Genomic DNA, 56,899 nt, shown 5'->3' with positions numbered 1-56,899 from the left:
CGACGTAGTTGAGCATGATCGTGAGGATCACCTCGTGCGCGCCGGTTCGCGCCTTGAGCAGGCCGACGAGCCCGCCCCAGAGCGCACCGCCCAGGACGCCCGCGGCGAGCGTGATCACCAGGTGCACGCCGAACGGCAGGTCGAAGGAGAAGCCGACCCAGCCGGCGCAGGCGGCGGCGATCAGCATCTGGCCGCGTCCGCCGATGTTGAAGAGCCCGACGCGGAAGGCGAGGGCGACGCCGAGGCCGCCCGCGATCAGCGGCGTGGCGAAGGCGAGGGTGTCGGTCAGCGGCTTGATGCCGTTCGCGAAGCCCTCGCGGCGGAAGTTGTAGACCGAGCCCTGGAAGAGCGAGGAGTACGCCCCCGCGACCGACTGCCAGATCGCCTGCAGCGTGTCGAGCGGCCGGGCGAAGAAGTAGCCGGCGGCCGACTGGACCTCGGGATCGGTCGCGGCGATCAGCACGCCGCCCGCGATCAGCGAGAGCAGCACGGCGAGCACCGACATCAGCGCGGTGCCGGAGAGGATCTCGCGGAGGACGCGCGAGGCTCCGCTCTCGATCGGACCGGGCCGCGCCTCCTGACCCGGCTTCTGGCCCGGCTCGAGACCGGTCGCCCTCTCGGACTCGGCGTCCGGATCGACGGCGGGCAACTGCGCGTCGCTCATGCGGCCGCACCCTTCTCGGCGGGCGACTGCCCGGCCATCATGAGCCCCAGGGTCTCCCGGGGAGTGTCGGCGGGGACGATCCCGATGATGCCGCCCTTGTACATGACCGCGATGCGGTCGGCGAGAGCCGCGACCTCGTCGAGCTCGGTGGAGACGACGATGACGGGCACGCCGGTGTCGCGGGTCTCGACGATGCGCTTGTGCACGAACTCGATCGAGCCGACGTCGATGCCGCGGGTCGGCTGGGCGGCGATGAACAGCCGCAGCTCACGGCTGAGCTCGCGGGCCAGGACGACCTTCTGCTGGTTGCCGCCGGAGAGCCGGCCGACGTGGGTGGTGATGCCCTGCGCGCGGACGTCGAACTCGCGGACGCGCTCCTCGGCGAACGTCTCCAGCGCCTTCAGCTGCAGGCCGAGGCCCTTGACGAAGGGGCCGCTGTCGCTGCGGTCGAGCATCAGGTTCTCGGCGATGGTGAACTCGGCGACCAGGCCGTCCTCGGTGCGGTCCTCGGGGACGAAGCCGACGCCGGCGTCGAGCACGCGGCGGACGGAGAGGCCGTCGAGCCGGCGGCCGTCGAGGGTCACCGTGCCCTCGACGCGCTCCTGCAGGCCCATGATCGCCTCGGTCAGCTCGGTCTGGCCGTTGCCCTGGACGCCGGCGATCGCGAGGATCTCGCCGCGGCGGACCTCGAACGAGACGTCGTCGACGACGGCCTGCCCGTTCGCGTCGCGGACGGTGAGGTTGCTGACGACGAGGGCCTCGTCGCCCGCCCGGGCCGGCTCCTTCTGCACAGTGAGCTCGACGGCGCGGCCGACCATCAGCGAGGCCAGCTCGGCGTTGCTCGCCGTCGGCGAGGCCTCCCCCACGACCTGGCCGAGGCGGATGACCGTGATGCGGTCGCCGACCTCGCGGACCTCGCGCAGCTTGTGCGTGATGAAGACGATCGCGGTCCCGGAGGCGCGCAGCTGCCGCATGATCGCGATCAGCTCGTCGGTCTCCTGCGGGGTCAGCACGGCGGTCGGCTCGTCGAAGACGAGGACCTTCGCGTCGCGGGAGAGCGCCTTGATGATCTCGACCCGCTGCTGGACGCCGACGGGCAGGTCCTCGACGATCGCGTCGGGGTCGACGTCGAAGCCGAAGCGGTCGGAGATGTCGCGGACGCGGGCGCGCGCGGCGGCCAGATCGAGTCGCCCGCCCGACTTCGTCTCCTCGTGGCCGAGCATGACGTTCTCGGCGACCGAGAAGACCGGGACGAGCATGAAGTGCTGGTGCACCATCCCGATCCCCGCCTTCATGGCGTCGCCCGGGCCGGAGAAGCGCTGGACCACGTCGTCCAGCAGGATGTCGCCCTCCTCCGCCTGGTACAGCCCGTACAGGACGTTCATCAGCGTGGACTTGCCCGCGCCGTTCTCGCCGAGGAGGCAGTGGATCTCACCGGGTTCGACGGTGAGGTCGATGTGATCGTTGGCCACGAGAGCGCCGAAGCGCTTCGTGATGCCCCGCAGTTCGAGCTTCATGGGTCCAATCTAACTTTCGGTGCGGGCTGCCAGCGCGCGGGAGCCGGCGGGACAGCCGACGAGAGGCCGGTGGGCCCGAGCAGAACTCGGGCCCACCGGCCTCTTCGTCAGTGCGCTGCGATCGATCCGGGGATCAGGACGCGGCGGGAGCGGACGGCGACTCGACGGTGATCGAGCCGTCGATGATGCCCTCCTTGATGGTGTCCAGCTCGCCCTGCAGGTCCGCCGAGACCTTCGACTCGAAGTCGTGGAACGGCGCGATGCCGACACCGTCGTTCTCGAGCGTGCCCACGTACGGGGTCGCGTCGAAGGCGTCGGCGCCCGCGGTGGAGGTGACGTCGGTCGTGCCGGCCTCGATGCCCTTGAGGATCGAGGTCAGGTACAGGTCGCCGCCGTCGGGGTAGGTCTCGTACAGGTCGGCGTCGACACCCACCATGGCGATCTCCTTGCCGGAGTCGCGGATGGCCTCGATGGCCGACTGGAAGATCGGGCCGCCGACCGGGAGGATGACGTCGGCGTTCTGGTCGATCAGGGACTGCGCGGCCGACTTGGCCTCGACACCGGCGGCGAAGCCTCCGGTGAACGAGCCGGTCTGCGCGGCGACGTCCCAGCCGACGACCTTGACGTCGGTGCCCTTCTGCTCGTTGTGGTACGCCACACCGTCCGCGAAGCCGTCCATGAAGATCGTGACGGTCGGGAACTGCTGGCCGCCGTAGGTGCCGACGACGCCCGTCTTCGAGTACGACGCCGCCGCGTAGCCGGCGAGGAACGCCGACTGCGAGGTGTCGAAGGTGATCGGCTTGACGTTCGGCAGGTCGATCGACGCGTCGTCGATGATGGCGAAGTCGATGTCGGTGTTCTCCTCCGCCGCGGCCGAGGTGGCCTCGGCGAGGGCGAAGCCGACGGTGATGATCAGGTTGCAGCCCTGGTCGACGAGGCTCGTCAGGTTGGGCGCGTAGTCCGTCTCGGACTCCGAGGTGACGGTCTTCGGGGTGACGCCGAGGTCCTCGGACGCCGCGACCAGGCCGTTGTAGCCCAGCTCGTTGAACGACTTGTCGTCGAACCCGCCCGCGTCGGAGACCATGCAGGGCAGGAAGTCGCCACCGGCGGCGGCGCTCGAGCCGCTCTCCTCGGGGGCGGAGGCGCAACCGGCGAGAAGCGCGGTGACGCCCAGAGCGGCGAGACCGCCGAACGCGGCCTTACGCGTGGTGATAGTCAAGATTCGTCCTCCAAGATTCGGCCCCGCGCGCACGATCGGCACTGCAGGGCATCGATGACCTCACGTTACCCAAGGTGTCGGAACGCTCAGCCGCCGCGGAGGGCCAACTCGGGAAGCGTTACACAGTGTTGATCTTGGGGAGGAGCCGCAGGCGGCTCCTCCCCCGCGGTCGGCCACCAGGAGTGGTGCGTTCCGCAGAGCGGGTCGCGTCGGGCTGGCCGGAATCGCTGGCACGCGATTCCGGCTCGCGGCCCTCGACCCTTCGGGCGAGGGAGTCCGGGAGGCCCGCGCCGCGGAGGGCACATGTCCGGCCAGAGGCACTACCAGCTGCTCACGGCGCGCGCCCTCAGGGCGCGCGGTCGCACGGTCGCGCGGGCATGCTGATCGAGTAGCGCGCGGCGCGCGCGTATCGAGATCCACAGACGTCAGAACGTGAGTCTGCAGAACCGCCCTGCTGGGGACGGCGGTCTCGATACGCCGCTGCGCGGCTACTCGACCACAGGGGGTCGAGCGCGGCTGCCTCCAGCCATGCTGATCGAGTAGCCCTCGCGGAGGGCGTATCGAGATCCATCTGTTCCAGGACGACGGATCTCGCGACGATCGGCTACAGGACGTCGGTGCGGCCCGAGAGGCGGAGGGCGTCGACGACGCCCTTCACCTTCTGGGCGTTCTCCGTGGTGGTGACGAGGAGGGCGTCGGGGGTGTCGACGACGACGATGTCCTTCACGCCGATCAGCGCGATGGTGCGATTGCCGCCGCTGACCACGATGCCGGTGGCGGAGTCGGCCAGGACGCGGGCGTCCTCGCCGAGGATCGCCAGGTCGGAGCGCAGGCCGCTCGCGTGCAGCTTCGCGATCGACGCGAAGTCGCCGACGTCGTCCCAGGAGAAGTGGCCGGGGACGACGGCGAGCTTGCCCTCCGCGGCGGCCGGCTCGGCGACCGAGTAGTCGATCGCGATCTTCTCCAGGCCCGGCCAGATGCGGTCGACGACCGCGCCGCGCTCCGGGGTGTCCCACGCCTCCGCGAGCTCGAGCAGGCCGGCGAGCAGCTTCGGCTTCGAGCGACCGAGCTCCTCGAGCAGGCGGTCGGCGCGGGCGATGAACATGCCGGCGTTCCAGAGGTACTGACCGCTCTGCACGTAGGTGCGGGCGGTGTCGGCGTCGGGCTTCTCGACGAAGGAGTCGACGGCGAGCGTGTGCGCGGCGCCCTCGATGCCGAGGTGGTCGCCGGTGCGGATGTAGCCGAAGCCCACCGCCGGCTCGGTCGGCGTGATACCGATCGTCGCGATGAAGCCGGCGTCGGCGGCGACGACCGCCTCGGCCACCGCGTCGTGGAAGAGGTGCTGACCGCTGATCACGTGGTCGGCCGCGAACGAGCCGATGATCACGCCGGGCTCGCGGCGCTCGAGGATCGCGGCGGCGAGGCCGATCGCGGCGGAGGAGTCGCGCGGCTCGCTCTCGAGGACGACGTTGAGGTCCTCGAGGCTCTCGAGCTGCTGCTCCACCGCGGCGCGGTGCGCACGGCCGGTGACGACCATGATCCGGTCGGCACCCGAGATCGGGGCGAGGCGGTCCCAGGTGTCGCGGAGCAGGGTCTGGCCCGAGCCGGTGAGGTCGTGCAGGAACTTCGGGGCGTCGGCCCGGGAGAGCGGCCACAGCCTCGAGCCGATCCCGCCTGCCGGGATCACGCTGTAGAAGCGGTCGAGCGGGGCGCGGCCATCGGTCTCAGGTGATGTCATGTCCGCAGGATACAAGGGCGCCCGGACGTGTCCGTCCGTTCACCCGGGCGCGCTCCCGCGTTCACACGGCGCCCGTAGCGTCCGGAGGGTGAGAGTCGCGGTCGTCACGGAGAGCTTCCTCCCGTCGTTGAACGGTGTCACCACGAGCGTCCTCCGGGTCCTCGACGAGTTCGCGGCGCGCGGGATCGAGGCCCTCGTCGTCTGTCCTGCCGCGGGCGCGCCGGGGCACTACGCCGGCCACCGCGTCGTGGAGCACCCGGCGATCGCCTACCGCGACTTCCCCGTCGGCATCCCGACGCTGGCGCTCACCCGCGAGCTGGCCGCCTTCGAACCCGATGTCGTGCACGTCGCCTCGCCCTTCCTTCTGGGGGCGCGGGCCATCGCCTCGGCGAACCGGCTCGGGGTGCCCAGCGTCGCGATCTACCAGACCGACGTCCCGCGCTTCGCCGCCCGCTACGGGATCCGCGGTGCCCGGGCCCTGGCCTGGCGGGTGATCCGCCAGATCCACGCGGGCGCCGACCTGACGCTCGCCCCCTCGACCAGCGCGCTCGACGACCTCGCCGCGGCCGGCATCGAGCGCACCGCGCTCTGGGGGCGCGGCGTGCAGAGCGACCGCTTCCACCCGCGGATGCGCTCCTCCCCCTACGCCGCCGAGGTGCGGGCGCCGGTCGCCCCCGGCGACGCGCTCGTCGGCTACATCGGCCGCCTCTCCCCCGAGAAGCGCGTCGAGCGCCTGGCCTCCCTCTCCTCTCTTCCGGGCGCGGACCTGGTCGTCGGCGGCTACGGCCCCTCCTCCTCCCGTGTCGCGGCGGCGCTCGGCTCCTCGGCGCGGATGCTCGGACGGCTCGACGGGGAGCGACTGCCCGCGGTCTTCGCGGCCCTGGACGTCTTCGTGCACACCGGCACCGAGGAGACCTTCGGCCAGACCGTGCAGGAGGCGCAGGCCTCGGGCACGGCGGTCGTCGCCCCGCACGCCGGCGGCCCGACCGATCTGATCGAGCACGGCGTGGACGGGCTGCTCTACGCGCCGGAGAGCGACTCCGATCTGCGTCGGCAGGTCGAGCGGCTGCTGGACGATCCGGGGCTCCGCTCGAGGCTCGGCGAGGCGGGCCGGCGCCGCGTGCTGCACCGCACCTGGAGCGCGCTCACGGACGAGCTCCTCGCGCACTACGCGACGGTCGGCGCACCCGTGTCGATGGCCCGCGGCAGCTAAGGCTCGCCTAAGCCGCGGCGACCGGGCCCGGCGCTTAGAATCGTCGAGCGAGTGTTCTCGCCGCTCCTCCGCCCCGCCCGCGTCCTCGAGTCGCGGGTCCGGTCAGGCCGACGGAGCAGTCAACCAGGGAGGGTTGTTCGTGTCAGTTTCAGCTGCTCAAACCCTCGCACCCCGGAAGCAGGGGAAGATCCGCCGTCCGGCCGGAACCCTCTACCGCGGTCGCGAAGGCATGTGGTCGTGGGTGCTGCACCGGATCACCGGTGTCGCCATCTTCTTCTTCCTCCTCGTGCACGTCCTCGACACGGCCCTCATCGTCGTGAGCCCCGAGGCGTACAACGCGGTCATCGCCCAGTACAAGAACCCGATCATGGGCCTCGGCGAGACCGGCCTCGTGGCCGCGATCGCGTTCCACGCCATGAACGGCCTGCGCATCATCCTCGTCGACTTCTGGAGCTGGGCCACCCGGAACCAGCGCCTGCTCTTCTGGGTCGTCATCGGCCTGTGGGTCGTGCTGATGCTCGGCTTCGCGCCCCGCCACCTCATCAACGTCTTCAGCGAGGGAGGTGCCCATTGAGCACCGTCGCCGCACCGCGGACTCCGCACGTCCCGACCCGCTCCTCCGGCACCAACTGGGAGAAGTGGGGCTGGATCTACATGCGCGCCTCCGGCGTCGTGCTGATCGTCCTGATCTTCGGGCACCTGATCTTCAACCTGCTGCTCGGCGACGGCATCAAGGCCATCGACTTCGGCTTCGTCGGCGGCAAGCTCGCCAACCCGTTCTGGCAGTGGTGGGACGTCGCGATGCTCTGGCTCGCGCTCATCCACGGCGGCAACGGCATGCGCACGCTCGTGAACGACTATGCGACCTCGCCGCTGCTGGCCCGCGTCTTCAAGGGCGGCATCGTCGTCTCGGTCGTCGCGCTGATCGCGCTCGGCACCTACGTCGTCTTCGGCTTCAACCCCTGCCCCACCGGCGGGGACCCGAGCCTGCTGCCCTCCTTCTGCGCCGCCTAAGCGCCCGGTGCCGCGCGGTCCGTCCGCGCGGCACCGCCACGCCACCGGGAGCGCCCCTCCCCCACTCCCGCCCTTCCACCCCGTTCAACGGAGCAGTCACCCAGTGAGCACACCAGGCCACGTCCACAGCGGCGGCGCTGATCAGAGCGCCTTCACCCAGACCCTCGGCGCCGACGGCGTCCACTACCACCAGTTCGACGTGGTGATCGTGGGAGCCGGCGGAGCGGGCATGCGCGCCGCGATCGAGGCCGGGCCCAAGGCGAAGACCGCCGTCATCTCCAAGCTCTACCCGACGCGCTCGCACACCGGTGCGGCGCAGGGCGGCATGGCCGCCGCCCTCGCGAACGTCGAGGAGGACAGCTGGGAGTGGCACACATTCGACACCGTCAAGGGCGGCGACTACCTCGTCGACCAGGACGCGGCGGAGATCCTCGCGAAGGAGGCCATCGACGCGGTCATCGACCTCGAGAACATGGGCCTCCCGTTCAACCGCACCGAGGACGGCAAGATCGACCAGCGCCGGTTCGGCGGGCACACCCGAGACCACGGCAAGGCGCCCGTGCGCCGCGCCTGCTACGCGGCGGACCGCACCGGCCACATGATCCTGCAGACGCTGTTCCAGAACTGCGTCCGCCTGGGCATCAACTTCTTCAACGAGTTCTACGTCCTCGACCTCGTGATGACCGAGGTCGACGGCGTGAACAAGCCGTCGGGCGTCGTCGCCTACGAGCTGGCGACCGGCGAGCTGCACGTCTTCCAGGCGAAGGCGATCATCTTCGCCACCGGCGGCTTTGGCAAGATCTACAAGACGACGTCGAACGCGCACACCCTCACGGGCGACGGCGTCGGCATCATCTGGCGCAAGGGCCTCCCCCTCGAGGACATGGAGTTCTTCCAGTTCCACCCGACCGGCCTCGCCGGGCTCGGCATCCTCCTCACCGAGGGAGCGCGAGGAGAGGGTGCGATCCTCCGCAACGCCTCGGGCGAGCGCTTCATGGAGCGCTACGCCCCCACCATCAAGGACCTCGCGCCGCGCGACATCGTCGCCCGCTGCATGGTCCAGGAGGTGGCGGAGGGCCGCGGCGCCGGCCCGCACAAGGACTACGTGCTGCTGGACTGCACCCACCTCGGCGCCGAGGTGCTCGAGACGAAGCTCCCGGACATCACCGAGTTCGCCCGCACCTACCTGGGCGTCGACCCGGTCGTCGAGCCGGTGCCGGTCATGCCGACCGCGCACTACGCGATGGGCGGCATCCCGACGAACGTCAAGGCGGAGGTCCTCTCGGACAACACCACCGTCGTCCCCGGCCTCTACGCCGCCGGCGAGTGCGCCTGCGTCTCCGTGCACGGCTCGAACCGCCTCGGCACCAACTCGCTGCTCGACATCAACGTCTTCGGCAAGCGCAGCGGCAACAACGCCGCCGACTACTCGCAGACCGTCGACTTCACTCCCCTGCCCGAGAACCCCGCCGGCGCGATCCGCGACATGCTCGCCTCGCTCCGCGGCGCCACCGGCACCGAGCGGATCGCCTCGATCCGCAAGGAGCTGCAGGACGAGATGGACAAGAACGCCCAGGTGTTCCGCACCGACGAGTCGCTCGAGCAGGTCACCGGCACCATCCAGCGCCTGCGCGACCGGTTCCGCAACATCTCGGTGCAGGACAAGGGCAAGCGCTTCAACACCGATCTCCTGGAGGCGGTCGAGCTCGGCTTCCTCCTCGACCTCGCCGAGGTCGTCGTCTACTCCGCTCGGAACCGCAAGGAGAGCCGCGGCGGCCACATGCGCGACGACTTCCCCAAGCGCGACGACGAGAACTACATGCAGCACACGATGGCGTACCTCTCCGGTGACGCCCACTCCTCCGACGCGGGCGACCACATCCGCCTCGACTGGAAGCCCGTCGTGATCACCCGGTACCAGCCGATGGAGAGGAAGTACTAGTCGTGTCGTCCGCCACTCTCGAGCAGCCCCCCGCCGCCCCCGCGGCCCCGGAGGCGTTCACCGTCACGTTCATCATCCGCCGCTTCGACCCGGAGCAGGACACCGAGCCGCGCTGGCAGGACTTCGACGTCGAGATGTTCTCGACCGACCGCGTCCTCGACGCGCTGCACCGGATCAAGTGGGACCAGGACGGGTCGCTGACGTTCCGTCGCTCCTGCGCGCACGGCATCTGCGGCTCCGACGCGATGCGGATCAACGGCCGCAACCGCCTGGCCTGCAAGACGCTGATCAAGGACCTCGACATCTCGCAGCCGATCTACATCGAGGCGATCAAGGGCCTGCCCCTCGAGAAGGACCTCGTCGTGGACATGGAGCCGTTCTTCGCCTCCTACCGCGAGGTGCAGCCGTTCCTGATCGCGAACACCCCGCCGACCAAGGGCAAGGAGCGCGTGCAGTCGGTCGCCGACCGCGCCCGCTTCGACGACACCACCAAGTGCATCCTCTGCGCCGCGTGCACGTCGTCCTGCCCCGTGTTCTGGACGGACGGGCAGTACTTCGGCCCCGCCGCGATCGTGAACGCGCACCGCTTCATCTTCGACTCGCGCGACGACGCGGGCGGAGCCCGACTGGACATTCTCAACGACAAGGAGGGCGTCTGGCGCTGCCGCACGACCTTCAACTGCACCGAGGCCTGCCCCCGCGGCATCCAGATCACCCAGGCGATCGCCGAGGTGAAGCAGGCCGTCATCCGCGGCCGCGCCTGACGCTTCCTCCCCAGTTCGGCCCGTCGTGATCCTCGGATCCGGCGGGCCGTTCGTCGTCCCCGGGCCCGGCGAGGCACCTCCGGCATGTGGAAGCAGCTCCGGCACGCCCGAATCCTGCCGATCGACGAGCCCGACTCGGAATCGCGAGCCGAGCATGCCCCGCGCCACCTCCGGCACGCGGAAACAGCTCCGGCACGTTGAAACCCGTCGAATCGACGAGCCCGACCCGGAATCACGAGCCGAACATCGCCCGCGCCACCTCCGGCACGCGGAAACGGCTCCGGCACGCCCGACGACGGCGGATCGACGAGCCGGACCCCGAATCGGGAGCCCGACGCACCCGGCGCCGACCCTCGGTCGTCTCCTCCACAGTCGGCGGTGAGCACGAGCTCTCCACCGAACGGGCGATCAGGTCCGCACGGATCGCCGTCCGACGGCAGAGTCGGCGCATGCAGTACGGAGTGCACCACATCGGCTACCTTCACGCGGTCGGCGTCGACGCCACGGCCGCCGTGCGATCGGGGGCGCTGCGCCGCATCAGACGCGGCTGGTACGCGTCGCCGCACGCGTCGGCGGAGGAGCTGCGCGCGGCGGAGGCCTGCGGGTCGCTGTCCTGCATCTCGCTGCTGGCGGAGGCGGGCGCCTTCCGTCCGCCCGACACCCGACTCCACCTCGCCATCACCTCCAGCTCGCGCCCTCGTCCGCGAGAACTCGGCGACGACGTGGTCACGCACTGGAGTCGCCGTGCACGGCCGGCGGAGTACCGCTCCATCCGGACGACGCGCATCGAGGCGCTGACCCAGGTCTTCCTCTGCCAGCCTCTCGAGCTCGCCGTCGCCGTCGCCGATTCGTGCCTGCGCCTGCGTCTCGTCGGGGCCGATGCTCTCGCCCAAGCGCTGGCGGCGCTGCCCCGTCGCTTCGCCGTCGTCGCGGAGCTGGTCGACGCCCGTTCGGAGTCCGGGACGGAGTCCGTCACTCGGGTCCGCCTGCATCTGCTCGGCATCAGGTCCGACATCCAGGTCGAGATCGACGGCGTCGGCAGGGTCGACCTGGTGATCGACGGGTGGCTGCTCCTCGAGATCGACGGTCGCGCCTGGCACGACGACCCCCACGCCTTCCAGCGAGACCGGGATCGCGACCGCGCGGCAGCCGAGCGCGGGTACACGACGCTCCGCTTCACCTACGCGGACGTGATGCATCACTGGCCGCGCACCCGCGACAGCATCCTCGCGGTCCGCGCGCGCGGCCCGCTCCGCTGAGTCCCGCCCGTCCGACGCGAGGATGCCTCCCTTGACAGCCAGAGGCGCACCGTTCGAGGCAGGCGAGGTCGTCGGGCGACCACCGGACGTCGGTGCCGACGCTCCGGCACGCGGAACAGGTTCCGGCACGCAGGAGGGACGCGATTCCACGAGCCGGAGATGATTCCGCGAGCCGGAGGTTGTGGTGCGTCCGCCTGGCACGCGGAACGCGCTCCGGCACGCCGGAAGCCCGTACACCCGCGAGCCGAAGGTCATTCCGCGAGCCGGAGATTAGGACGGACTCACCCCGGCACACACGGAACAGGCTCCGGCGAGACGAAGGGAGGTGTTTCTGCGAGCCGGAGGTCCCGCGGCTGAGGTCGGGCACGCGGAAACAACTCCGGCACGCCGGAAGTCCGCGAATCCACGAGCCGGAGAGCGTTCCGCGAGCCGAGGGTCGGGGCGGGAGCATTCGAGCGCGCCGAAAGTGCTCGGGCACCTCGGAATCGGCCGGAGCGACGAGCCGGAGGTGATTCTGCGAGCCGGAGGTGATTCTGCAAGCCGGAGGTCCCGCGGCCGAGCTTCGGCACGCGGAAACAGCTCCGGCACGCAGGGAGTCCGCGATTCCACGAGCCGGGGATCGTTCCGCGAGCCGGACGTGACGGCGTCGGCGTCTCGGCACGCGAGACGAGCTTCGGCTCGTCAGAAGCGCGCAGGACGACGAGCCGGAGGCGATTCCGAGAGCCGGAGGTCGGGCCGCCGGGGTCCGGCACGCGGAAACTGCTCCGGCACGTCGGATGCGCGGCATTCCACGAGCCGGAGGCGATTCCGAGAGCCGGAGGTCGGGCCGCCGGGGTCCGGCACGCGGAAACAGCTCCGGCACGTCGGATGTGCGGCAGCCCACGAGCCGGAGGCGATCCCGCGAGCCGGAGGTCGCACCGCCGAGGGCGGCGGAGGCCTGCGTCTCGGAGCCGCGCCCGGCGCCTCTACGCTGGAGGGCATGACGGAGGCGGCGACCGAGGCACCGCGCGGCATCCCGGCGCTGTTCGAGCGGATCATGCGGACGAGGCCGGTGCGGGTGATGCTGCACTACTCCGAGAGCGGCGGGCCGCTGTTCGCGTCGGGGCTCGCCTTCCAGGCGCTGTTCGCGATCTTCGCGGCGCTGTTCGTGTTCTTCGCTGTCTTCGGCTTCGTCCTGCGCGACAACGCGGCGCTGCGCGACTCGCTGCTGCAGCTGCTCACCAGCTCGGTGCCCGGGCTGATCGGCGACAGGAACGCGCTGGTGTCCATCGACACGCTGCTCGACTCCACGATCCTCGGCTGGACCGGAGTGATCGCCGCGGCGGGTCTGCTCTGGACGGCGCTCAACTTCCTCGGCAGCCTCCGGCAGGCGGTGCGGATCCTGTTCTCCCTGCCCGGTCCGACCGTCCTGTTCGTCCTGCTCAAGCTCAAGGACGCGGGGCTCGCGCTCGTCTTCGGCGCCGTGCTGATCGTCTCGGCGGCGCTCTCGGTCTTCTCGACCTCGTTCGTCGACGTCGCGTTCGACGTCCTCGGGATCGGCAGCGACTCGACCCTCGGCCGGGTCACCGGCACCGTCGTCGGCCTGCTGATCATGCTCGCGCTCGACACCGCGACGCTCGCCGGCTCGTTCCGGATCCTCAGCGGCATCCCGATCCCGTGGAAGAACCTCTGGGTCGGCGCGCTGATGGGCGGGATCGCGCTCGGCGCACTCAAGGTCCTCGGAACCCAGCTCCTCGGCGGCGCCTCGCGCAACCCGCTGCTCGCCTCCTTCGCCGTACTGATCGGTCTGCTGATCTGGTTCAACCTGGTCTGCCAGGTGATCCTGATCGTCGCCTCCTGGATCTCGGTGGGCATGAGCGACGCCGGCATCTCGGCGCGCAAGCGCACGCCGGACGAGATCGAGCGCGAGCGCGAGGAGCAGCTGCGCCTCGCCCGCCGCACCCTCGCCGAGGCGGAGCGCGAGCGCCTCCGCGCCGCCCTGCCGGACGCCTCACTGCTCAAGCGCCGGCGCCTGGAGAAGCAGCTCTCGCGCCTCGAGGACGAGCTGGCCGACGCGGCCGCCTGACTCCGCGACAGTCGCTCTTCTCGACAGTCGCTCTCCTCGACAGTCGCTCTCCTCGACAGTCGCTCTCCTCGACACCGATGCGGCCGACGGAGCCCCGGCGCGGGACGACGTCTGTCGAACATGTCCGTTTCTGTTGACATCGGACACGAACGGGTCTAAAAAGATGTAAACGCAGATCCGAGGTCGACACCGACACCGCGGACGAGGCGTAGCATCTCGCGAGACGACGGAGTCCACATGTACGCACCGGAGCGGCACCAGGCGATCCTGGACCGCGCCCGCACCGACGGGCGGGTCGAGGTCCGCGACCTCGCGCAGTCCCTCGCGGTCACGCCCGAGACGATCCGGCGGGACCTCACCAGCTTGGAGAAGCGCGGCCTGCTGCGCCGGGCTCACGGCGGGGCCATCCCCGTCGAGCGCCTGGGCATCGAGCCCGAGGTCGCCGCCCGCGAGGGCCACCTCGCCGCGGAGAAGGACCGCATCGCCACCGCCGCGCTGGCCGAGGTCCCCGACGGCGGCTCGATCGCCATCGACGCCGGGACCACCACGGTCCGCCTCGCGGAGCTGCTCCCCCTGGACCGCCGGCTGACGGTCGTCACCCATTCCCTCCCTGTCGCGGTGGCGCTCGTCGGCCGGCCCAACATCGACCTGCACCTGCTCGGCGGGCACCTGCGCGGCGTCACGCAGGCCGCCGTCGGGCCGTGGGTCGCCCAGGTGATCCCCACCGTCTCGGTGGACGTCGCCTTCATCGGCACGAACGGCATCAGCCGGGAGCGGGGGCTCACCACCCCCGACCTCGACGAGGCCGTCGTCAAGTCCGCGCTCATCGCCGCCGCGCGCCGGGTCGTCGTCCTCGCCGACCACTCCAAGTTCGGCCGCCAGGACTTCGGGCACGTCGCCCCGCTGTCCGCGATCGACACCGTCATCACCGATCGAGGAGTCGACGACGAGCTCGCCGACGACATCGAATCGGCCGGCCCGGAGGTCGTCCGCGCATGATCGTCACCGTCACCGCCAACCCCAGCATCGACGTCACCCTGTCGACGAGCGGCTTCGCCGTCGGCGAGGTCAACCGCGCCCACGGCGTGCGCCGCGACCCGGCCGGCAAGGGCGTCAACGTCGCCAGGGCCCTCGCCCGCAACGGCGTCGAGGCCACGGCGATCTACCCGGCCGACGCCTCCACGGGCCTGGACCTGCGCACCATGCTCGAGGCGGCCGGAGTCGCCTCGGCGAGTGCGCCCATCGCGCAGCCGATCCGCACCAACATCACCGTCGTCGACGACGCGACCGGGCGCACCACCAAGATCAACGAGCCCGGCCCGGCCGTCACGCCCGAGGAGGCGAAGGCGCTCTCGGACCTGATCTGCGACCACGTCGTCTCCGCCCCGCGCTGGCTCGTCGCCTGCGGCAGCGTCCCGCCCGGACTCGGCGACGACTTCTACCCGGCGCTCGGCCGCCTCGCCACCCACTTCGGCGTCCCCCTCGCCGTCGACACCTCCGGAGCACCGCTGACCGCGATCATCGCGGCCGGCACCGCGACGCTGGTGAAGCCCAACCTCGAGGAGCTCGAGGAGCTCCTCGGCCGCTCCCTCGCGACCGTCGGCGACGTCGTCGACGGAGCCCGCACACTCCTCCGCCTCCCGGACGCGCGAGCGCTCGTGAGCCTCGGAGAGCACGGCGCCCTCCTCGTCACGGCGGACTCGTCGTGGTGGGCGGGCGCACCCCCCGTCGTGCCCCTCAGCACCGTCGGCGCCGGCGACAGCACCCTCGCGGGCTACCTGTCGGCGACCGACGCCTCGGAGGCGGACCGTCTGCGGACGGCCGTCGCCTGGGGCACCGCCGCCGTCACCCTCCCGGGCAGTGAAGCCCCGGGTCCCGACTCCCTCCGCCTCGACGACGTCTCCGTCGTCGAGAACCCCGACCCCACCCTCCCGATTGGAGAACTGAGCGCATGACTGCTCTCACCGAGGCGTCGACGGTCATCGTCGACCTCACCGCCGCCACGAAGGACGACGCCACCGCGCAGCTCGCGAAGACGCTCGCCGACGCCGGCCGCGTCACCGACCTCGACGGCTTCCTCGCCGACGTCCGCGACCGCGAGTCGCAGATGGCCACCGGCATGCCCGGCGGCATCGGGATCCCCCACGCCCGCTCCTCGCACGTCGTCTCGCCCAGCGTCGCCGTCGGCATCGCCAAGTCCGGCGTCGACTTCGGCGCCCCGGACGGCCCCGCGGACCTGATCTTCCTCATCGCCGCCCCCGACGGCGCCGACCAGGCCCACCTCAAGATCCTCGCCCAGCTCGCCCGCAAGCTGATCCACGAGTCCTTCACCGGATCCCTCCGCGCCGCGTCCAGCGGCCAGGAAGTCGCGGACATCATCGCCCGAGAGGTCGTCGTCTCGTGAAGATCGTCGCCGTCACCAGCTGCATCGCCGGCATCGCGCACACCTACATGGCGGCCGAGGCCCTCGAGCAGGCCGCCAAGAAGAAGGGCTACCAGATCCAGGTCGAGACCCAGGGCGCGGCCGGCTCCGACCCGATGTCCGACCAGACGATCGCCGACGCCGACGTCGTGATCCTCGCCGCCGACCTCGAGGTGCGCGGCAAGGACCGCTTCGCCGGCAAGCCGACCCTCGAGGTCGGCACCTCGGAGGCGCTCGCCAAGGCCGCGGACGTCATCGACCGCGCCGCCGCGAAGGTCCAGGACGCTCCCGCCGCCGCCTCGACGGGCGCCCCGCGCTTCGTCGCGGTGACGAGCTGCATCGCCGGCATCGCGCACACCTACATGGCCGCCGAGGCGCTCGAGCAGGCCGCGAAGAAGCGCGGCTACCCGATCCACGTCGAGACCCAGGGCGCCGCCGGCTCGGACGAGATGACCGCGGGCGACATCGCCGCCGCGGACGTCGTCATCCTCGCCGCCGACCTCGAGATCCGCGGCAAGGACCGCTTCGCCGGCAAGCCGATCCTCCAGGTCGGCGTCGCCGAGGCGCTGTCGAAGCCGGACGAGGTGCTCGACCGGGCGCTCGCCCTGCGCGGCACTGGCACGGCTCCGTCCGCCGCCCGCTCGACTCCGGCCGCGGCGCCCGCCGCCCCGAAGAAGGTCGGCGTCGGCACGCGCATCCGCCAGAACCTGATGACCGGCGTCTCGTACATGATCCCGTTCGTCGCGGCGGGCGGTCTGCTGATCGCACTGTCGTTCCTCTTCGGCGGCTACCAGATCGTCAGCTACACGCCGCAGCAGATCATCGACAACGGCTTCAACATCGCGAACATCACCGACTGGGCCGGAGTGATGTTCCTGATCGGCGGCGCGACCTTCGCGTTCCTGGTGCCGGTGCTGTCGGGCTTCATCGCCTTCGGCATCGCGGACCGCCCCGGCATCGCGCCCGGCTTCCTCGGCGGCGCCGTGGCGGTCACCGTCGGCGCCGGCTTCCTCGGCGGCCTCGCGTCCGGCTTCATCGCCGGCTACGCGGCGCTCTACATCTCGCGGATCAAGCTGCCGGCGGCCTTCAAGTCGCTGATGCCGGTGGTCATCATCCCGCTGATCGCGACCTTCATCACGGGCTTCCTGATGTTCGTCGTCCTCGGCGCCCCGCTGCGCGCGCTGAGCGAGGGACTGTCGGCCTGGCTCTCGGGCCTCACCGGCGGCAACCTGATCATCCTCGGGATCATCCTGGGCCTGATGATGGCGTTCGACATGGGCGGCCCGGTCAACAAGGTGGCCTACGCCTTCGCGACCACGGGGCTCGCCTCGGTCCCCGCGGACGGCGACCCGAACTCGGTGCAGTTCAAGGTGATGGCGATCGTGATGGCGGCCGGCATGACGCCGCCGCTGGGCCTCGCCCTCGCCACGTCGCTCCGCAAGCGCCTGTTCACCGACGCCGAGCGCCAGAACGGCAAGGCGGCCTACCTGCTGGGCGCCTCGTTCATCTCCGAGGGAGCGATCCCGTTCGCCGCGGTCGACCCGCTGCGCGTGATCCCCTCCGCCATGATCGGCTCGGCCGTCACCGGCGCGCTCGTCGCGCTCTTCGGCTCCACGCTGCGCGCGCCGCACGGCGGCGTCTGGGTGACCGGACTGGTGGGGCAGCCGCTGCTCTACCTGGTCGCGATCCTCGTCGGCATGGTGGTCACGGCGGTCTGCGTGATCATCGCGAAGAGCATCAAGCGGGCTCCGATCGTCGCCGAGGTCCCGGAGCCGGCCACGGCCCGCCCCGTCGCCGTCTGATCCGCACCGACCGACCGTCCTGAGCGGTCCCGCCGGCGGTCCCGACTCCGCGTCGCCCCTCTCCTCCGAGGGGGCGGCGCGGGGCGGGGCCGCCGGCTTCTGCATGCCCCGGGGCGCGCCGGTCCGCCGCGCCGGTCCGCCGCGCCGGTCCGCCGCTCCCCCGTGCGCCGCGCGCTGTCGGCGGTGCTCCGTAGACTGCTCCGGTGACTCGAAAGCCGCTCCGCATCGCCTCCGTCAACGTCAACGGCGTCCGCGCCGCCTTCCGCAAGGGCATGGGCGACTGGCTCGCCGCCCGCGACGTCGACATCCTCGCCCTGCAGGAGGTCCGCGCCTCCACGGACGACCTCACCGGCCTGCTCGGCGACGAGTGGGACGTGCTGCACGACGAGGCGACCGCCAAGGGCCGCGCCGGAGTCGCGCTCGCCTCCCGCAAGCGCGCGACGATCCACCGGGTCGCGCTCGGCGCCGACGACTTCGACTCCGCGGGCCGCTGGCTCGAGGCCGACTACGAGGTCGGCGACCGCACCGTGACCGTCGTCTCCACCTACGTGCACTCGGGCGGCGTCGGCACGCCGAAGCAGGACGAGAAGATGCGCTTCCTCGACGCCATGATCGAGCGCCTCCCCCAGCTGCAGGCCCACAACTCGCTCGCCGTGGTGATGGGCGACCTCAACGTCGGCCACCGCACCCTCGACATCAAGAACTGGAAGGGCAACGTCAAGAAGGCCGGCTTCCTCCCCGAGGAGCGCGCCTACTTCGACCGCTTCGTCGGCGCCGAGGGCGAGGAGGGCTACAACGCCGGAGCGGGGATGGGCTGGGTCGACCTCGGCCGCCGCTTCGCCGGCGAGGTGCCCGGGCCCTACACCTGGTGGTCGCAGCGCGGTCAGGCGTTCGACACCGACACCGGCTGGCGGATCGACTACCAGCTCGCGACGCCGGAGCTCGCCGCCCTGGCCCGCAGCTACGAGATCGACCGCGCCAGCGCGTGGGACACCCGCTGGTCCGACCACGCGCCCGTCGTCGTCGACTACGAGCTCTGACCCCCTTCTCCCCCGGCGCCGACCGCGCCGCCGTCACTCACGAGGCCTCACCATGACCCCCAGCACTCCGGGCGCGAAGCCCGTCATCTTCTCCGGCATGCAGCCCTCCTCCGGCTCGCTGCACCTCGGCAACTACATCGGCGCCCTCACCCAGTGGGTCGCGATGCAGGACGACTTCGACGCCCACTTCTGCGTCGTCGACCTGCACGCGATCACCGTGCCGCAGGAGCCCGCCGAGCTGCGCGCGCGCACCCGCGCCACCGCCGCGCAGTACATCGCGGCCGGCATCGATCCGGAGCGCTCGACGCTGTTCATCCAGTCGCACGTCCCGGCGCACGCCGAGCTGGCCTGGATCCTGAACACGGTGACCGGCTTCGGCGAGGCCAGCCGGATGACGCAGTTCAAGGACAAGTCGGCGAAGCAGGGCACGGAGGCGGCCTCGGTCGGCCTCTTCACCTACCCGATCCTGATGGCCGCCGACATCCTGCTGTACCAGACCGACGCCGTCCCGGTCGGCGAGGACCAGCGCCAGCACCTCGAGCTGACCCGCGACCTCGCGGGCCGCTTCAACACGCGCTTCGGCGAGACCTTCGCGATCCCGGAGCCGTACATCGCCAAGGAGACGGCGAAGATCTACGACCTGCAGAACCCCGGCGCGAAGATGTCGAAGTCCGCGGAGTCGGACGCCGGCCTGCTCAGCGTGCTCGACGAGCCGAAGGTCACCGCGAAGAAGATCATGCGGGCCGTCACCGACACCGAGTCCGAGGTGCGCTTCGACCGCGCGGCCAAGCCGGGCGTCTCGAACCTGCTCACCGTCTACTCCGTCCTCGCCGGCCGCACGATCGAGTCGCTCGAGCAGGAGTACTCCGGCCGCGGCTACGGCGACCTGAAGAAGGGCCTGGTCGAGGTCGTCGCGGCGACCTTCGATCCGATCCGCGCGCGCACCGCGGAGCTGCTCGAGGACCCGGCCGAGCTCGACCGGGTGCTCTCCCGCGCGGCGGACCGCGCCTCGGAGACGGCCGAGCGCACGCTCGCGACCGTGTACGAGCGCGTCGGCTTCCTGCGCCGCAGCCGCTGAGTCCTCGATGATCCGGCTCGCCCTCTTCGACCTCGACGACACGCTCTTCGCGCACGCCCGCGCGGTGCGCGAGGGCATCGTCGCGTACGCGGCCGCGCTCGGCGACGCGTACGCGGGCGAGGCGGGCGCGCTGCAGCGGCGCTGGTACGCCCTGGAGGAGGAGCACTACCACCGGTACCTCGCCGGCGAGCTCGACTACGAGGGGCAGCGCCGTGCCCGCGCCACGGCCTTCGCGGCCGACGCCGGTGTCGCGCTGACGCCCGAGGAGGCGAGCGCGTGGTTCGCCGCCTACCTGGGGCACTACGTCGTGGCGTGGACGCTGCACGACGACGCCCTGCCGGTGCTCGATCGGCTCGACGCGGCGGGCGTCCGGATTGGCCTGATCACCAACGGCGACCTCGAGTTCCAGACGCGCAAGACGGACGCGATCGGTCTGACGGAGCGGGTCGAGCACCTCGTGGCGTCGGGCGAGGTCGGCGTGACGAAGCCGGATGCGCGGATCTTCCACGTCGCCTGCGAGCGCTTCGGCGTCGCTCCGGCCGACGCGCTGTACGTCGGCGACCGGCTGGGCACCGACGCGATCGGCGCGGCACGCGCCGGGTTGCGCGGGGTGTGGCTCGACCGCGTCGGCGGGCCGGAGCACGGGCGCGAGCTGCCCTCCGAGGCCGTCGAGCTCGGGGTGGTGCGGATCGGCTCGCTGGACGAGCTGGACGCGGTCGCGGGGCTGCGCTGACCCTCGGCCGACGGGCTGACCGTTCACTCGTGCTCGGCGGAGCGTCCGGATGCAGCGTCAGCGCGCTACCTCTGTGCACGCCTCCGCCCGAGCGCCAGCGCGAGGTTCATCGTTCGCGGATCAAGGTGACGATCACCAGGGAGGCACAGGAGCCGCACACGACGAGAGTCACAACGTCGTACGGATCGTCGATCCCTCCGACGATCGTCGCCACGACGGCGACTCCCATGCTCACTCCCAGCAGGGCGAGCGCGAAGCGGCGCACGCGGTCTTCCTTCTTCTTCGGCACTGTCATCCCGGGACCTTGCCACAGCGCGCGACGCCCTCTTGTCGCTGGCGCGGATCGCACGACGTGCGTGCCGCTCCCGGCCCGGGTCCCGACGCGCGCTCCGCGCTACTCGACCAGCATGAGTGGACTCGACGCACGGACTTCATGCTGATCGAGTAGCCCGCGAAGCGGGCGTATCGAGATCCACCCGCGCCAGAGGACGAGCCTGCAAACCGGCCTTCTGAGGAGGGTGCGTCTCGATACGCCCCTGCGGGGCTACTCGACCAGCATGACGGGAGGTCGGCGCACGGTGGGCGCTGACGCGGGTCGGCGGGCCGACGCCTCCGGCTCTACCGCTACCAGTCGGCCTCTCGGCCCGTCCGGGCGGCGGCGGTCGAGGCCGCCGCGCGCTTCCTCCGTCTGCGCCGCAGCTCGAGGGCGAGCGCCGCGATCGCCACGACGAGGAGCAAGGCGGAGGCGCACAGCGACGCGATCCCGACGGCGCTCGGTGCCGCGATGACCGCGGGGGCGTCGAGGACGCTTCGGACGAGGCCGTACAGACCGAAGACGACGAGAACGACGAGGTCGAATCGGGATCTCACGACAGCCACCGCCGTGCTGGGAGTCGTCTGCGTGCTGCTGCGTTCGTCATACGCGTATGTCTAGCACCGACGTCGGCGCCCGGTGTCGAAGGCGCGCGCCGAGCTCGCCCGTGGCGCGCATCGGTGATCATCAGCTCGGTCGGCGAGTCGGCCTTGACAGACGTGAGCTTCAGTCGGCTACCATCCACGTATGGCAACCAACCCAGGACCGATCCGCTCCGACGGAGACGCGACGCGCTCCCTCGATCGCGGCGACCGCGGCTCGCGAACGGCGCTCTCGACTCCGACCGGTCTCGCCGACGCCGACACGCGAGCGACCGCGGTGGATCGACGCGGAGTCGCCCGGGCCGTCCTCCAGTGGGTGACGGGTGATCGGGTCGACGCTCGACGGGTCGTGCGCCTCGCCGACCGGCGGTGGCGAGGAGCGGTGGAGCCACTGCTCGGGCCGGAGGACGTCCTGCTCCTCCCAAGCGAGAGCGTGACCGACGACGATGAGACCCGCGAGGCCCCGACCTGCGACTGCGCGGCCGTCCTCGACTACCGCGGTGGACTCGACGAGCCGGGAGACGTCGCCTGGTTCGGCGAGCTGCGGGTCCAGACGGAGGACTACGCCTCGATCGCGTTCCTCCCGGTCACCGGTGCGACGACCGCACGGCTCCGCGATGCGAACGGCTGGCAGGCCTATCTGGAGGACGCCGACGCCGCCCGCGCCTCCGGTCGGCTGGTCCCGCAGCTCCTGGGAGCCGCGGTCGCAGTGAGCGGTCTGCCGCTGACGGACGACCCCGCTGCCGGACCCGTCGCTGCCGTCGATGTCGGCCGGGACGGGGTCGCGACGCTCGGTCCGGACGGGCTGGTCCTCGGCGACGCCCGAGACCCCGACGGTCTCGCGGCCGCCCTCGACAGGTCGTACCGTCCGCTCGACCGGCTCGCCGCGCTGGGCGGCGGTGTCGCCGACGACATCGCGCGCCGCCCCTGGCTGGCGCTGTACCGCGCCGGCCTCGCCTTCGCTGCCGCCGACGACACCGGCCCGGCGTGGTCGGTGGTCGGGCTCGGAACGTCCCTCCGACCGGACGGGGAGGTGACGACGCTCACGCGCTCCGACCTGATCCTCCTGCACCGGGGCGACGAGCGCGTCCTGGTGGAGCCCCGGACCCTGCGGCGGTTCGCCCTCGCACCCGCCACCGCGGTCGTCGTCGAACGGCTGCTGAGCGACGGCCCGGACGACGAGCCGCGCACGCCGGCCGACGAGGCCTTCGTCTCGCGGCTCGTCGAGCGGTTCGAGCACGAGGGCGTCCACCTCCGGAGAGGAGCGTGACGGCCTCGCCGGTCCTCGTGCCCCTGGTCTCGCCGACGGCGGCGGCCAGGACCGTCGCGGCGGTGAGCGCGACGGGGACATGCATCCGCTTCGCCGACGGCGTCGAGGCGATCGACCTCACGAGCGGACTGTGGAACGCGCCGTTCGGCTGCGGCCGCCCGGAGTTCACCGCTGCCATCGCCGCGGCTCTGGCCGAGGCCTCCTACCTGTCCCTCTTCCGGCGGAGTCACCCCTGGGCGGAGCGGGCGGCCGCGGCACTGCTCGCGGTCGTCGGCGACGCGCTCCCGCAGTCCTCCTTCCGGCGCGTCCTCCTCACCACCTCGGGCGGCAGCGCGAACGACGCGGTCATGAAGCTGCTCCGCCAGCGGGCCGCGCTCCTCGGTCGGCCGGAGCGCCGGCTGGTCGTCGGCCTGTCCGGCAGCTACCACGGGCTCACCTACGGCGCCCACGCCCTGAGCGGCGACGAGCTGGGCCAGGACGTCTACGGCGTCGATCGCTCGGGGGTCCGGCACGTGGCGCACGACGATCCGGACGCGCTGGAGTCGCTGCTCCACCGGGAGGGACGGCGCATCTGCGGCATCGTCGTGGAGCCCGTCCTCGGCTCCGGCGCCCTCCCGCTCTCGGACGCACTCCTCGCGGTGCTCGAGCGCGCGTCCCGGGAGGGCGTCCCCGTCGTCGCGGACGAGGTGGCGACGGGCTTCGGCCGCACCGGCCCGTTCCTCGCCTCCTCGCGCTGGCCGTTCGCGCCCGACGCGGTCGTTCTGTCGAAGGCTCTGACGAACGGCACGCTCGCGGCGGCCGCCGTGGTCGTCGGCGAGCGGCTCCTCGCGGAGATCGACGCCGCGGACGCCCCGTTCGTCCATGCGGAGACGCAGGCGGGGACACCCGCGGTCTGCGCCGCCGTCCTGCAGAGCCTCGCGCTGCTTCCCGAACTCCTCGGAGCCGACGGCTTCCCGCGCGTGAGCACCTGCCTCGACCGCGCCGTCACCGCGCTGTCCGCTCATCCTCGGGTGCTCGGATCCTCCGGCGTCGGGTCCTTCCGGGCCCTGCGGATCGCGGGGGTCGCCCACGCCGACGAGGTCCTCGGCCTGGTGGAGGACGTCCGGCGGCGCGGGGCGGTCGTGCATCCCGCGCCGGGCGGGATCCAATTCCTGCCTGCGGCGGTGTCCAGCGACCGCGACCTCGCCGACATCCCGCGCATCATCAGTGCGGCGCTCGACGCATGAGGGTCCGCAGCACCGATCTGCGGTCCGGTCTGGCGTCGGATGCAGCGACCACCGGCTCCCGGCGGACCCTCTTCGTGCTCGACAGCGCGCTCGTCCGGAGCGGAGCCGTCGAGCCCGAGCGACTGCACGGACCGGTGGTCGTCCTCGACGTCGCGATCGAGCAGGGTCTGCTGCTCGACACCGTCGACCGCGCCCTCCGCGCTGTCCGTCCCGACCGCCTCGTCGGCATCGGCGGCGGCAGGCTGCACGACGTGGCGGCGCTGGCGCGCCTGTTCGCCGCCGACCGCGCCCTCCGATCGCGCATCGACGGACTGATGAGCAGGCACGGCGGGCTTCTCGCTCCAGACCTCCCCGCGTCGACGGAGGTCCCTCGTCTCGTCCTGGTACCTACGACGATCGGACCCGGCAGCGAGACGAGCGCCGCGGCCTGCCGCGAGATCGGCGGCCTCCGCTCCGTCGTGGTCGGCGAAGCGCTCCGGGCCGACGCCGCCGTGCTCGACGCCGAGCTCACGGCGACGCTGACCCGCTCCTCCGTGCTCGAGGGAGCGGCGGAGGCGGCCCTGCGGCTGATCGGCTCGCGGTCCGGGTCGCCCGCCGACCGCTCCGCCGACGATCGGTCGAGGCGACTGCTGGAGGCGCTGGCCGAGGCCGGCGGCCGCGTCGCCGGGAGCGCCGGACTCGTTCGCCGCGCCGACCGCGCGACGCTCGCTGCGGCGAGCGCCGACAGTCACGGCGTGCTGCGCTCGGCGACAGCCGATCCCTTCGCGGCGACGCACTGGTACCTCGCCAACGAGGTGAGCAGTCGCGCGGGACTGCGGAAGGTGCCGGCGACGATGCCGCTGCTGCCCGTCCTGTGGAGTCGCGACTCCCCGGAGCGTCGCGCGCGACGACGGGCCGTCTGGCAGTGGTTCGCCGCTCCCCTCGGGCTCGACCCGGACCCCGTCGTCGGCAGCGCCCAGTGGTCCGAGCGGTGGGGGATCACCGCTCCGGCCGTCGCCGACCGCGCCCTCCGCGACGCGGCACTCGCGATCGTCGCCCGCTGGGACAGCTCGGCGCTGCCCGGCCTGGCGGTCGACGACGCCCTTCGACTCCTGCGCGCGGCCTTCCCGCCGGCGCGGGCCCTACGACCGAACGAGGGAGGTGAACACATGAACACCACGAACGAGCTCGAATTCCATGAGCTGGAGCAGGCGGTCGCTCCCGACTGGGAGTCGGCGACCTCCGGCTTCACGACGGGGCTCCTCGTCGCGGGCGTCTTCGTCGGTCTCCTCACCTGACCGGGACCGACCGATGACACCCGGATTCCAGACGACGACACGAGGAGACGACGCATGCAACCACCCACCCCCCTGCGATTCGAGGAGATCGAGTCGATGGCTGCACCCGATTCCGACTGGTACATCGCCACGAAGCTCGGGATCGCTGTCGGCCTCGGGCTCGGCGCGATCGTCCTGACCTAGCTCTCGAGGAGAGCACCTCTTCACCGAGGACCTCATCACCGAGGAGGTGAGAAATGGAGAATCCCGTTCTCTTCCAGGAGATCGAACCCGCGGTCGCTCCGGCCGACGGCTGGCGGACCGCCGACGCCGGTCTGAGGATCGTGATCGCGCTCGGCAGCATCGTGCTGCTCGCGACCTAGCCGACCGTGCACCTCCCGCGGTCCCGGACGCTCGAGCGTCCGGGACCGCTCCCTCTCAGACCTGGAGCGACCATGCAGCACCCCTCGGACCCGCCGCCGCTCACCGCGGCGAGCGCCGCCCTCCTCGGCGCCCTCTCCCCCGCCACCGTGGCGCCGGAGGACCTCTACGGACCCGACGGGTCCGTCGTCTACGAGCACTTCACCGCGGAGGACCGCAGCGAGATCAGCCCCCTGCTGGCAGCGGTCCGCCGGACCGAGGGGCCGATCCTCGAGCTGGCCTGCGGCGGTGGACGCCTCACGGTGCCCCTCCTGGGCCTCGGCCGCCCCGTCGTCGGCCTCGACCTCTCGCCGACGATGGTCGACATCCTCCGGTCGCGGATCGCGGCGCTGCCCGCCGCCAGGATCGCCGACGGCTCCCGGGCGCTGGTCGGCGACATGACCTGCTTCCACCTGCCGGAGCGCTTCGGCGCCGTCGTCCTCGGTGCCACGTCCATCGCGCTCCTGGACCGAGCCGGCCGGCACGCCTTCCTCCGGGCCGCCCGCGAGCACCTCGGAGCGGACGGCGTCCTCCTGATCACCGCGTCGAGCCCCGACCACGCCTACGTCGCCGGAAGCCGCAGCTCGCGCATCCGCGCCGTGCCCGGGCCGTCCGGCGGACCGGGAGCGGCCGTCGTGACGTCCGCCGTCACCCCCGACGGTCTCCACCGGGACGTCGAGGTCGTGCAGCTCGGTCTCGATCCCGAGGGGCGTGCGGCGGCACGCTTCTTCCGCTCGCGGGTGAACGTCGTCGACGCCGACCAGGTCGCGGTGGAGGCCGAGCGCGCGGGACTGTGGCTCGTCGCGCGGACCGCGCTGGTGGAGACCGAGGACTCGACGCTGCTGCAGCTGGTCCGGGCATGAGCGATCCCGCGCCCCGACTGGCGGACACCGTGACGATCGACGAGCCGATCGCGCCCGGCGCTCCGTGGATCCTCTCGGTGCGGGGCGTCCCGCGCGCACGGGTCGGTCCCGCGGTGGCGACCTTCGCGGCCGGGCTGCGCCCGAGCGCGCACGAGACGGACGAGACGGACGGCACCGGGAGCACCTCCCTGACGGACGAGGAGACGGCCGCCCTGCTCCGCGAGTTCGCGACGGCCGGGCTCCTCGCCGGCTCCGAGCGCCGCGAGCCCCGGTCGCATCGCCTGCAGTTCCGGCCGCCGGCGAGTCTCCAGCTGACCCTGCTCGACGCGACGCGGCCGGCGCTCGTGCTCGCGCGGCTCCTGCGCCGACGGCCGATCCGGCTGCTCGCCGTCGCCGCGGTCGTCGCGGTGCTGCTCCTGGGTACCGCGAGCGCGATCGCGCACTCGGCGGAGATCGCCGCCGTCCTCAGCGAGCCACTGCCCCTGCCCTCGCTCCTCGCGGTCTCGGTCGCGTTCCTGCTCGCGGGAGCGGTCCATGAGGCCGGTCACGCGGTCTCCCTCGCGGCCTTCGGTGGACGGCCGCGGCGCGCCGGGGTGATGATTTTCTACCTCGCCCCCGCGTTCTTCTGCGACGTCACCGACGGCTGGCGCCTGGGCGACCGGCGCTCCCGCGCGGCGGTCGCGCTGGCCGGACCGGCGGTGCACCTCGTCCTCGCGGCGAGCGCCGCCACCGCCCTGCTGTGGGCGCCGACGGGGCGGTCCGCCCTCGCGTGCTTCGTCGTCGCGGCCGCACTCAGCGCGGTGACCAATCTCATTCCGCTCGTGCACCTCGACGGCTACCTGGCCCTGGTCGCGGTCCTCGACCGGCCGTTCCTGCGCAGAGCCGCGATCGGAGCCGTCGGCGACGCCGTCCTGCGCCTGCTGGGCGGAACCGCGCCACGCGCCTCCCCCTGGCTCGTCCTGTTCGGGGTCGGCTGCCGCGGCTTCGCCCTGCTCCTGATCGGCTGGGCCTACGTCCGCAGCGTCCCCGTCCTGGTCCTCACCGAGCCAGGCGCGGTCATCGCGCTCGTGTTCGCCGCAGCGCTCCTCGGCGCACTCGTCGTCTCCCTAGTCCGGTTCGCGCGAGCCGCGAGAGAAGCGCGAGTCGGAGCGCTCCGGGTCGCCGTCGCGTCCGCCGTCCTCGCCGCCGCTCTCGCCGGAGTCGGCGCCCTCCCCCTCGAGGAGCGCATCGAGGCCGGCTACGTCGTCCGCAACGACGAGGCCTTCCTCGTGCGGACCTCGGCCGACCCGAGGATCGTGCCGGGCACCCCGGTTCGGCTGACCAGCAACGGGATCGCGGTGCGGTCCCCGCGGTCGACGGCCGTCGTCAGCGGGCCCGCGGAGCCGCTGCTCGCCCCGATCGCGGCGCTCGCGCCCCTCACCGGGCTCGACGACGTGCCGGCCGTCGGCTATCCCCTCGCCCTGCCCGACTCCGCGAGCACTCCCCCGGTGGGCGGCGCCTCGGTCTCCCTCGGCGGCGGCACGATCGGCGGCGCGGTGCTCGATCTCGTCGCCGGGGACGCCCTCCGCCGCCTGGGGGTCGGCCGGTGACCGGCGGGAACGCGCTCGAGCGCGCCTTCGAGCAGGCCCTCCGCGTGCTCGCCGTCGCGAGGGACGGTGACACGGTCCCCGGCTGGCGAGGCAGGACCCTCTCCGGTCCTGTCCGGCGCGACCGCGAGCGGCTCTGGCTCCGTCTCGTCAGCTCCCCCTCGGCGCTCGCCCACGGGACGTGGTGGACCGGCACGGCGGACAGCGCCGTGCTCCCGGCCCTGCCCAAGCCTGTCGTGCTCGCCGTCGAGGAGTGGGACCCGCCCCACGTCGAGGGGTTCCGGCTCCGCGCCGAGCTGATGACCCGCCTGCCCGGTCGCGCCCTGTCCCCGACGGCGGAGCTCGCGCCGGAGACCGAGGTCGATCCGGCGGTCTGGGTCGAGCTCGGCGGCGTCCTCGACGCGCTCGCCGCCGTCCCGACGCTGCGGGAGTCGACCGTCCCGGCCACGGTGGACCGGCTTCTGCACAGCTTCTTCGGCGACCGGTTCCCGCGCGGCACCCCGTGCTGGACGACGGCGCACGGCGACCTGCACCCCGGCAACCTGCTCGTCGCTCCGCTCGGCCTCGCCGATTGGGAGGCCTGGGGGCGCGGACCCGAGCACCTGGATGTCGCGACCCTCTACGTGCACAGCCTCGCCGCCCCGGACGCCCGGCGCTCCCTCGTCGAGGTGCTCGGCGAGCGGCTGCACTCGGACGCCGCACTGCCCGCCCTCGCCTTCGCCGCCGCGAAGGTGCTCGCCCGGTCGGTCTCCGGCGACTACCCGACGCTGGTCACCCCCGTGCACCGGCTCCTCGACGACCTGACCGCGCGACCGCTCGGCGCCGGCGGCACGACCGCTCGACGACGATGACCCCCTCCCCCGAAAGGCCCGCCCATGAGCTCGGCGCTCGACTTCCAGCACTTCACCAAGACCTTCCGCGGTCGCCGCGTCGTGGACGACCTCAGCTTCTCCGTGCGGCAGGGAACGGTCGTCGGTCTCCTCGGCCCGAACGGCGCCGGCAAGAGCACGGCGCTCCGCGGGCTGGTCGGACTTCTGCGCCCCGATTCAGGTGAGGCGCGGATCGGCGGCCACCGGTTCGCGGAGCTGCGCGCGCCCGCCCGGGTCGTCGGCGTGCACCTCGACGGCCTCGGCTTCGAGAACGGCATCACCGGCCGCCGGCACCTCGCGATCGTCTGCCGCGCGGTCGGCGCACCGCTCTCGCAGGTCGACGAGCTGCTGCAGACGGTCGGCCTCACCGACGCGGCGCGACGGCCGGTCCGCGGCTACTCGACCGGGATGCGCCAGCGCCTCGGCCTGGCCACGGCCCTGGCGGGTGACCCGGAGATCCTCGTCCTCGACGAACCTGCGAACGGGCTCGACCCCGAGGGGATCCGCTGGCTGCGGCGCCTGATCCGCGCTGAGGCCGAGCGCGGACGGACGGTCCTCGTCTCCAGTCACCAGCTCGCCGAGCTCGAGCACACCGTCGACGAGGTCGTCGTCCTGCGGCGCCGGATGCTCTTCCACGGTCCGCTCGAGGACCTCACCCGCTCGGGAGGGCGGAGTCTCGAGGACGGCTACTTCGACCTCGTCGACGGCGAGGCCGGTCGATGAGCGGGGCCGGCGCGCTCGCACGGGCCGAGATCCTGCGCTCCCGCAGCGGCTCGTCGTTCCCGGTCCTCCTCGCCTACGCGATCCTGATCCCCGTCTTCGCCCTGAACATGCCCGGTACGACGGATCGGCTCGGCGGCCTCGACGACGCTCCGGCGAGCCGCTTCGTCTTCGGCTTCGCGGCCTGCGCCGCCCTGGGCGCGTGCTTCTACGGGTCCTACGCCTACACCCGGGAGACGTACTACCACTCGCTCGACCGGACGCTGCTGCTCGGCAGCCGGGACGCGATCCTGGTGGCGAAGGCGCTGGCCGGCGCGGTCTCGGGCGCGGTCTTCGGGGTCGTGGCGGTCGTGGGCTGGTGGCCGATCTCCGCGGTGGTGCTGGCGACCGTCGGCCGCCGCCTGACGCCGGACATCACGCTGCTGTCCGCCTCGCTCGGCGTCGTCCTCGCCTGCGCCCTCAGCGGCGTGCTGGGCGTCGGCGTCGGCTGCGCGGTGCGGAACTACTACGCCTGCATCCCGATCGTGCTGGTCCTGCCGGCCGCCCTGGCCGTGCCACTCCTCGGCGTGGCCCGCGACGCCGGGCGGCTGCTCCCGATCGGAGCCGTCGCCGGAGCGACCGGGGCGCCGGTCGACGGGATGCTCCCGGCGCCACTCGCGCTGGCCGTCCTGGCCGTCTGGGCACTCCTGGCGATCGGCGGCGCACGGATCCTCGAGCAGCGGCGGGCGCGGTGACGGACGCGTCCGCGGAGGGGCCGCTCACCCGCGCCGTCGCCGCGGAGTTCCGACGCGTGGTCGCGAGCCGGACACCGCTCTGGGGACTGGTCTTCGGACTGCTGCCCGTGCTCCCCCTCCTCCTCGCCGTGATGCAGGTCGATCTCGGCGCGCTCCCGCCCGGAGAAGCGGCCTCGCTCGAGCACGCGATCACGGCGGCGCTGCTGCAGGGCGGCGTCGTCGGGGCGGCGGCCTTCGGAGCACTGCGGACGGCGAGCGCCTTCGAGAAGGGGATCCTCGCCCGCGACGTGCTCTCGTCAGGGCTCCGGCCGGCGCTCGCGGCACGGTTCCTGGTGGCGTCCGGTGCCGGTGCGGTGCTCGCGACGGCGGCGGTCGCGATCGGAGTCGCCAGCGTCGCGATCGTCTCGGCGGGAAGGGTCACCCCGGACGTCGGCGTCGAGACCCTCGTTCCCATGACCGGGATCGGAGGTGCGATCTGGGGCGCGCTGGTCGGCACGATCGTCCGGGCACCGCTCTTCGTGCTCTTCGCGGCCCTGGCGCCGCTCAGCGTCGCGACCTTCACGAGTGGCACCGCCCTCGAGGACGTCGCGCCCCTCGCTGCGCTGTCGGCGTCCGCGCCGCCCACGGTCGCGGCCGTGCTGGCGGGCCCGGCCTGGCTGCTGGCACTCGCTCTCGTCGCGGTCGCGTCGGGGCGTCGGCGCCCGCTGCTCTGACGGAGCTCCGCCGCGGGCGGGTCTGCCAGGAAAGTTCACCTCGTCCGCATGGGGAAAGTCATGCTGATCGAGTAGCCCGCGCAGAGGGCGTATCGAGATCCACCAGCGCCAGCAGGACGAGTCTGCAGACCCCCTGCTGACGACGGCGGGTCTCGATACGCCCCTTCGGGGCTACTCGACCAACATGACGGGGCGCAGCCGCGTCTTTTCACCCGCCACCAAGACGCGAAGCGGCTTCGCCGCTCGATACGCCCCTGCGGGGCTACTCGACCAGCATGTCTGCGGGCGTCTCTTCCCAGTGGACCACGCACGAGGGCCCGCGCACTCTGCGTGCGCGGGCCCTCGTCGTTCAGTGGTGCGGTGCTACTGCACGTCCTCGTCGACCCAGTCGAAGGTCTTCGTGACGGCCTTCTTCCAGAGGCGGTACTGGCGGGCGGCCTCGTCCTGGTCCATCTGCGGGGTCCAGCGCGAGTCCTCCTGCCAGTTCTGGCGCAGGTCGTCCAGGTTCTCCCAGAAGCCGACCGCGAGGCCCGCGGCGTAGGCGGCGCCGAGCGCGGTGGTCTCGGCGACGACCGGCCGGACGACCGGGACGCCGAGGATGTCGGCCTGGAACTGCATGAGCAGGTTGTTGGCGATCATGCCGCCGTCGACCTTGAGCTCCTGCAGCGGGACGCCGGAGTCGGCGTTGACCGCGTCCAGGACCTCGCGGGTCTGGAACGCCGTCGCCTCGAGCGCGGCGCGGGCGATGTGGCCCTTGTTGACGTAGCGGGTGAGGCCGACGAGCGCACCGCGCGCGTCCGCTCGCCAGTACGGCGCGAAGAGACCGGAGAACGCGGGCACGAAGTACGCGCCGCCGTTGTCCTCGACCGTCGCGGCCAGCGCCTCGACCTCGGGGGCCGAGCCGATGAGGCCCAGGTTGTCGCGCAGCCACTGGATCAGCGAGCCGGAGACCGCGATCGAGCCCTCGAGCGCGTAGTGCACCTCGCCGTCGCCGAGCTTGTAGCCGATCGTCGTCAGCAGCCCGTTCTTGGAGTGCACGATCTCGGTGCCGGTGTTGAAGATCAGGAAGTTGCCGGTGCCGTAGGTGTTCTTCGCCTCGCCCGGATCGAACGCCGCCTGGCCGAAGGTCGCGGCCTGCTGGTCGCCCAGGATGCCCGAGATCGGGACCTCGCGCAGCAGCGAGGAGGACTCGACCTGCCCGTAGACCTCGGAGGACGAGCACACCTCGGGGAGCATGGACTTCGGCACCCCGAAGGCCTCGAGGATGTCGTCGCGCCACTCGAGCGTCTCGAGGTCGAGGAAGAGGGTGCGCGAGGCGTTGGTGACGTCGGTCTTGTGCACGCCGCCGTCGACTCCGCCGGTGAGGTTCCAGAGGACCCAGGTGTCGGTGGTGCCGAAGATCAGGTCGCCGGCCTCCGCCTTCTCGCGGGCGCCCTCGACGTTCTCGAGGATCCAGACGATCTTGGTGCCGGAGAAGTAGGTCGCGAGCGGGAGCCCGACGATCGACTTGAAGCGGTCCGCGCCCTCGTCGCCGGCGAGCCGGTCGACGATCGACTGCGTGCGGGTGTCCTGCCAGACGATGGCGTTGTAGACGGGCTTGCCGGTGGTCTTGTCCCAGACCACCGCGGTCTCGCGCTGGTTGGTGATGCCGACGGAGGCGATGTCGTGGCGGGTCAGGTCGGCCCGGGAGAGCGCCTGGCCGATGACCTCGCGGACGTTGTTCCAGATCTCGATCGGGTCGTGCTCGACCCAGCCCGCGCGGGGGAAGATCTGCTCGTGCTCCTTCTGGCCGGTCGAGACGATCGAGCCCTTCTTGTCGAAGATGATCGCGCGGGACGACGTGGTCCCCTGGTCGATAGCGATGACGTAGTCAGCCATGAATGATTACTCCTTCGTAACGGGGTGAAGTGGAGTGCGGATCGCGAGCCGGAGCGGCCCGCAGGACCGGCTAGAGGATCGGCAGCAGCGCGGTCGAGGCGAGACCGGCGAGGACACCGCCGACGATCGGGCCCGCGACGGGGACCCAGGCGTAGCTCCAGTCGCTCGAGCCCTTGCCCTTGATCGGCAGCAGCGCGTGGGCGATGCGGGGGCCGAGGTCACGGGCGGGGTTGATGGCGTAGCCGGTCGGGCCACCGAGGGAGGCGCCGATCGCGATCACCAGGATGGCGACGGGCAGGGCGCCCAGCGCCGCGAGTCCGCCGTCGCCCTGGCGTCCGCCGCCGAAGCCGATCACGACGAAGACGAGGACGAAGGTGCCGATGACCTCGGTGACGAAGTTCCAGCCGTAGCTGCGGATCGCAGGACCCGTGGAGAAGACGCCGAGCTTGTTGGCCGGGTCGGGCTCCTGGTCGAAGTGCTGCTTGTAGGCGAGCCAGCAGAAGACGGCGCCGAGGATTGCACCGATCATCTGGGCGAGGATGTACATCAGGATCGAGACGATGTTGACCGGGACGCCCGAGCCGAACTCCGTCGCTCCGCTGGCCGCGAGGCCGAGCGTGACGGCCGGGTTGAGGTGCGCACCCGAGTTGTAGGAGACGATCACACCGGCGAAGACGGCGAAGCCCCAGCCGAAGTTGACCATCAGGGTCCCGCCGTTGAGACCCTTGCTCTTCACGAGCGCGACGTTGGCGACCACGCCGCAGCCGAGGAGCACGAGCATCGCCGTTCCCACGACTTCCGCGAGGAACACCACTCCGAGATTGTCCACGTTGACCTTTTCCTTTTCATCGGTCGGAACGCGCGAACGCGCCCGCGACGGGCATCGATGCCCGACGAGTGTGAAGTTATCGGCGCCCCGTACCGGGGACAAGGAACGCCGCGTGCACGTTTGTGCGTTGTGACGACGGAAGTCCCGGCTCGAGATCACTCCTCGAACCGGGACTCCCGTCGATCCGCGCCAGTCGCCCCGCTAGGAGGCTGCGACCGCCGTCGGCGCCTGCACCGAGGTGCCGCCGACATCGACGCCGTTGTACTTCTTCAGGTGCTCGATGGTCGCGTCGACCTCCTGGGCGCGCTCCGCCTCGTCCCAGCCGAGGACCTCGCCGGTGTGCTGCGCGAGCTCCTCGAGCAGCTCGCGGCTCAGGCCGCCGGTGAAGGCGTGGTTGGTGCGGCGCATGACCAGGTCGATCAGGTGCACGACGCTCTCGCGCTGGGCGAGGTAGCGGATCTCACCGGTGGTGAAGTCCTTGTCGAAGTCGAGCGCCTCGTCGTGGCCGTCGGCCAGGGCCTCGATGACCTCCTGGGCGCGGGTACCGTAGCGCTCGAGCAGCTGGCCGGTGCGGGCCGAGGACAGACCGGAGCGGTGCTGGCTGATCCACTGGGCGCGCGAGGCGTCCGTGCGCGGGAAGCCCTTGCCGCCGCCGATCGCGGTCTTCACGGTCGAGACGCGGCGGGTGACGCCGATCCGCTTGAAGACCTCGTTCGAGAGGTGCTCGGACAGGGCGCGGAACGTCGTCCACTTGCCGCCGACCAGGCTCAGCACGGGGGTCTTCCCGCCGGGGAGGGTCGAGGGCTCGATGCGGTAGTCGCGGGAGACGAAGCCGGGGGTCTCGTCGTCGTGACGGGGCAGCGGGCGGATGCCGGAGAACTTGAAGACGATCTGCTCGCGGGTGACCGGGATGGAGGGGAACACGTGGTTCACCAGGTCGAAGAAGTAGTCGATCTCCTCCTCGGTGCAGACGGCCGGCTCGTTGGGGTCGGCCTCGATGTCGGTGGTGCCGACCATGACCCGGCCCTTGAGCGGGTAGATCAGCACGATGCGGCCGTCGCTGTGCTCGAAGAACATCTCGCGGCCCTCGCAGGCCTCGACCAGCTCGGGGTTGTCGAGGACGATGTGCGAGCCCTTGGTGCCGCCCATGAACTTCGTGGTCGTGCCGAGTGCCGTGTTGGTGAAGTCGGTCCACGGTCCGGAGACGTTGACGACGACGTCCGCCTGGAAGGCGAACTCCTCACCGCTCTCGCGGTCGCGCAGCAGCACGCCGCCCTCGGAGGTGCCGACGGCCTCGACGTAGTTGGCCGCGCGGGCCTTCTTTCCGCCGACGAGCGCGTCGCGCAGCACGTCGAGCGCCAGGCGCTCGGGCTCGTGCACGGAGGCGTCGAAGTAGGTGGCGGTGTACTTGATCTTCGGGTCGAGCTTGGGCAGCTCGTTCAGCGAGCGCTTGCGGCCGTGGAACTGGTGGCGCGGGACGACGCCGCCGTCGCGGGAGAAGAAGTCGTACAGGGTGAGGCCGACCTTGATCAGCAGCGCGCCGCGCTCCTGGGGCTTGCCCGACTTGTGGGTGAGGAAGCGCAGCGGCGCGGCCAGGATGCCCGAGAACGTCGAGTAGATCGGGATCGTGGTCTGCAGCGGCTTCACGTAATGCGGAGCGATCTTGAGCAGGCCGTTGCGCTCGTGCACGCCCTCGTTGACGAGGCGGAACTCGCCGTTCTCGAGGTAGCGGATGCCGCCGTGGATCATGTGGCTCGAGGCGCTGGATGCACCCGAGACGTAGTCGCCGCGCTCGACGAGGGCGACGTCGACGCCGTTGAGCGCGAGCTCGCGGAACGTCCCGATGCCGTTGATGCCACCGCCGATCACGAGGACGGTCGCGCGGGGGGTGTCCCGCAGTGCGGAGACGCTCTCGCGGAGAGAGGAGCTTCCGGGAGTTCCGACAGACTGTGCCACTTCGTACTCGCCTTCGTGTCGTAGGTGTTGCGTCGAATGCCTCGTGCGAGTGTGGCCGCCCCAGATGGACGGTTGATATCGCGAGGGAATACAGCCATCCTTGACCCGACAACACATCCGGTCAAGACGGGTGGAAATACGTGCAAGGAGTGGCAATGACCCCTGTCCGACCGGTCGTCGAGCTGGACGAGACGACGCACGCGACCCACCCGGACAAGACGCGCGACGCGCTCCGGGCCGCGCAGCTGTACTACATGCAGGACCTGACGATGGACGCCATCGCGCACGAGCTGCACACCTCGCGCTCCTCGGTGTCGCGGCTGCTCTCGCACGCCCGCGCGACGGGACTGGTGGACATCCAGATCCGCTCCCCGCTCGACCGGGCGAGCGCGCTGTCGGCGGAGGTGCGCGCGCACTTCGACATCACGGCGCACATCGTCCCGGTGCCGGACCACACCAGCGAGATCGACCGGCTCGAGCGCGTCGCGCTGTCGGCCGCGCGGATCCTCGGGCCGTTCATCGACTCGAACATGATCGTCGGCATCGCCTGGGGCTCGACGATGAGCGCGATGAGCCGGCACCTGATCGCCAAGGAGACGCACAACACCCAGATCGTGCAGCTCAACGGCGCGGGCAACACCGAGACCACCGGCATCAACTACTCCAGCGAGATCCTGCGCCGCTTCGGCGACGCGTACGCCGCGAAGGTGCAGCAGTTCCCGGTGCCGGCGTTCTTCGACGACCCGATGACCAAGAAGGCGGTCTGGCGCGAGCGCTCGACCAAGCGGGTGCTGGAGCTGCAGCAGCGGATGGACGTCGCGCTCTTCGGCCTCGGCTCGCCGTTCGCGGCGGTGCCCTCGAAGGTCTACATCGGCGGCTACCTGGAGCCGAGCGACTTCACCTCGCTCAGTGCGTCCGGCGTGGTCGGCGACGTCGCCACCGTGTTCTACCGGGCCGACGGCACCTGGGACGACATCCCCATGAACGAACGTGCAAGCGGCCCGGACCTCTCCACCGTGCGCCGCGCCTCCCGCCGCATCTGCGTCGTCTCGGGCGCCTCGAAGCTCCCGGGCCTGCGCGGCGCCCTCGCCGCCGGCCTCCTCACCGACCTCATCCTCGACGAGGGCACGGCCCGAGCCCTGATCTCCGGCTGACCCCCCTCCCCCTCCCGCGAGATGCCACTTATGAGCACGACACGCCGCAGAATCTCGTCATAAGTGGCATGCCGCGGCGGGGGTCAGAGGCCGAGGGCGCGGCGGACGCGGGCGGCCGTCGCCTCGGGGTGGTCGACGAGGCCGGAGAGGCGCACGCGGATGTGGCGGTAGCCGAGCGCCTGGATCGCCTCGCTGCGCGCGATGTCCCGCTCGTACTGCCGCGTGTCCGTCCGGTGCTGATCGCCGTCGTATTCGACGACGACCCACTGATTTCGATAGAGCAGATCCACCCGCGCGACGAAGACACCGTCCGCGTCGTACAGCTCGACGTTGAGCTCCGGCTCGGGCAGCCCCGCGCGGATCAGCAGCAGCCGGAGGAGCGTCTCCTTCGGCGACTCGGAGCCGACCCGGACGAATCCGACCGCCTCCCGAGCGCGCCGGCCGCCCCGCCCGCGATACCGTGCCGCCCTCGCCGCGAGGACCTCGAGATCGACGCGGAGGCCGCGGCGACCGAGCTCCTCGTCGGGCCGCACGAGAGCATCGCCGAGCACGACCAGCTCGTCGAGCGATCGCGAGTCGGCGAGATGGCAGAAGGTCGAGGCGGGATCCGTCACCGGTTGGCCCGCGTCGACGACGGTCACCGCCTCGTCCCAGAGATGGTGCGACTTCACGCCGACCCGACGGGCGGCTCGCATCGGCGGGGTGACCGCGACGTGCAGCGGAGTGGTCTCCGTCGCCCGCCGATCGGGCAGCTGGAGGAGATGAGCGGCGGTGACATGCGAGAAGAACTCGCCCGGCCGCATGACGGCGGCGAACGCGGTGATCCTCTCGCCGTAGGTCACCGGCTCGATCGCGGCACGAGCACCCCGGAAGACGCCGACCGGGTACTCCGCCACCAGCCGATGGCGCGCGAGCTCGCTCGTCGACGCGTTCACGATCCGGGTCTCTGTGTCGTCCTGCATGCGAGGACCCTGCCGCACCCCGCGCTCCTCCGCGCGCGTTGTCCACAGCCCCATCCCGCGAGATGCCACTTATGAGCACGACACGCCGAGGAATCGCCTCATAAGTGGCATCTCGCGGAGGGCGGCAGAACCTGGGGAGGAGGGTCAGGACTCGCGGGCGTGGGTGTCGAGGAAGGCGTAGACCTCGGCGTCGTCGATGCCGGGGAAGGTGCCGGAGGGCAGCGGGGCGAGGACGTGCGCGTGCAGGCGGGCGCTCGGCCAGGCGTTGCCGTCCCAGCGCTGTGCGAGCTCGGCGGGGGCGCGGCGGCAGCAGGACTCGTCGGGGCAGCGGGACTGCTCGCGGCGGTCGGTGTCGCGGCCGCGGAAGAAGCGCGCCTCGGCGAAGGGGACGCCGACGGTGATCGAGAACTCCTCCGTGGCGGTGGTGCCGGTCTGCGAGGCCGACCAGAAGGTGCCGGCCGGCGTGTCCACGTACTGGTAGTACTCGGTCGTGCGATTGGTGCGGCTGAAGGCCGAGCGCGCCGACCAGTAGCGGCAGACGATCTGCCCCTCCACCGCACCGGTCACGTCGGTCGGCAGCGGCAGGCCGTCGTTCTCGTAGGCCTTCTGGATCGAGCCGTCGCCGAGCACGCGAAGGAAGTGCATCCGGATGTCGAGGTGCGAGGTGAGCAGGTTGGTGAAGCGCAGCGCCGCCGCCTCATGCGTGACACCGAAGCCGTCGCGGAAGTCCTCGACGGTGATGTCGCGCTCGCGCTTCGCCTCCTCCAGGAACGCCACGGCCGGCTCCAGCGGCATCAGGCAGGCCGCCGCGAAGTAGTTGATCTCGAGCCGCTGCCGGAGGAAGTCGGCGTAGGTGACCGGGCGCTCGTGGCCGAGCAGCCGGTGCGCCATCGCCTGCAGGGCGAGCGCCCGCAGCCCGTGCCCGCCGGGGATCGAGGCGGGCGGCAGGTAGATCCGTCCGTTCGCGAGGTCGATCACCGAGCGCGCCGAGTGCGGCAGATCGCCGACGTGGATGATCTCGAAGCCGAGGTGCCGCGCCATCTTCGAGACCGAGCTGTGGGTCAGCGCGCCCCCGCGGTGACCGACCGTGCGGAGCATCTCGCCGGCGACCGCCTCGATCTCGGGCAGGTACGCGTTGTGCTCGCGCAGCTGCAGCCGCTGAGCGGTATTGGCGCGCCGCGCCTCCTCCGGTGTCGCGCTGGCCTCGCTCTTGCGGCGCGCCAGCTCGCGGTAGACGCCGAGGAACGCCTCGAGGACGGGAGTGGTCAGGCTCTTGTTGACCTTGAACTCCGGCAGCCCGAGCGAGCGGTAGAGCGACCCCTTCTGCACCCGCGCCAGCTCGATCTCGAGGGCGGCGCGCTCGCTCGGCGGCTCGTCGGAGAGCAGCGCGGCGAGCTCGACGCCGAGCGCGGTGGCGAGCGCCTGCATCAGCGAGAGCCGCGGCTCCCGGCGTCCGGTCTCGATCAGGGAGAGCTGACTGCCCGAGACGCCCACGCGCTCGGCGAGCTGCCCGAGGGTCAGCCCGCGGCGGGTCCGGAAGTGGCGGATGCGCTGCCCGAGCAGGGCGGCATCGGTCCCGGCGGCGGGGAGGGCGGCGGGGGCGGTGGTGTCGGTCACGGCGAGCTCCAGCGATCGGTTGTGACGGAGGCGCAAAAACCGCGATTCTTGACGGTCAAGGCCTCGCAAATACCCCTCGATCCTCCTCCATCCTGGCTTCAGGCGCCAGAGAGCGCCCCTCGCACCGTCGGATCACGACCGCCACGAGGACCGACTCCCCACCCCGTCGACGACGACTGCACTGAAAGCGGAGCCAGCATGAGCATCTACAGCAACACCCTCCTCCTCGAGACGACCACCATGACCGCGCCGACCCCGGTCGCCGCACCGGTCGTGCCGCCCGCCCCGCTGGCACTGCGCCGCTGGGTGCGCGAGACGGCCGCGATCCTCCAGCCCGACGCGATCGAGTGGTGCGACGGCTCCCCCGCCGAGTGGTACCGCCTCACCGCCCGGATGGTCGAAGAGGGGAAGCTGATCGCCCTGAACCCGGAGTGGCGGCCCGGCTCCTTCCTCGCCCGCACCGACCCCGACGACGTCGCCCGCGTCGAGGACCGCACCTTCCTCTGCACCACGGATGAGGCCGACGCCGGACCGACCAACAACTGGCGCGAGCCCTCCGCGATGAAGGCCGAGCTCGCGCCCTACTTCGCCGGCTCGATGCGCGGCCGGACGATGTACGTCGTCCCGTTCTCGATGGGCCCGGTCGGCGGGCCGCTCTCGCAGCTCGGCGTACAGCTGACCGACTCCGCCTACGCCGTGCTGAACATGCGCATCATGGCCCGCGTGGGCGCCGAGCCGCTCGCCGCCTTCACCGAGGAGACCGCCTTCGTCCGCGGTGTGCACTCGGTCGGCTTCCCGCTCCGCGACGCCGACGGCACGACCCGCGAGGACGTCGCCTGGCCCTGCAATGCGACGAAGTACATCACCCAGTTCCCCGAGACGCGCGAGATCTGGTCGTTCGGCTCCGGTTACGGCGGCAACGCCCTGCTGGCCAAGAAGTGCTTCGCCCTGCGGATCGCCTCGGCGATGGGACGCGAGGAGGGCTGGCTCGCGGAGCACATGCTCCTGATCCGGATCGTCTCGCCCGAGGGCCGGAGCTACCACGTGGCCGCTGCCTTCCCGAGCGCGTGCGGCAAGACGAACCTGGCGATGCTGCAGCCGACGATCCCCGGTTGGCGCGTCGAGACGCTCGGCGACGACATCACCTGGATGAAGAAGAGCGAGGACGGTCGCCTCTGGGCGATGAACCCCGAGACCGGGTTCTTCGGCGTCGCGCCCGGCACCGGGCAGAGCAGCAACCCCAACGCCGTGCACACCCTCTGGGGCAACACGATCTTCACCAACGTCGCACTCCGCGAGGACGGCGACGTCTGGTGGGAGGGCCTCACCGACGAGGTGCCCGAGCGGCTGACCGACTGGCGCGGCGAGCCGTGGACGCCCGCCTCCGGGACCCCGGCCGCGCATCCCAATGCGCGCTTCACGGCGCCGGCCGAGCAGTGCCCGACGCTCTCGCGGGAGTGGGACGCCTTCGAGGGCGTGCCGCTGGACGCGATCGTCTTCGGCGGGCGCCGTGCCAGCAACGTGCCGCTGGTGACCCAGGCGACCTCGTGGCAGCACGGCGTCTTCCTCGGCGCGACCATCGCCTCCGAGAAGACAGCCGCGGCGGAGGGGACGGTCGGCGAGCTGCGGCGCGACCCGTTCGCGATGCTGCCCTTCTGCGGCTACAACATGGCCGACTACTTCGCGCACTGGCTCGCGATCGGCGCGGACCTGGGCGAGAAGGCGCCCGCGATCTTCCAGGTGAACTGGTTCCGCAAGGCCGCCGACGGCTCCTTCCTCTGGCCCGGCTTCGGCGACAACGCCCGGGTGCTGCAGTGGCTCGTCCGGCGGATCGAGGGGCTCGCGGAGTCGCGGCCCAGCGCGATCGGCGACCTCCCGCTGTCGATCAATACGCACGGGCTCAACCTCTCGGCCGCCGCGAAGGAGGAGCTGTTCTCGGTGCCGGTGGAGGCGTGGCTCGACGAGTGCGCCCTGACGGAGGCGTTCTTCGCCCGCTTCGGCGACCGCCTGCCGCCCGAGCTGACCGCCGAGCTCCGGGCGCTGCGGCTCCGGCTGCTCGCCGAGGAGCTGCCGGCCGCCCACGCGGCCTGACCCCCGATCCCGCCGGCCCCGCGCCGGCGCCCCTGTGGCCCGCGGAGGGGAACCATCCCCCTTCTTCGCATCCCCCTCCGCGGGTCCACTCCTCTTGTCCGCGCGGCAGCGACCGCGCCGCCGCCCTCATGCTGATCGAGTAGCCCCGCAGGGGCGTATCGAGATCCACCACCTCCGAGCACGTGGGTCTCGATACGCCGCTGGCGCGGCTACTCGACCAGCATGAATGCCCGCCCCTTCTTGCTGATCGAGTAGCCCCCCAGGGGCGAATCGAGATCCACCACCTCCGAGCACGTGGGTCTCGATACGCCGCTGCCGCGGCTACTCGACCAGCATGTGAGGACCGCCGCCGCGGCCACTCGACCAGCATGTGGAGATCCCCCACCTACCGCACGACCAGACGGGCACCATGGACGACCGCATCACCCTCCGCTTCCTCGCCGCGCCGCAGGACGCGACCGCCGACGGCCGCAGCGCCCAGGCCGGCCGCGTGCTCGAGTGGATCGACAAGGCCGGCTACGCCTGCGCGGTCGGCTGGAGCGGCGGCTACTGCGTCACCGCGTACGTCGGCAACGTGCACTTCACCCGGCCGATCGCCGTCGGCAACCTGATCGAGGCGACCGCGCAGGTCATCCACACCGGCCGGACGAGCATGCACGTGCTGGTGCGGGTCGCCCAGGCCGATCCGCGCACCGGGCGCTACGAGGCGGCGACGCACTGCCTCCTGATCTTCGTCGCCGTCGACGAAGAGAAGCGCCCGCGCCCGGTGCCGGAGTGGACGCCGCGCACGATCGAGGACCTCGCCCTGGCCGAGGGCGCCGCCGCCCGCATCGACGGCCGGCGCGCGCTGCACGAGGTGATGCGCGCGCAGGAGTACACGGAGGCGGGGACCGGCCCGCGGATCGTCTTCCGCTTCCTGGCCGCGCCCGGCGACGTCAACTGGGGCGGCAACGCGCACGGCGGCATCGTGATGCGCTGGATCGACGAGGCCGCGAACGCCGTCGCGCAGGGCTGGAGCGGCCGCGACGCGGTCGCCGTCTACTCCGGCGGCATCCACTTCTACCGGCCGGTGCGGATCGGGCACCTCGTCGAGGTGGAGGCGCGGCTGATCCACACCGGGCCGCGCTCGATGCACCTCGCGATCCACGTGCGCTCCGGCGACCCGCGGACCGGCGAGCTCGAGCTGACGACGCAGTGCATGAGCGTCTTCGTGGTGCGCGGCGACGACGGGGCGGCCGAGGCTGTGCCGGCGCTCGAGCCGCGGAGCGACGAGGACCGCCGGCTGGACGAGCACGCGCGCGAGCTGATCCGGCTGCGCGCCGAGCTGCCGGCGCTGCCGGTCGGCATCGCGGCGACGCTCGCCTGACCGGTCCGCGCCCCCGGGTCGCTAGGGTCGGAGCGTGAAGATCCTCGTCGTCAACGGCCCGAACCTGAACCTCCTCGGCACCCGCGAGCCCGCGGTCTACGGGTCCGACACGCTCGCGGATGCGGAGGCGCTCGCCACCCGCGCGGCGGAGCGGCTCGGCCTCGGGATCGAGTTCTTCCAGAGCAACTCGGAGGGTGCGATCATCGACCGCCTGCACGAGGCGCGCGGCACGGCCGCCGGCCTGCTGCTCAACGTCGGCGCCTACACCCACACCTCGATCGCGATCCGCGACGCCGTCCTCGCCACCGAGCTGCCGCTGGTGGAGGTGCACGTGAGCAATGTGCACCGGCGCGAGGAGTTCCGGCGCCACTCCTACCTGTCGGACATCGCGGTCGCCGTGATCGTCGGCGCCGGCATCGCGGGCTACGGCTACGCGGTGGACGTCCTCGCGCGGACCCTGGGGGCGACGGACGCGTAGAACCCGGGGCGAGTCGCCGAGGCGTAGCGTCGGTAACATGACGCCCTCCGACGCGACACCTTCCGCCTCTCCCGCCGAGCTCGGCCGCTCCTTCGGCTCGGCCGTCGACGCCTACGACCGCGGGCGCCCGGGCTACCCGGACGACGCGGTGGACTGGCTCGTCGGGCACGCGCCAGCCCGGGTGGCCGGTGCCTTCGTGCCCGAGCGCGCGCGGGCGGCCGGCGCGGACGCCTCCGACCGGGTGCGCGCTGTGGACCTCGGGGCCGGCACCGGGAAGTTCACCGCGTCGCTGGTGGCGCGCGGACTCGACGTGACCGCCGTGGAGCCGGACACGGCGATGCTCGAGCGGCTGACGGCGCAGCTGCCGTCGGTCCGGGCGCTGGCGGGGACCGCCGAGGCGATCCCGCTGCCCGATGCGTCCGTCGAGCTGGTGACCGCGGCGCAGTCCTGGCACTGGGTCGACCCCGAGCGCGCGAGCGCCGAGGTCGCGCGGGTGCTGGTTCCGGGCGGCGTGCTCGCGCTGGTCTGGAACATCCGCGACGAGTCGGTGCCGTGGGTGCGGCGCCTCGGCGAGGTCGCCGGCTCCTCCGCCGCCGAGCGCTTCGAGACGGTGCAGCCGCCGCTGGGCTCGGCGCTGGAGCGCGTCGCCTACGCGCAGTTCGAGTGGGCGTACGACCTCGACCGGCCGGCGCTGCTCGACATGTTCGCCTCGCGCAGCTACGTCATCGCGATGAGCGAGGAGGAGCGCGCCGCGGTCCTCGCCGCCGTCGGCGAGGTCGTCGACGCGCTGCCCGGCGACCGCGTCGCGATGCCCTACGCGACCCGCGTCACCATCGCCCGCCGCGCCTCTTAGCGCCTCGTGTTGGTCGAGTAGCCGCGCCCGCGGCGTATCGAGACCCACCCCTCCGGACGACGCGGATCTTGATACGCCCCTCCGGGGCTACTCGATCAGCATGGAACGGCCGCCTCCTGAGGCGGATCATGCTGGTCGAGCAGCCGCGCCAGCGGCGTATCGAGACCCACCGCACTCCGAACACGTGGATCTCGATACGCCCCTCCGGGGCTACTCGATCAGCATGGAACGGCCGCCTCCTGAGGCGGATCATGCTGGTCGAGTAGCCGCGCCGGCGGCGGGGAATCATGCTGGTCGAGTAGCCCCGCAGGGGCGTATCGAGACCCACCATCACCGACTGGGCGGGTCTGCAGACTCGCGTTCCGACGGTGGCGGATCTCGATACGCCCTCTGAGAGGGCTACTCGATCAGCACGGCCTCCCCGTACTCCCGAGGAGACCCCGCGTCAGACCTCGTTCGGGTCGCCGCCGACGCGGCCGGCGCGCTCGAGCGCGGTGATCGCGTCGCGCTCGTCGTCGGTCAGCTCGAAGCCGAAGACGTCGATGTTCTCCACGATGCGGGCCTTCGTCGACGACTTCGGGAAGACGATGTGGCCGCGGTCGAGGTGCCAGCGCAGCACGACCTGCGCGGGCGTGACCCCGTGCGCCTCGGCCGCGCCGGTGATCACCGGCAGCTCGAGCAGCGGGTACTTGTTCTGCCCGAGCGGGCCCCAGGCCTCCGTCGCGATGCCGTGCTGCGCGCCGAACGCGGTGACCGTCGGCTGCTGGTGGTACGGGTGCAGCTCGATCTGGTTGACGGCGGGGACGACCTCGGTCGCGGCGAGCAGCCGCTCCAGGTGCGGCACGAGGAAGTTCGAGACGCCGATCGAGCGGGTGCGGCCGGCGGCCTGCAGCTCCTGCATCGCCTCCCAGCTCTCGACGTAGCGGTCCTGCTTAGGCTTCGGCCAGTGGATGAGGTAGAGGTCGACGGCGTCGAGGCCGAGCTTCTCGAGGCTGGCGTCGAGCGCCCCGGCCGCGGTGTCGCGGCCCTGGTCGTCGTTCCACAGCTTCGTGGTCACGTACAGCTCGTCGCGCGCGATCCCGGAGGAGGCGAGCGCCCGCCCGACGCCCTCCTCGTTGCCGTAGATCGCGGCGGTGTCGATGTGCCGGTAGCCGGCCTCGAGCGCCTCGGCGACGATGCGCTCCGTCTCGGCGGGGTCGACCTGGAAGACGCCGAACCCGAGCTGCGGGATGCTCGTGCCGTCGATGAGGGTGAGGGTGGGGATGCTGGTCATCCCTCCACCCTGCCAGCGGCCCCCGACACCGGGTACCCGGTTGCGCTCACCGAGCAGCGCCCGACGGCCGACGTCGGCGCGGGCGACTACCCTCGAAGGGCGCTCGCGAGGGCGCACCGACTTCGAGGAGGACCGCACGTGAGCATCATCGCCGCCGCAGACGGATCAGCGCTGGGCAACCCCGGCCCCGCGGGCTGGGCCTGGTACGTCGACGACGAGCGCTGGGCGGCCGGCGGCTGGTCGCACGGCACCAACAACATCGGCGAGCTCACCGCGGTCCTCGAGCTGCTCCGCGCCACCGCGCAGGAGAGCGAGCCCGTGCACATCCTCTGCGACAGCCAGTACGCCATCAAGGCCTGCACCGAGTGGCTGCCGGGCTGGAAGCGGAAGGGCTGGCGGAAGGCCGACGGCAAGCCGGTGATGAACGTCGAGATCATCAAGGCGCTCGACGAGGAGCTGCAGGGCCGCGCCGTCACCTTCGAGTGGGTCAAGGGGCACGCCAATCACCGAATGAACGAGGCCGCCGACGTGCGCGCCCGCGCCGCCGCGACGGCCTACCAGCGCCGCACGGCCGTGGACTCCGGCCCGGGCTGGCCGGGAGCCGCCCCCGCCGTGACGCCCGCCGTCGACACCGAGGACGCCCCCGCGACCCTGTTCTGACCCGAGGGGGCGCACCCCGCGCTCAGGGCAGCCGCAGCATCCCGGTCGCGACGAGCTCGCGCACCCGCGGTAGCACGGAGTCCAGCACGGCGGCCTCCTCCACGTGCAGGAGCGAGGCCACCGCGGCCGTGATGGCGGCGACGGACAGCTCGCCGTCGCACGCCCCGACGACCGCGGCGAGGGCCGTGTCCGCCTCCTCCACCCGGGCGAAGCCGCCGCCCTGGCGCAGCCGGAGCACGGTCGGGTCGTCGTTGCCCGGCCAGTAGTGCCGCTCCTCGGTCACGTCGCCGGCGACGACGAGCGCCAGCCGCGCGAGGTCGGCGTCGTCGACCGCGGACAGTGCGTCGAGCGCGTCGAGGCAGTGCGCGAGGTGCCCGCCCAGCCCCGCGGTCGCGAACGCCGCGTCGAGCCGCTCGAGGCGCCGGATCGGCGGCCGGGGCGAGGCGGGGAGCCTCAGCGTCACGTAGCCGAAGCCGACTCCGGTCACGCCGCGTCGCTCAAAGTCCTCGAGCCAGGCGTCGACGAGCGCGTCGGACTCCGCACCGCGGGTGGTCCCGCCGTCTCGGATCCAGGTCTCGGCGTAGATCGCCGGATCCTGCTGCTCGCGCTCCACGATCCAGACGTCGAGCGGCGAGGCGGTGCCGTCCATCCAGGCGGCGAGTCCGGCGTGCCCGGGTTCGAGCGCCTGCTCGAGCGGGCTGCGGTCGTCGGCCAGCCAGGCGCGAACCCGGTCGAACGCATCCGCCTCGGCCCGGTACTCCCAGTTGCCGAGCAGCTGCGCGACACCGCCCGGCACCAGGTGCTCGGCGGCGCCGACGATCACCCGGCGGACGATCTCGTCGCCCTCGAGCCCGCCGTCGCGGTACTCGTAGGCGGGGACGCCTGCGGTCCGCGGCGTGATCACGAACGGCGGGTTGGTGACGATCTGGTCGAACCGCTCCCCCGCGACCGGCTCGTAGAGGCTGCCGTGCCGGAACTCGATCGAGTCGATGCCGTTCAGCGCCGCGTTGAAGGCGGCGATGGCGAGCGCGCGGTGCGAGACGTCGGTCGCGACGACGCGGTCCGCGTGCCGGGAGGCGTGCAGCGCCTGGATCCCGCAGCCGGTGCCGAGGTCGAGCAGGGTGCCGACCGGCCGCTGGATCATCAGCCCGGCGAGGGTGAGGCTCGCGCCGCCGACGCCGAGCACGTGGTCCTCGTCGAGCGGCCGGCCGAGCGCGAGCTCGCCGAGATCGGAGGCGATCCACCAGGAGGCGGCGCCGTGCAGGTCGACGAGGTCGTAGGGCCGCAGGTCGAGCGCGGCGGTGACCACCGCTCCGGCCTCGGAGCGCACGAGCTCCAGCTCCAGGGCGCCGTCGAGCCCGAGCGACGGGAACGCCGCCTCCGCCTGCTCCGTCGGCACCGGATCGGCGAGGAGGAACAGCCGGGCCAGCGTGGCCAGCGGCCCGTGATCGCCGCTGCGCTCGAGCGCCCGCCGCGCCGGGACCCGGTCGCCGCGGTGCAGCGCCTCGCCCGCGGCCTCGCCCCACAGCTCGCGGACGGCGTCGACGCGGTAGCGGGCACGAGAGAGGTCGTCGCCGAGGAGCGCGATGCGGGCTCGGTCGAGCTGGTCTGCTGGCTGCACCGCTCCATCCTCGTGCACACCCGGAGCCCGGACGGTGCGGCTGCGGTGCAGAACATCAGCTGCGAGCCGAGTTCGTCGCTCCTCGCCGATGAAGGACCTTCTCAGCTGATGTTCTGCGCGCAATACGATCGATGCATGCCCCTCACCGGAGAATACGAACCGAGCACGTCCGCCTGGGCCCGCGAGCAGGCGGAGCTCTACGAGGCCACCGGCGGCGCGGAGGGCAATCTCCTCCGCGGCAAGCCGATCATCGTCCTGACCACGGTCGGCGCCCGCAGCGGCAAGCTGCGCAAGACCGCGCTGATGCGCGTCGAGCACGACGGCTCCTACGTCGTCGTCGCCTCGAAGGGCGGCGCGCCGGAGCACCCGGTCTGGTACCTGAACATGGTCAAGGAGCCGCACGTCGAGCTGCAAGACGGCCCGGTGAAGAAGGACTACACCGCGAGCGTCCTCGAGGGCGACGAGCGCGCCGCCTGGTGGGAGCGCGCGGTCGCGGCCTGGCCCGACTACGCCGAGTACCAGACGAAGACCGACCGGCAGATCCCGCTGGTGCTGCTCACGCCCTGGTCCTGACCCGGCCGGTCGTCACTCCGGAGCGACGACGGTCGTCTCCGGAGTGACGTCGTCCGTCCCCGGCGCGTCGTCCTCCGGCTCCACCCGCGCCGCGATGAGCGCCAGCACCCGCGGGTGCGACAGCAGCACGAAGTGCCCCACCACCGACACCGCGATGTTCTCGCGCGCGCCGGCGAGGCGGCTCCCGCCCGGGATGTACTGGTCGCGCATCCCGTAGATCGAGACGATGCGCCGGTCGGCGTCGCGCTCGGCCAGCAGCGTCCGGATCACGGGCCGGTGCGGGCCGAACTCGCGCAGCGCCCGGGCCGGCGCGATCCGGGCGAGCGGTGAGCCGTTGAACGGCGTCGAGACGGCGATCATCCGGTCGATCCGGCCCTCGTCGCGGTCGTCGACGACCATCATGTGCTTGCCGATCAGGCCGCCCTTGCTGTGCGCGACGACGACGACCCCGCGCAGGTCGTGCTCGCGCAGGTACTCCTGCCCGAGCGCGGCCGAGGCGACGATCGGCCGGGTGTTGTAGCCGAGCGCGGGCAGCACGTGGATCGGGTGCCCGGCCGCGTGCAGCCGGTCGGCGATCGGTCGCAGAAACTGCCAGGTCTCGTAGATCCCGGGGATCAGCAGGACGGGCGCGCCGTCGCCCGAGGCGTAGCGCGAGACGTCCCAGCCCTCGCGCAGGTGCGTGAACCGCGAGCCGTAGGCGTAGCGGTAGTCGCGCAGATAGGCCGCGCGCAGCGAGGCGGACGAGCGCCGTAGGCGCCCCCGCTCAGGCGCCGGCATAGGCCGCTTCGAGGGCGGCGACGTCGAGCTTCGTCATCCCGAGCATCGCCTGCAGCGCCCGCGCCGCGCCCTCCGCGTCGGAGCCGCCGAGCACGGTCGCGAGCGCGGTCGGCACGATCTGCCAGGACAGCCCCCAGCGGTCGCGGAGCCAGCCGCAGCGGCTCTCCTCGCCGCCGTCGGCGATCAGCGCGTCCCAGAGCCGGTCGACCTCGGCCTGGTCCTCGACCGAGACCTCGATCGAGACCGCCTCCGTGAACGGGAAGCGCGGGCCGGCGTTCATCGCCCGGAAGAGCTGCCCGTCGAGCTCGAAGGACACGACCGTGACGGTGCCCGGCGAGGGCGAGCCCTCGGGCAGCACCTCGGTGCTCAGGATCCGCGAGTTCGGCACGAGCTCGGTGTAGAACTCGGCCGCCTCCCTCGCCTGGTCGTCGAACCACAGGAACGTGCTGACTGCACCCATGCCGGCCTCCTCGTCGAATCCCCAGTGTGCCCCTCCACGGGCCGGAGCGGTCAGAGCGGATTGACCCCGAACGCGGTCGCGAGCTTGTCGATCTTCTTCGCCCGGCCCAGTCGCGGCAGGTCGCTGCCGTCGCGGATGACGCGGCCGCGGGCCTCGAAGTCGTCGAGGAAGTCGCGCGCCCAGGCCACGTCGGACGGGGTCGGGCTGATGACCTCGTTGATGACCGCGAGCTGCTCGGTGTCGAGGCAGAGCTTGCCGGTGAGGCCGAGCGAGACGGTGAGCGCGGACTGCTCGCGCAGCACCGGATGGCTGTTGGAGACGGTCGGGCCGTCGATCGGGCCGGGCAGGTCGCCGATGCGCGAGGCGACGACGAGGCGCGAGCGCGGGTACGCCATCGCCAGGTCGTCGGCGCTGGTGCCGGTGTCGCGGCGGTAGTCGCCGCTGCCGAAGGCGAGGCGGAAGGTGCCGCGGGCGCGGGCGATCGAGACCGCCTCCTCGATGCCGAGGGCCGACTCGACCAGGGCGAGCACCGGGGTCGCGCCGCCGAGGCGATCGAAGGTCTCGGTGACGTGCTCGCCGGCCTCGGTCTTCGCGAGCATGACGCCGGCCAGGCCGGGCAGGCCCTTCAGCGCGTCGACGTCGTCCGACCAGAACGGGGTGGAGTGGTCGTTGATGCGCACCCAGGCGCGCTTCTCGCCACTGAGCCAGGCGGCGACGTCGGCGCGGGCCTCGGGCTTGGCCTTCGGGTCGACCGCGTCCTCGATGTCGAGGACGACCTGGTCGGCACGCGAGGCGTGCGCGGCGTCGAAGGTGTCGGTGCGGGTCGCGTTGACGAGCAGCCAGGAGCGGGCGATCTCGGGGGCGACGTCGCGCCCCTTCCGCTTCAGGCCGGTCTCGCCGGAGGTGGCGGGGGTGGTGGGCAGCGTCACGTGAGCAGGTCCTTCCGGTGGCGCGGTCTTCGCACCGCGAGCCCCGCCGCTCAGCGACGGTGCCGGGGTCCAGGGTAACGGCTCGGGGCGGAGCGGACGCGTCAGCGCCGCTCCCAGAGGGTGATCGTCGCGGTCGGCACGGTCGAGCCGGGGCCGGCCTCGAAGCCCTCCGCGGCGAGCCAGTCGAAGGCCGCCGGGTCGGAGGCGGGAGCCGCGGTCCAGACGCGCTGCTCGCCCGCGAGGGCGGCCCGCAGCGCGTCGTCCTCGAGCAGGACGTCGGAGTAGGTGCCGGTCGTCGCGTACGAGCGCTCGAGGGCGACGTCGTCGAGCCCGGCGAAGGCCGAGGGGTAGGCGGCGAGGGCGATCCGCGGCCGCAGCGACACGGTCCCGCTGTCGCCGAGGAGGAACGCGTCGCCCGGGCACGCGCCGGCCTGGATCGTCTGCGCGAGGGCGCGGAGGTCCTGTCCGGCCGGCTTGCCGGTCTCCGTCCGCATCAGGACGAGCGCGGGCAGCGCTGCGACGGCGAGCGCTCCGACGAGGACGCCCGCCGTCACCGGGCGCCAGGAGGCGAGGGTCAGCCCCAGCGCCGTCGCCAGCGCGGGCGAGCTGAGGCCGAGGTAGCGCGGGGTGAACATCGGCTCGATCAGCGCGGTGCCGAGGAGCAGGACCGCGGCCGGCAGGAGCAGCCAGACGCCCAGCACGAGGACGAGCGGCGGGTGGACCGCCCCCGCCCCGGTCGCGCGCGATCGCACCGCCCGCGACCGCACCGCCCGCGACCGGACCGCCGCGACGGTCAGCAGCCCCACGGCGAGCGCCGCCAGCCACCACGCCGAGCCGAAGAACGACTCGACGACCACCGTGTAGGCGTTGACCGGCTGCGAGCGGAGCCAGCCGATCTGCCCGCTCTGCCCCGCCGCCGTGAGGATCACCGGGCTCGCGACGCCGACCGACAGCACCGCGCCGAGCACGCCGGCCCCGAACGCCCTGCCACGCCGGGGCCCGACGGCCGCCGAGAGCAGCGCGAAGGCCGGCAGCACGAGCACGCAGTAGAGGAAGACGGCGTTCGCGAGCCCCGCCACCGCGACGAACGCGACCCAGCGCAGCACCCCGCCGTCCCGCGCCGCGCGGACCACCAGCACCGCCGCCCACACGACGAGCGCCGTGGCGAGCGCGGAGGAGCGCGCCTCCGTCCCGTTGAACGACGTCCGCGGCAGCAGCACGAAGACGATCGCGGCGAGCAGCGCGGCCCGCGGGCGTCCCAGCGAGCGCAGGAGCACCAGCACGCCCGCCGCTCCCGCCCCCGCCGCGAGGGCGGACGGCGCGCGGACGGCCAGCTCCGACTCCCCCGCCACCGCGATCCAGCCGTGCATCAGCAGCGCGTAGACGACGTGCACGGCGTCCTTCTGTTGCGCGAAGGCGAACAGCTCGGGCAGCGGCAGCCGCGCGAGGCGCAGGGTCGCGGCCTCGTCGTTCCAGTAGGAGGGGACCCAGGAGCCGAGGAGGGTCAGCAGGGTCGCGACGACGAGGACGGCGCCCGCCGGGATCGACTCCGGCCCGACCCCTCGGGCCCTGATCCCCCACCGCACCGTCCCACCGTAGGGGCGGCCGGCGTCGCTCAGAGCCCGGCGCGCTCCGCGAGGCCGGCCGAGAACGCGGCCTGTCCCGCGTGCTGGGTGTCGTCGTCGATCACCGAGACGAGCCGGACCGCGAGGGTCACCGGCGGGTCCCAGTCCTCGTCGACCACGCGGGCGAGGTCGGCGTCCTCGAGGGTGTCGAGGTAGGCGAGCGTCTGCTCGTGCACGGCGTCGTAGTACTCCGCGAGCAGCTCGGCCGGCACCGCGGCGAGCGCCGCGACCTCGGCCGGCTCCATCCCGTAGCCGTTCGTCTCCGCCGGGAACGGCAGGCCGGAGCGCTCGTGGAAGCCGCCGGAGATCCAGAGCTGCTCTCGGCCGGCGAGCGGGGCGAGGTGGTCGTCCTGCACCCGGGTCAGGTGCCAGACGAGCCAGGCGGCGGAGTTGGCCTGCGCGTCGGCGCGGAAGCCGAGCCGCTCGGGGGTGCTGTCGTCCAGGACGGCGTGCACGGTCCCGTGCACCCGGTCGAAGGCGTCGCGGAGGAGGTCGATGGCTGCAGTCATCCCGCCAGTCTGCTCGGCGCGCCCGTGCCACGTCACCCTCTGTCGAGTGCTCGGAGGATCCCCGGAGGCGGGTGCCGGATACTCGCAGCGTGACCTCCGGAACCTCGAACCTGGCGATGAAGCCGTGGCTGACCTCCTACGCGGAGGGCGTCCCGGCCGAGATCGACCCGCCCACGCAGACCCTCGTCGATCTGCTCGAGGACTCGGTGGCCCGCTACAAGCGCGGCATCGCGCTCGAGTTCTTCGGCGCCGAGACGAGCTACGCCGAGCTCGGCGAGAAGGTCGCCCGGGCCGCGGAGGGGCTGCGCCGCCTCGGCGTGCGCGCCGGCGACCGCGTCGCCCTGGTGCTGCCGAACTGCCCCGAGCACGTGATCGCGTTCTACGCGGTGCTGCGGCTCGGCGCGATCGTCGTCGAGCACAACCCGCTCTACACCCCGCGCGAGCTGCGCCGGCAGTTCGAGGACCACGGCGCCCGCGTCGCGGTGGTCTGGAACAAGACGGCCGACGTCATCGCCGCGCTGCCCGCCGACCTCGGCGTCGAGCGCGTCGTCTCGGTCGACCTCACCGCGTCCTTCCCGCTCGGCAAGCGGCTCGCGCTGAGGCTGCCCCTGGCGAAGGCCCGGGAGGCGCGCGCCAAGCTGACCACGAGCCCGCGCACCCGCTCGCTGATCCCCTTCGACCGCCTCCTCAGCGGACGCCGGATCGCCCGCTCGCACCCGCGCCCGGCACTCGCCGACACCGCCCTGCTCCAGTACACGAGCGGCACCACCGGCACGCCGAAGGGCGCGATCCTCTCCCACGCCAACCTCCGCGCGAACGCGCTGCAGGGCCAGGCCTGGGTGCCCGGGCTGCGCGAGGGCGACGAGACCTTCTACGCCGTCCTCCCCCTCTTCCACGCCTACGGCCTCACGCTCTGCCTGACGTTCGCGATCAGCATCGGCGCCAAGGTCGTGCTCTTCCCGACCTTCGACGTCGGCCTGGTGAAGGCCGCCGCGAAGAAGTCACCGCCCACCTTCCTGCCCGCCGTGCCGCCGGTCTACGACGCGCTGGCCCGCGCCTCCGAGCGCGGCGAGCTCGGTCTGCGCGGCATCCGCTTCGCGATCTCGGGAGCGATGAGCCTGCCCGTCGCGACCGTCGACCGCTGGGAGCGCGCGAGCCGCGGACTCCTCGTCGAGGGCTACGGGATGACCGAGAGCTCGCCGGTCGCGCTCGGCAACCCGGTCGGCCCCAGCCGCCGGCCGGGCACCGTCGGCGTGCCGTTCCCGAGCACCCGGATCCGCCTGGTCGACCCCGCCGACCCCTCCGTCGACCGCGGACCCGGCGAGTCCGGCGAGCTGCTGCTGCAGGGACCGCAGGTGTTCCAGGGCTACTGGAAGCGCCCCGAGGACACCGCGGCGACGCTGCTGCCCGACGGCTGGCTCCGCACCGGCGACATCGCCACCGTCTCGGCGGACGGCTTCGTCACGATCGTCGACCGGGCGAAGGAGCTGATCATCACCGGCGGCTTCAACGTCTCGCCCTCCGAGGTGGAGGGCGTGCTCGAGTCGCACCCGGACGTCGTGCGCGCCGCGGTCGTCGGCCTGCCCCGCGCGGAGGGCGGCGAGAGCGTCGCCGCCGCCGTCGTGCTGCGTGCCGGGACGGTCGTCGAGGCCGAGGCGCTGCGCGACTTCTGCCGCCTGCACCTGACGGCCTACAAGGTGCCGAAGCGGGTGGTGACGGTCGACGCGCTGCCGACCTCGCTGATCGGCAAGGTGCTGCGCCGCGAGGTGCGCGAGACGCTGCTGGGCTGAGCCGGCCGGCTCCGCCCTCTTCCCGGTCACAGCTCGACGGGTCACAGCTCGACTGGTCACAGCCCGATGAAGGAGAACGACATGACGCGATTCGTGCAGTACACCGAGAACGGCGGCCCCGAGGTGCTCGAGGTCGTCGAGGCGCCCGAGCCCGAGGCCCCCGAGGGAGGCGTCGTCGTCGCGATCCGCGCGGCCGGCGTGAACCCGATCGAGTGGAAGATGCGCTCCGGCATCCGCCCCGGGCCGCCCTTCCCCCGCCGCCTCGGCTCGGACGGCGCCGGCGTGATCACCGCCGTCGGCGCGGGCGTCTCCGGCTGGAGCGTCGGCGACGAGGTGATCGTGAGCAGCGCGAGCGGCACGTACGGCGAGTCCGTCGTCGTCGCCCCCGAGAGCCTCGACCGCAAGCCCGCGGGCCTCGGCTTCGAGGAGGCCGCCGCGCTCGGCGTCCCGATCAGCACCGCCTACCAGGCGGTCGTCTCGCTCGGCGTCGCCGAGGGCTCCGTCTTCCTCGTGCACGCGGGTGCCGGCGCCGTCGGCCAGGCCGTGGTGCAGTTCGCGGTGGAGCGGGGTGCGCGCGTAATCGCGACGGCGAGCCCGGCCAACCACGAGCGGCTGCGCGAGCTCGGCGCGGAGCCCATCGCCTACGGTCCTGGCCTCGAGGAGCGCCTGCGCGCGGCGGCTCCCGGCGGAGTGGACCGCGTGCTCGACGCGGCGGGCACCGACGAGGCGCTCGCCGCCTCCCTCGCCCTGGTGAGCGACCCGCAGCACGTCGGCACCGTCGTCGTCGGCGCGCGCGCCGCCGAGCTGGGCATCCGCGCCTGGATGGGCGGCAGCCCCGTCCCGCTGACCGACGAGGAGAAGGCCCTGCGCCGCCAGGGCATCCCCCGCGCCGCGCAGCTCGCCGCCGACGGCCGCTTCTCCCTCGAGCTGGGCCCGCGCTTCGCCCTCGACGACGTCGCCGACGCCCACCGCCTCAGCGAGGACGGCCACACCCGCGGCAAGATCCTCCTCGTCCCCTGACCCGCCACGAGCGACCCGCGCACCTCATGCTGACCGAGCGACCCGCGCACCTCATGCTGACCGAGCAGCCCCCGCACCTCGTGCTGATCGAGATACCCGCGCACCTCATGCCGATCGAGATACCCGCGCACCCCATGCTGATCGAGATACCCGCGCACCCCATGCTGATCGAGATACCCGCGCACCCCATGCTGATCGAGTAGCCCGCGCAGCGGGCGTATCGAGATCCACCCGCCGACGAAGGAGTCCCGCCATGACCACCGACGACACCACCCCCGTCATCCTCGGCGGCGCCCGCACCCCCTTCGCCCGCTTCCAGGGCGCCTTCGCCCCGCTCTCGGCGGTCGAGCTCGGCGCCGCCGCCGTCCGCGCGGCCCTCGCCCGCTCCGGCGCGCAGCCGTCCGACATCGACGCCGTGATCCTCGGCCAGGTCATCCAGGCCGGCGCCGGCCAGGGCCCCGCCCGGCAGACCGCGATCCGCGCCGGCCTCGGCTGGGACGTCCCCGCCACCACGATCAACAAGCTCTGCCTCTCCGGCCTGACCGCCGTGATCGACGCCGCCCGCCTCATCCGCACCGGCGAGGCCTCCGTCGTCGTCGCCGGCGGTCAGGAGTCGATGACGAACACCCCGCACCTCCTGCTCGGCGCCCGCTCCGGCCTCGGCGTCGGCGCGCGGCCCCTCGAGGACGCGCTCCTGCACGACGGCCTCCTCGACCCCTTCGACGACCGGATGATGGGCCGCGTCACCGACGACGGCAACGCCGAGCGCGGGATCCGCCGCGAGCGCCAGGACGCCTACGCCGCCCTCTCGCACCAGCGCGCGGCGGCGGCCCGCGACTCCGGAGTCCTCGCCGAGGAGATCGCGCCGGTTCAGGTCCCGCAACGCCGCGGCCCCGATCTTCTGGTGTCCGAGGACGACGGCATCCGCCCGGAGACCACGGTCGAGATCCTCGCCGGTCTGCGCCCCGCCTTCAGCACCGAGGGCACCATCACCGCGGGCAGCTCCTCCCCGATCACCGACGGAGCGGCCGCCCTCGTCGTCGCGAGCAAGGGCTGGGCCCTCTCGCGCGGTCTGCCCTGGCTCGCCGAGATCGCCGAGCACGGCCAGGTCGCCGGCCCCGACAACTCGCTGCACTCGCAACCCTCCGCCGCGATCCTCCGCGCCCTCGCCCGTCGCGGCGGCACCGTGGCCGACCTGGACCTCATCGAGATCAACGAGGCCTTCGCCTCGGTCGTCCTGCAGTCCGCCGACGACCTCGGCGTGCCGCCCGAGTCGGTCAACCTCGACGGCGGCGCCATCGCCCTCGGCCACCCGGTCGGCGCCTCCGGCGCCCGCCTCGCCCTGCACCTGGCCCTCGCCCTCCGCCGCCGCGGCGGCGGCCTCGGCGCCGCGGCCCTCTGCGGCGGCGGCGGCCAGGGCGAGGCCCTCCTCCTCC

Annotated in this window: 54 protein-coding genes (2 of these 54 running past the window's edge); 36 read left to right on the top strand and 18 right to left on the bottom strand. The window is 72.4% G+C overall.

What is annotated here, in order from left to right:
• From C1I64_RS02185 to C1I64_RS02170, 4 genes are all read right to left on the bottom strand, one after another.
• On the bottom strand, positions 1-664 hold the 5' portion of the coding sequence (locus tag C1I64_RS02185) for an ABC transporter permease (protein ID WP_127886062.1). The gene continues 647 nt to the left of window position 1, outside the view; 664 of the gene's 1,311 nt are visible here — the first part of the coding sequence; the start codon lies at positions 662-664; the stop codon falls past the left edge of the window.
• Positions 661-2,181, bottom strand: a complete 1,521-nt coding sequence (locus tag C1I64_RS02180; protein ID WP_123445291.1) for an ABC transporter ATP-binding protein — start codon at positions 2,179-2,181, stop codon at positions 661-663. Before C1I64_RS02180 ends, C1I64_RS02185 begins: the two co-directional genes overlap by 4 nt.
• Positions 2,182-2,314: 133 nt before the next feature.
• Positions 2,315-3,400 carry a BMP family lipoprotein gene (locus tag C1I64_RS02175; protein ID WP_123445290.1) on the bottom strand — a complete coding sequence of 362 codons (1,086 nt, stop codon included), beginning with the start codon at positions 3,398-3,400 and terminating at the stop codon, positions 2,315-2,317.
• 604 nt (positions 3,401-4,004) lie between these two features.
• A complete protein-coding gene (locus tag C1I64_RS02170) occupies positions 4,005-5,138 on the bottom strand; it encodes a mannose-1-phosphate guanylyltransferase (RefSeq protein ID WP_123445289.1) in 1,134 nt (377 codons plus the stop codon).
• Between the two features lie 88 nt (positions 5,139-5,226).
• Here C1I64_RS02170 and C1I64_RS02165 point away from each other — a divergent pair, with 88 nt between their 5' ends.
• The 14 genes from C1I64_RS02165 (at position 5,227) to C1I64_RS02095 (ending at position 20,470) form a co-directional block, all read left to right on the top strand.
• A complete protein-coding gene (locus tag C1I64_RS02165; protein ID WP_123445288.1) occupies positions 5,227-6,351 on the top strand; it encodes a glycosyltransferase family 4 protein in 1,125 nt (374 codons plus the stop codon).
• Between the two features lie 139 nt (positions 6,352-6,490).
• Positions 6,491-6,925 (top strand): succinate dehydrogenase, cytochrome b556 subunit, encoded by a 435-nt coding sequence (gene sdhC, locus C1I64_RS02160; protein WP_127886061.1) that lies wholly within the window; start codon positions 6,491-6,493, stop codon positions 6,923-6,925.
• On the top strand, positions 6,922-7,365 hold the full coding sequence (locus C1I64_RS02155) for a succinate dehydrogenase hydrophobic membrane anchor subunit (RefSeq protein ID WP_123702562.1): 444 nt from the start codon (positions 6,922-6,924) through the stop codon (positions 7,363-7,365). The genes sdhC and C1I64_RS02155 overlap by 4 nt, the downstream gene beginning before the upstream one ends.
• Before the next feature lie 199 nt (positions 7,366-7,564).
• Positions 7,565-9,307, top strand: coding sequence for a succinate dehydrogenase flavoprotein subunit (sdhA, locus tag C1I64_RS02150; protein WP_243587270.1), 1,743 nt, complete (start codon positions 7,565-7,567; stop codon positions 9,305-9,307).
• 2 nt (positions 9,308-9,309) lie between these two features.
• A complete protein-coding gene (locus tag C1I64_RS02145) occupies positions 9,310-10,071 on the top strand; it encodes a succinate dehydrogenase iron-sulfur subunit (protein ID WP_123445284.1) in 762 nt (253 codons plus the stop codon).
• Between the two features lie 449 nt (positions 10,072-10,520).
• Entirely contained in the window at positions 10,521-11,330 is an 810-nt protein-coding gene (locus C1I64_RS02140) for a DUF559 domain-containing protein (RefSeq protein ID WP_127886060.1), read from the top strand.
• Between the two features lie 979 nt (positions 11,331-12,309).
• On the top strand, positions 12,310-13,395 hold the full coding sequence (locus tag C1I64_RS02135) for a YihY/virulence factor BrkB family protein (RefSeq protein ID WP_127886059.1): 1,086 nt from the start codon (positions 12,310-12,312) through the stop codon (positions 13,393-13,395).
• A gap of 237 nt (positions 13,396-13,632) precedes the next feature.
• Entirely contained in the window at positions 13,633-14,394 is a 762-nt protein-coding gene (locus C1I64_RS02130; RefSeq protein WP_127886058.1) for a DeoR/GlpR family DNA-binding transcription regulator, read from the top strand.
• A complete protein-coding gene (locus tag C1I64_RS02125) occupies positions 14,391-15,350 on the top strand; it encodes a 1-phosphofructokinase family hexose kinase (RefSeq protein ID WP_127886057.1) in 960 nt (319 codons plus the stop codon). The genes C1I64_RS02130 and C1I64_RS02125 overlap by 4 nt, the downstream gene beginning before the upstream one ends.
• Positions 15,347-15,799 (top strand): PTS sugar transporter subunit IIA, encoded by a 453-nt coding sequence (locus tag C1I64_RS02120; protein WP_123733891.1) that lies wholly within the window; start codon positions 15,347-15,349, stop codon positions 15,797-15,799. The genes C1I64_RS02125 and C1I64_RS02120 overlap by 4 nt, the downstream gene beginning before the upstream one ends.
• Positions 15,796-17,619: a PTS fructose-like transporter subunit IIB gene (locus tag C1I64_RS02110; RefSeq protein WP_208645075.1), complete on the top strand. Its 1,824-nt coding sequence runs from the start codon at positions 15,796-15,798 to the stop codon at positions 17,617-17,619. Before C1I64_RS02120 ends, C1I64_RS02110 begins: the two co-directional genes overlap by 4 nt.
• Positions 17,620-17,891: 272 nt before the next feature.
• A complete protein-coding gene (locus C1I64_RS02105; protein ID WP_244209559.1) occupies positions 17,892-18,659 on the top strand; it encodes an exodeoxyribonuclease III in 768 nt (255 codons plus the stop codon).
• Between the two features lie 52 nt (positions 18,660-18,711).
• Positions 18,712-19,737, top strand: a complete 1,026-nt coding sequence (gene trpS / locus C1I64_RS02100) for a tryptophan--tRNA ligase (RefSeq protein WP_127886055.1) — start codon at positions 18,712-18,714, stop codon at positions 19,735-19,737.
• A gap of 7 nt (positions 19,738-19,744) precedes the next feature.
• Positions 19,745-20,470 (top strand): HAD family hydrolase, encoded by a 726-nt coding sequence (locus C1I64_RS02095; protein WP_127886054.1) that lies wholly within the window; start codon positions 19,745-19,747, stop codon positions 20,468-20,470.
• Positions 20,471-20,576: 106 nt separating this feature from the next.
• Here the strand turns inward: C1I64_RS02095 and C1I64_RS02090 are convergent, their stop codons facing one another.
• Together C1I64_RS02090 and C1I64_RS02085 are read right to left on the bottom strand one after the other, a co-directional pair.
• Positions 20,577-20,765, bottom strand: a complete 189-nt coding sequence (locus tag C1I64_RS02090; protein ID WP_127886053.1) for a hypothetical protein — start codon at positions 20,763-20,765, stop codon at positions 20,577-20,579.
• A gap of 329 nt (positions 20,766-21,094) precedes the next feature.
• Positions 21,095-21,340: a hypothetical protein gene (locus C1I64_RS02085; RefSeq protein WP_127886052.1), complete on the bottom strand. Its 246-nt coding sequence runs from the start codon at positions 21,338-21,340 to the stop codon at positions 21,095-21,097.
• A gap of 190 nt (positions 21,341-21,530) precedes the next feature.
• On the opposite strand from C1I64_RS02085, the gene C1I64_RS02080 reads away from it, so the two are divergent.
• The 11 genes from C1I64_RS02080 (at position 21,531) to C1I64_RS02040 (ending at position 31,042) form a co-directional block, all read left to right on the top strand.
• A complete protein-coding gene (locus tag C1I64_RS02080) occupies positions 21,531-22,655 on the top strand; it encodes a hypothetical protein (protein WP_127886051.1) in 1,125 nt (374 codons plus the stop codon).
• Positions 22,652-23,881, top strand: a complete 1,230-nt coding sequence (gene mpaD / locus C1I64_RS02075) for a daptide-type RiPP biosynthesis aminotransferase (RefSeq protein ID WP_127886050.1) — start codon at positions 22,652-22,654, stop codon at positions 23,879-23,881. The genes C1I64_RS02080 and mpaD overlap by 4 nt, the downstream gene beginning before the upstream one ends.
• Complete coding sequence (locus C1I64_RS02070; RefSeq protein ID WP_127886049.1) at positions 23,878-25,158, top strand: iron-containing alcohol dehydrogenase; 1,281 nt, start codon at positions 23,878-23,880, stop codon at positions 25,156-25,158. Before mpaD ends, C1I64_RS02070 begins: the two co-directional genes overlap by 4 nt.
• 54 nt (positions 25,159-25,212) lie before the next feature.
• Positions 25,213-25,341, top strand: a complete 129-nt coding sequence (locus C1I64_RS20715) for a daptide-type RiPP (RefSeq protein WP_260311824.1) — start codon at positions 25,213-25,215, stop codon at positions 25,339-25,341.
• Between the two features lie 53 nt (positions 25,342-25,394).
• Entirely contained in the window at positions 25,395-25,520 is a 126-nt protein-coding gene (locus C1I64_RS20710) for a hypothetical protein (RefSeq protein WP_260311822.1), read from the top strand.
• Between the two features lie 72 nt (positions 25,521-25,592).
• A complete protein-coding gene (gene mpaM / locus C1I64_RS02065) occupies positions 25,593-26,420 on the top strand; it encodes a daptide-type RiPP biosynthesis methyltransferase (RefSeq protein WP_127886048.1) in 828 nt (275 codons plus the stop codon).
• Positions 26,417-28,009 (top strand): daptide biosynthesis intramembrane metalloprotease, encoded by a 1,593-nt coding sequence (mpaP, locus tag C1I64_RS02060; RefSeq protein ID WP_127886047.1) that lies wholly within the window; start codon positions 26,417-26,419, stop codon positions 28,007-28,009. The genes mpaM and mpaP overlap by 4 nt, the downstream gene beginning before the upstream one ends.
• Positions 28,006-28,857 (top strand): phosphotransferase, encoded by an 852-nt coding sequence (locus C1I64_RS02055; RefSeq protein ID WP_127886046.1) that lies wholly within the window; start codon positions 28,006-28,008, stop codon positions 28,855-28,857. The genes mpaP and C1I64_RS02055 overlap by 4 nt, the downstream gene beginning before the upstream one ends.
• A gap of 24 nt (positions 28,858-28,881) precedes the next feature.
• Positions 28,882-29,598: an ABC transporter ATP-binding protein gene (locus tag C1I64_RS02050; RefSeq protein ID WP_127886045.1), complete on the top strand. Its 717-nt coding sequence runs from the start codon at positions 28,882-28,884 to the stop codon at positions 29,596-29,598.
• The gene (locus C1I64_RS02045) at positions 29,595-30,329 is read left to right on the top strand and encodes a hypothetical protein (protein ID WP_127886044.1); all 735 of its coding nucleotides are present in this window, start codon (positions 29,595-29,597) and stop codon (positions 30,327-30,329) included. Before C1I64_RS02050 ends, C1I64_RS02045 begins: the two co-directional genes overlap by 4 nt.
• Positions 30,326-31,042, top strand: coding sequence for a hypothetical protein (locus C1I64_RS02040; RefSeq protein ID WP_127886043.1), 717 nt, complete (start codon positions 30,326-30,328; stop codon positions 31,040-31,042). Before C1I64_RS02045 ends, C1I64_RS02040 begins: the two co-directional genes overlap by 4 nt.
• A gap of 363 nt (positions 31,043-31,405) precedes the next feature.
• Here the strand turns inward: C1I64_RS02040 and glpK are convergent, their stop codons facing one another.
• The 3 genes from glpK to C1I64_RS02025 form a co-directional block, all read right to left on the bottom strand.
• A complete protein-coding gene (gene glpK / locus C1I64_RS02035) occupies positions 31,406-32,920 on the bottom strand; it encodes a glycerol kinase GlpK (RefSeq protein WP_127886042.1) in 1,515 nt (504 codons plus the stop codon).
• A 70-nt stretch (positions 32,921-32,990) separates the two neighbouring features.
• The gene (locus C1I64_RS02030) at positions 32,991-33,701 is read right to left on the bottom strand and encodes an MIP/aquaporin family protein (protein WP_243732784.1); all 711 of its coding nucleotides are present in this window, start codon (positions 33,699-33,701) and stop codon (positions 32,991-32,993) included.
• A 249-nt stretch (positions 33,702-33,950) separates the two neighbouring features.
• Positions 33,951-35,705: a glycerol-3-phosphate dehydrogenase/oxidase gene (locus C1I64_RS02025; protein WP_244209379.1), complete on the bottom strand. Its 1,755-nt coding sequence runs from the start codon at positions 35,703-35,705 to the stop codon at positions 33,951-33,953.
• 155 nt (positions 35,706-35,860) lie between these two features.
• Between C1I64_RS02025 and C1I64_RS02020 the strand changes: the two genes are divergently transcribed.
• Complete coding sequence (locus tag C1I64_RS02020; RefSeq protein WP_123445261.1) at positions 35,861-36,859, top strand: sugar-binding transcriptional regulator; 999 nt, start codon at positions 35,861-35,863, stop codon at positions 36,857-36,859.
• Between the two features lie 83 nt (positions 36,860-36,942).
• Here the strand turns inward: C1I64_RS02020 and C1I64_RS02015 are convergent, their stop codons facing one another.
• Positions 36,943-37,821 carry an endonuclease domain-containing protein gene (locus tag C1I64_RS02015; protein ID WP_127886040.1) on the bottom strand — a complete coding sequence of 293 codons (879 nt, stop codon included), beginning with the start codon at positions 37,819-37,821 and terminating at the stop codon, positions 36,943-36,945.
• A 144-nt stretch (positions 37,822-37,965) separates the two neighbouring features.
• A complete protein-coding gene (locus C1I64_RS02010) occupies positions 37,966-39,438 on the bottom strand; it encodes a helix-turn-helix domain-containing protein (RefSeq protein WP_127886039.1) in 1,473 nt (490 codons plus the stop codon).
• Between the two features lie 240 nt (positions 39,439-39,678).
• Between C1I64_RS02010 and C1I64_RS02005 the strand changes: the two genes are divergently transcribed.
• The 4 genes from C1I64_RS02005 (at position 39,679) to C1I64_RS01990 (ending at position 44,226) form a co-directional block, all read left to right on the top strand.
• Positions 39,679-41,529 carry a phosphoenolpyruvate carboxykinase (GTP) gene (locus C1I64_RS02005; RefSeq protein ID WP_127888421.1) on the top strand — a complete coding sequence of 617 codons (1,851 nt, stop codon included), beginning with the start codon at positions 39,679-39,681 and terminating at the stop codon, positions 41,527-41,529.
• A 409-nt stretch (positions 41,530-41,938) separates the two neighbouring features.
• A complete protein-coding gene (locus C1I64_RS02000) occupies positions 41,939-42,895 on the top strand; it encodes an acyl-CoA thioesterase (protein WP_127886038.1) in 957 nt (318 codons plus the stop codon).
• 34 nt (positions 42,896-42,929) lie between these two features.
• Entirely contained in the window at positions 42,930-43,373 is a 444-nt protein-coding gene (aroQ, locus tag C1I64_RS01995) for a type II 3-dehydroquinate dehydratase (RefSeq protein WP_127886037.1), read from the top strand.
• A gap of 37 nt (positions 43,374-43,410) precedes the next feature.
• Positions 43,411-44,226 carry a class I SAM-dependent methyltransferase gene (locus tag C1I64_RS01990; RefSeq protein ID WP_127886036.1) on the top strand — a complete coding sequence of 272 codons (816 nt, stop codon included), beginning with the start codon at positions 43,411-43,413 and terminating at the stop codon, positions 44,224-44,226.
• A gap of 445 nt (positions 44,227-44,671) precedes the next feature.
• Here C1I64_RS01990 and C1I64_RS01985 read toward each other — a convergent pair whose 3' ends face one another.
• Complete coding sequence (locus C1I64_RS01985; protein ID WP_127886035.1) at positions 44,672-45,499, bottom strand: aldo/keto reductase; 828 nt, start codon at positions 45,497-45,499, stop codon at positions 44,672-44,674.
• Positions 45,500-45,637: 138 nt separating this feature from the next.
• On the opposite strand from C1I64_RS01985, the gene C1I64_RS01980 reads away from it, so the two are divergent.
• A complete protein-coding gene (locus C1I64_RS01980) occupies positions 45,638-46,159 on the top strand; it encodes a ribonuclease H family protein (RefSeq protein ID WP_127886034.1) in 522 nt (173 codons plus the stop codon).
• 22 nt (positions 46,160-46,181) lie between these two features.
• Here the strand turns inward: C1I64_RS01980 and C1I64_RS01975 are convergent, their stop codons facing one another.
• On the bottom strand, positions 46,182-47,780 hold the full coding sequence (locus C1I64_RS01975) for a DUF7059 domain-containing protein (protein WP_127886033.1): 1,599 nt from the start codon (positions 47,778-47,780) through the stop codon (positions 46,182-46,184).
• A 135-nt stretch (positions 47,781-47,915) separates the two neighbouring features.
• On the opposite strand from C1I64_RS01975, the gene C1I64_RS01970 reads away from it, so the two are divergent.
• Positions 47,916-48,353: a nitroreductase family deazaflavin-dependent oxidoreductase gene (locus tag C1I64_RS01970; protein ID WP_123445252.1), complete on the top strand. Its 438-nt coding sequence runs from the start codon at positions 47,916-47,918 to the stop codon at positions 48,351-48,353.
• 12 nt (positions 48,354-48,365) lie between these two features.
• Here the strand turns inward: C1I64_RS01970 and C1I64_RS01965 are convergent, their stop codons facing one another.
• The 5 genes from C1I64_RS01965 to C1I64_RS01945 all read right to left on the bottom strand — a co-directional run bounded on the left by C1I64_RS01965 (position 48,366) and on the right by C1I64_RS01945 (position 52,653).
• Positions 48,366-49,130 carry an esterase/lipase family protein gene (locus C1I64_RS01965; protein WP_127886032.1) on the bottom strand — a complete coding sequence of 255 codons (765 nt, stop codon included), beginning with the start codon at positions 49,128-49,130 and terminating at the stop codon, positions 48,366-48,368.
• Positions 49,117-49,590 carry a VOC family protein gene (locus C1I64_RS01960; RefSeq protein ID WP_127886031.1) on the bottom strand — a complete coding sequence of 158 codons (474 nt, stop codon included), beginning with the start codon at positions 49,588-49,590 and terminating at the stop codon, positions 49,117-49,119. The genes C1I64_RS01965 and C1I64_RS01960 overlap by 14 nt, the downstream gene beginning before the upstream one ends.
• A gap of 50 nt (positions 49,591-49,640) precedes the next feature.
• Entirely contained in the window at positions 49,641-50,477 is an 837-nt protein-coding gene (locus C1I64_RS01955) for an HpcH/HpaI aldolase/citrate lyase family protein (protein ID WP_123445387.1), read from the bottom strand.
• A 143-nt stretch (positions 50,478-50,620) separates the two neighbouring features.
• Entirely contained in the window at positions 50,621-52,105 is a 1,485-nt protein-coding gene (locus tag C1I64_RS01950; RefSeq protein ID WP_127886030.1) for a glycosyltransferase family 39 protein, read from the bottom strand.
• Positions 52,106-52,134: 29 nt separating this feature from the next.
• Entirely contained in the window at positions 52,135-52,653 is a 519-nt protein-coding gene (locus C1I64_RS01945; RefSeq protein WP_127886029.1) for a mycothiol transferase, read from the bottom strand.
• A gap of 89 nt (positions 52,654-52,742) precedes the next feature.
• Here C1I64_RS01945 and C1I64_RS01940 point away from each other — a divergent pair, with 89 nt between their 5' ends.
• From C1I64_RS01940 to C1I64_RS01930, 4 genes are all read left to right on the top strand, one after another.
• On the top strand, positions 52,743-54,443 hold the full coding sequence (locus C1I64_RS01940) for a long-chain-fatty-acid--CoA ligase (RefSeq protein ID WP_260321488.1): 1,701 nt from the start codon (positions 52,743-52,745) through the stop codon (positions 54,441-54,443).
• Positions 54,444-54,524: 81 nt separating this feature from the next.
• Complete coding sequence (locus tag C1I64_RS01935) at positions 54,525-55,463, top strand: quinone oxidoreductase family protein (protein WP_127886028.1); 939 nt, start codon at positions 54,525-54,527, stop codon at positions 55,461-55,463.
• 53 nt (positions 55,464-55,516) lie between these two features.
• Positions 55,517-55,666 (top strand): hypothetical protein, encoded by a 150-nt coding sequence (locus tag C1I64_RS19945; RefSeq protein WP_164874419.1) that lies wholly within the window; start codon positions 55,517-55,519, stop codon positions 55,664-55,666.
• Between the two features lie 50 nt (positions 55,667-55,716).
• Positions 55,717-56,899, top strand: partial view of an acetyl-CoA C-acyltransferase gene (locus C1I64_RS01930; protein WP_127886027.1) — the 5' portion only. It continues 8 nt past the right edge of the window; only the first 1,183 of its 1,191 coding nucleotides appear in the window; it begins with the start codon at positions 55,717-55,719; the stop codon falls past the right edge of the window.

This window comes from Rathayibacter festucae DSM 15932 (assembly GCF_004011135.1).
Classification (GTDB): Bacteria; Actinomycetota; Actinomycetes; order Actinomycetales; family Microbacteriaceae; genus Rathayibacter; species Rathayibacter festucae.
Note: the sequence above shows the minus strand (reverse complement) of the source record. Positions and strands in the feature narration are given on the sequence as shown.

Coding starts and splice junctions, on each gene's coding strand:
- C1I64_RS02180 (WP_123445291.1), bottom strand. CDS start 2,181: ATGAAGCTCGAACTGCGGGGCATCACGAAGCGCTTCGGCGCTCTCGTG.
- C1I64_RS02170 (WP_123445289.1), bottom strand. CDS start 5,138: ATGACATCACCTGAGACCGATGGCCGCGCCCCGCTCGACCGCTTCTAC.
- C1I64_RS02140 (WP_127886060.1), top strand. CDS start 10,521: ATGCAGTACGGAGTGCACCACATCGGCTACCTTCACGCGGTCGGCGTC.
- C1I64_RS02135 (WP_127886059.1), top strand. CDS start 12,310: ATGACGGAGGCGGCGACCGAGGCACCGCGCGGCATCCCGGCGCTGTTC.
- C1I64_RS02130 (WP_127886058.1), top strand. CDS start 13,633: ATGTACGCACCGGAGCGGCACCAGGCGATCCTGGACCGCGCCCGCACC.
- C1I64_RS02125 (WP_127886057.1), top strand. CDS start 14,391: ATGATCGTCACCGTCACCGCCAACCCCAGCATCGACGTCACCCTGTCG.
- C1I64_RS02120 (WP_123733891.1), top strand. CDS start 15,347: ATGACTGCTCTCACCGAGGCGTCGACGGTCATCGTCGACCTCACCGCC.
- C1I64_RS02105 (WP_244209559.1), top strand. CDS start 17,892: ATGGGCGACTGGCTCGCCGCCCGCGACGTCGACATCCTCGCCCTGCAG.
- trpS (WP_127886055.1), top strand. CDS start 18,712: ATGACCCCCAGCACTCCGGGCGCGAAGCCCGTCATCTTCTCCGGCATG.
- C1I64_RS02095 (WP_127886054.1), top strand. CDS start 19,745: ATGATCCGGCTCGCCCTCTTCGACCTCGACGACACGCTCTTCGCGCAC.
- C1I64_RS02090 (WP_127886053.1), bottom strand. CDS start 20,765: ATGACAGTGCCGAAGAAGAAGGAAGACCGCGTGCGCCGCTTCGCGCTC.
- C1I64_RS02080 (WP_127886051.1), top strand. CDS start 21,531: ATGGCAACCAACCCAGGACCGATCCGCTCCGACGGAGACGCGACGCGC.
- C1I64_RS02070 (WP_127886049.1), top strand. CDS start 23,878: ATGAGGGTCCGCAGCACCGATCTGCGGTCCGGTCTGGCGTCGGATGCA.
- C1I64_RS20715 (WP_260311824.1), top strand. CDS start 25,213: ATGCAACCACCCACCCCCCTGCGATTCGAGGAGATCGAGTCGATGGCT.
- C1I64_RS20710 (WP_260311822.1), top strand. CDS start 25,395: ATGGAGAATCCCGTTCTCTTCCAGGAGATCGAACCCGCGGTCGCTCCG.
- mpaM (WP_127886048.1), top strand. CDS start 25,593: ATGCAGCACCCCTCGGACCCGCCGCCGCTCACCGCGGCGAGCGCCGCC.
- mpaP (WP_127886047.1), top strand. CDS start 26,417: ATGAGCGATCCCGCGCCCCGACTGGCGGACACCGTGACGATCGACGAG.
- C1I64_RS02050 (WP_127886045.1), top strand. CDS start 28,882: ATGAGCTCGGCGCTCGACTTCCAGCACTTCACCAAGACCTTCCGCGGT.
- C1I64_RS02045 (WP_127886044.1), top strand. CDS start 29,595: ATGAGCGGGGCCGGCGCGCTCGCACGGGCCGAGATCCTGCGCTCCCGC.
- glpK (WP_127886042.1), bottom strand. CDS start 32,920: ATGGCTGACTACGTCATCGCTATCGACCAGGGGACCACGTCGTCCCGC.
- C1I64_RS02030 (WP_243732784.1), bottom strand. CDS start 33,701: ATGCTCGTGCTCCTCGGCTGCGGCGTGGTCGCCAACGTCGCGCTCGTG.
- C1I64_RS02020 (WP_123445261.1), top strand. CDS start 35,861: ATGACCCCTGTCCGACCGGTCGTCGAGCTGGACGAGACGACGCACGCG.
- C1I64_RS02015 (WP_127886040.1), bottom strand. CDS start 37,821: ATGCAGGACGACACAGAGACCCGGATCGTGAACGCGTCGACGAGCGAG.
- C1I64_RS02005 (WP_127888421.1), top strand. CDS start 39,679: ATGACCGCGCCGACCCCGGTCGCCGCACCGGTCGTGCCGCCCGCCCCG.
- C1I64_RS02000 (WP_127886038.1), top strand. CDS start 41,939: ATGGACGACCGCATCACCCTCCGCTTCCTCGCCGCGCCGCAGGACGCG.
- C1I64_RS01990 (WP_127886036.1), top strand. CDS start 43,411: ATGACGCCCTCCGACGCGACACCTTCCGCCTCTCCCGCCGAGCTCGGC.
- C1I64_RS01985 (WP_127886035.1), bottom strand. CDS start 45,499: ATGACCAGCATCCCCACCCTCACCCTCATCGACGGCACGAGCATCCCG.
- C1I64_RS01970 (WP_123445252.1), top strand. CDS start 47,916: ATGCCCCTCACCGGAGAATACGAACCGAGCACGTCCGCCTGGGCCCGC.
- C1I64_RS01965 (WP_127886032.1), bottom strand. CDS start 49,130: ATGCCGGCGCCTGAGCGGGGGCGCCTACGGCGCTCGTCCGCCTCGCTG.
- C1I64_RS01960 (WP_127886031.1), bottom strand. CDS start 49,590: ATGGGTGCAGTCAGCACGTTCCTGTGGTTCGACGACCAGGCGAGGGAG.
- C1I64_RS01945 (WP_127886029.1), bottom strand. CDS start 52,653: ATGACTGCAGCCATCGACCTCCTCCGCGACGCCTTCGACCGGGTGCAC.
- C1I64_RS01935 (WP_127886028.1), top strand. CDS start 54,525: ATGACGCGATTCGTGCAGTACACCGAGAACGGCGGCCCCGAGGTGCTC.
- C1I64_RS19945 (WP_164874419.1), top strand. CDS start 55,517: ATGCTGACCGAGCAGCCCCCGCACCTCGTGCTGATCGAGATACCCGCG.